Raw genomic sequence first — 55,371 nt, 5'->3', positions numbered from 1 at the left:
GTTGTACATGTGCGCGCGGTGCGATTCATCCGAGTAGCTGCCGCCAACCCGTGCAAGGTCCGGGCCGGTACGCTTGGAGCCCCAGAGGAAGGGGTGGTCGTAGACGCTTTCACCGGCTACCGAGTAGTGGCCGTAGCGCTCGGTTTCGGCGCGGAACGGGCGGATCATCTGCGAATGGCAGCCGACGCAGCCTTCACGGATATAGATGTCGCGGCCTTCCAGTTGCAGCGCGGTGTAGGGCTTGAGACCGGCCACCGGCTCATTGGTAACGTCCTGAAAGAACAGCGGGACGATCTGCGTTAGGCCGCCGATGCTCACGGCCAACACCATCATCAGCGCCATCAGGCCGATGTTCTTCTCGAGTATTTCGTGTCTCATCAGTGGGCTCCCTCAAGCGAAAACTGCGCGGCGGCGTTCATCTCAGCAGCCTTGGTGTGACGCACGGTCTGCCAGACGTTCCAGGCCATCACCAGCATGCCGGCGAAGAAGATCGCGCCGCCGATTACCCGCACCACAAAGCCGGGGTGGCTGGCTTCCAGCGCTTCGACGAAGGAGTAGGTGAGGGTGCCGTCTTCGTTGACTGCACGCCACATCAGGCCCTGGGCGATGCCATTGACCCACATCGAGGCGATGTAGAGCACGGTGCCGATGGTGGCGAGCCAGAAGTGCACGTTGATCAGGGCGATGCTGTGCATTTCGTCGCGGCCAAAGACTTTCGGCAGCATGTGATACAGCGAGCCGATGGACACCATGGCCACCCAGCCGAGCGCGCCGGCATGCACGTGGCCGATGGTCCAGTCGGTGTAGTGGGACAGGGCGTTGACGGTCTTGATCGCCATCATCGGACCTTCGAAGGTCGACATGCCGTAGAACGCCAAGGAGACGACCAGGAAACGCAGGATCGGGTCGGTGCGCAACTTATGCCAGGCCCCGGAGAGGGTCATCATGCCGTTGATCATGCCGCCCCAACTCGGTGCCAGGAGGATCAGCGACATCACCATGCCCAGGCTCTGCGCCCAATCCGGCAGCGCTGTGTAGTGCAGGTGGTGCGGGCCTGCCCAGATGTACACAGCAATCAGCGCCCAGAAGTGCACGATGGACAAGCGGTAGGAGTACACCGGGCGCCCCGCTTGCTTGGGCACGAAGTAATACATCATCCCCAGAAAGCCCGCGGTGAGGAAAAAGCCCACAGCGTTGTGGCCGTACCACCACTGGATCATCGCATCGGTGGCCCCGGCGTAGGCCGAGTAGGATTTGGTCAGGGTGACCGGCACTTCCAGGTTATTGACCAGGTGCAGCAGCGCCACGGTGAGGATAAAACCACCGAAGAACCAGTTGCCCACATAGATATGGCTGACGTTACGCTTGATCACCGTGCCGAAAAACACGATGGCGTAGCTGACCCAGACAATGGTGATCAGAATGTCGATAGGCCATTCCAGCTCGGCGTATTCTTTGGAGCTGGTCCAGCCCATGGGCAAACTGATGGCCGCCAGGACGATCACCAATTGCCAGCCCCAGAAGGTAAAGGCCGCGAGCTTGGGCGCGAACAGGGTGGCTTGCGAGGTGCGCTGCACCGCGTAATAGCTGGTGGCGAACAACGCGCAACCACCGAAGGCGAAGATCACCGCATTGGTGTGCAGCGGGCGCAGACGGCCGAAGCTGGTCCACGGCAGGTTGAAGTTGAGCTCGGGCCAGGCCAGTTGCGCGGCGATAAACACGCCGAGCCCCATCCCGACAATGCCCCACACCACCGTCATGATGGCGAATTGGCGAACCACCTTGTAGTTGTAGGCGGAACTGCTGGTTGTGTTCATGTCTGGGCTTCCATCCACGGTTATAGGCAGATCATCGAAAATCAGCGGCTGCGGGCCTGTACGATCTGCGCCGCAGTCCAACGGATTCTTTAAGCGAGGCAAGCATGAGCAAAGGGCAGGTTGCGGGTATTGACGGGGATCAATGCGCGCAGTGGCAGGGTGATGGCAGTTGGCTGTGGGATCGCCCGCTTGGCGAGGCGCGCGCCACCCTGATTCTGGCCCACGGCGCCGGTGCGCCGATGGACAGCGAGTTTATGCAGCAGATGGCGCAAAGCCTCGCAGCGCGTGGGGTTGCCGTACTGCGCTTCGAGTTCGCCTATATGGCGGCGCGGCGGCTTGACGGCAAAAAGCGCCCACCCAACCCCCAGGCACAGCTGCTCGAACAGTGGCGCGAGGTCTACACCCAGGTGCGGCAGGTGCGCCAACAGGTCGCAGGGCCGCTGGCCATCGGCGGCAAGTCCATGGGCGGGCGCATGGCCAGCCTGCTGGCCGATGAGTTGGGCGCCGATGCGCTGGTGTGTCTGGGTTATCCCTTTTATGCCGTCGGCAAGCCGGAAAAACCGCGGGTCGCGCACCTAGCCGAGTTGCGCACGCCAACGCTGATTATTCAGGGTGAGCGCGACGCTTTGGGCGATAGGCAGGCGGTGGCAGGTTACGCACTGTCTGAGGCGATCAACCTGCACTGGCTGACCGCTGGCGATCACGACCTCAAACCGCTGAAAAGCTCAGGTTTTACTCATCAGCAGCACATGCAGGCGGCAGCCGATGCGATTGCGCAGTTTCTCTGCGCATAAGCCGGCGAAGGCTGTCGTTTAGCGAATAAGTGTTATTCCTACTAAAACACTAGGACTTTGCCGGCGCTGGCGAGTGGCGTACACTGCGCGCATGTTTGCGAGGAGTTGCCATGAGCACCATTACCATTACCGACGCTGCCCACGATTATCTGGCTGACCTGCTGAGCAAGCAGAGCACCCCGGGCATCGGCATTCGCGTATTTATCACCCAGCCGGGCACCCAGTACGCCGAAACCTGCATTGCCTACTGCAAGCCGGGCGAGCAGAAGGCCGAAGACACCGCCCTGGGCCTGGCCAGCTTCACCGCCTGGATTGATGCCGTCAGCGAGCCGTTTCTGGAAGACGCCGTGGTTGACTACGCCACCGACCGTATGGGCGGCCAGCTGACCATCAAGGCGCCGAACGCCAAAGTTCCGATGGTCAATGAAGACAGCCCGATCAACGAGCGCATCAGCTACTACCTGCAGACCGAGATCAACCCTGGTCTGGCCAGCCATGGCGGTGAAGTTAGCCTGATCGACGTGGTTGACGACGGCATCGCCGTATTGAAATTCGGCGGTGGCTGCCAGGGCTGCGGCCAGGTCGATCTGACGCTCAAGGAAGGCATCGAGAAAACCCTGCTTGAGCGCATTCCCGAGCTTAAGGGCGTGCGTGATGTGACCGACCACACCAACAAGGAAAACGCCTACTACTAAGTAGATGGCTAAATAAAAATGCCCGCGCACTGCGGGCATTTTTTATGCTGCTTACTGCATCGCGTGGTAGGGGCTTTAACCGCGACGCAACAGTGCAGTCATCACTTATGCACGGCTTTTGCGCCGATCCAGCACCTCGGTTGCCCGTGCACGCAGTTGTCCGCAGCCGCCATCAATGTCCTGGCCCGCCGAGTTGCGCACCTTGGTCAGTACGCCACGGCTGTGCAGATAACGCACGATCTGCACGATGCGGTCACCATCAGGGCGCTGGAACTCATCGGCTTCCAGGCTGTTGTAGGGGATCAGGTTCATGATCGCGTACTTGCCTTTGAGCAGGCGCAGGATGCCGTCCATTTCCTCCTGGCTGTCGTTGATGCCCTTGAGCAGCGTCCACTGGTACTGGATCGGGTAATCAATCTGCCGCGCGTAGGTTTCGCCCAGTTCCACCAGTTCTTCAGGATCAATACGCGGCGCGCGCGGCAGCAGCGTCTGGCGTAGCTCGGCATCGGTGGTATGCAGCGATAGGGCCAGAGCCGGCTTGACCTGCTGCTGCGGCAACCGCTCGAACACCCGTGGATCGCCGACGGTGGAGAACACCAGGTTGCGCTGGCCGATACCACCCTCGGTGCCGAGCAGATTGATCGCTTCGAGCACGTTATCGAGGTTATGGGCTGGCTCGCCCATGCCCATAAACACCACTTTCTTAACCGCTCGGAAGCGCCGTGCCAGGGCTACCTGGGCGACGATCTCAGCGGTGCTTAGCTGGCGTAGCAGGCCGCTCTTGCCGGTCATGCAGAACACGCAGCCCACCGCGCAACCCACCTGGCTGGAGACGCACAGGCCATCGCGCGGCAGCAGCACGCTCTCCACCATCTGTTTGTCGGCCAGTTCCACCAACAAGCGCGCCGAGCCGTCCGTCGCCGGGTGTTCAGAGCTCAGACGCGCCAGTCCATCGAGTTCGCTGCTGATTTCGGGCAGGGCATTACGCACCGCCAGCGGCAGAAAGTTCTCGGTCTTCTGGTTGCGCGTACCGGTATCCAGCGGCATGCCGCGCAGCCAGGCACGGGTAATCCGCCCGATATGCATGGGCTTGGCACCGAGATCGGTGAGGCGTTGCTGAAAGTCGTGAATATGCATGGGGCGCGCATGCTACCACCGGGCCGGTTGCGGTGGTATGCGGCGAGGATGGCCGGCATCGGCGACACAGGCAAAACCGCGTAGCGCTGGCTCAACCCACGCCAGACACTCATACTAGCGGCCTGATTAGCCTGACCCAGTTGTGCGGAGCGGTAGATGAAATTTATACACCAGCGCGAACACCTCAACGAAGACGACGTCATCGTGATCGAGTGCTCGCAGACCTGCAACATTCGCCTGATGAGCGATGCCAACTTCCGCAGCTTCAAGAATGGCGGCCGGCACACTTACCACGGCGGCGCGTTCGACACCTTCCCGGCCAAAATCACCGTACCCAGCAGCGGTTTCTGGAATATCACCATCGACACGGTCTCGCGCAAAGCCATCAGCGTTACGCGCAAGCCGACGCTGAAGCATTCGATCAAGATCGTGCGCAAATCGACCTCGCGGTTGAGCTGATCCCTGGTTTGAGTCTGAGCTGCAGAAGGCCGCTGAAAGAGCGCAATGCTGTTCAGTTAAGTGGGGCCGCTTTACGCCCTATAGAGCGGCGGGCTTTGAAATCTTCCTCGCTCTAAGTCTTTGGCAGTGGTTCAGGCCGTAGATACCGTCTTGGATCTCACCTCGCAAGTGCCAATTTTGGGTCAAACGGCTCGCCGGATTTCAGCACGCCGTAGGCGATACACAGCAACTTACGCATGGCCGCGCAGACGATCTGTTTGCCGGCCTTGCCTTTCGCTTTCATTCGCTCAGCCAGTGCTCGTATGGCGGGGTTGTAAGTCATAGAAACCACCGCTGGCATGTAGAGCCCTGCACGTAACCTGGCCGACACCATACGGGATATCCGCACATGCCCCTTGAGCTTTCCTGACTCCTGCAGTCTGGGGTTAAGTCCGGAAAATGCTGTGACGGCTCTGCTGCTGTCGAACCGCTGGATGTCCCCCAGTTCGGCCAGCAATAGCGCTGCCGTGCGGTCTGCCACGCCATTGATACTCATAAGTAGGTCACGCTGACCTCTGAGATCGTCATGGTCATCGAAGTGCTTTTTGATCGCCTCAAGCGTCTCTGCGATTTGCTGTTGGGTATGCTCAATAACTGACTCGATCGATGCCTGCACATTGGAATCGCTTGCCACCTCAAGGCGGTTTCGCTCCATCTGCTCGAGCTCCTGGAGATCCTTCAGGCGATGCACCAGCGCTTTCAGGCGGCGTATGGCCGGTGGCTCGGGCTTCCAAGCGCGCAACTCGCCCTGATGCCTATTGCCATAGTCGGCAATGAGCTTCGCATCGACCTTGTCGGTTTTCACTCGCTGTAACTGGCTGCGGGCATAGTAGGCCACATGGGCAGGATTGAGGACGCAGACCCGATAACCTTGCTCGTACAGCCATTCGGCGAGGGCTTCGTGATATATCCCCGTTGCCTCCATCACGATCCAGGCTTGCGGCGCGGCGTGCTTGAGCAGCCATTGCTGCAGCACCTCGAATCCGTCTCGATCATTCGCCAGCTTGGCTTTCGTTCGGTGCTTGCCATTGACCTGCAGGGTCGCGATGTCGAATGTGTGCTTGGCGATGTCGATACCGACAACAACAGCCATGGGCTCCTCCTTCTCATATTGTCTATTGATCATCACTGCATCCGCCCAACCTTGCTGATGCGAGCTCGTGGCTCTAGATACCGTTCGGACTGCTGGATGAGTGCGGAGGAGCGCAGCGCTATCTACGAAACAAGCTCAAGGCTTAAGGATGGGTACGGCTTGCGTTCTCTCCCCCGATGATCAGTCGGGAACTATCACCTCCGGAGAGGCTGTAGTCGAGATACAAGGATGGGTGCTAACCCATCAGCCAATTGATGGGTTAGCACCCATCCTACGGTGGTGAGCACAAAGAAATGCCGCTTCCCTGGCAAGGGCGAAGCGGCATTTTTCTTATGTGAACAGCATTACGCCAAGTTGGCGGTTTTTTTCATCTCTGCGCTTTAACGCCGCTCACCGCGCAACTCAGCCACCTGAGCCTGCAGCAACTCGCGCTTGACCAGTTCGGGCGCGACCGGCGTACCGGCCACCAAGGTGATGCGCGACCACAGGCGCTTGAACAAGCCCTTGTGCGGATCACGGCTGAAGAAGCTGCCCCACAAGCCCTGCAGCGCCATGGGAATCACCGGCACTGGGTTGGCCTCGACGATGCGTTCAATGCCGTTCTTGAATTCATTCAGTTCGCCATCGGTGGTCAACTTGCCTTCCGGGAAGATGCACACCACTTCACCATTGCGCAGGTATTCGGCGATTTTCTTGAACGCAGCGTCATAGATCAGCAGGTCTTCGTTGCGCCCAGCTATCGGCACAGTGCCGGCGGTGCGGAAGATAAAGTTGAGCACCGGCAGGTTGTAGATCTTGTAGTACATGACAAAACGCACCGGCCGGCGCACCGCACCGCCAATCAGCAGCGCATCGACAAACGACACGTGGTTGCACACCAGCACCGCCGCCCCCTCATCAGGGATCGCCTCCAGCCCCTTGTGCTCAACCCGGTACATCGAGTGGCTGAGCAGCCAGATCATAAAGCGCATGCTGAATTCGGGAACGATCTTGAAGATGTAGCTGTTGACCGCGATGTTCATCAGCGAAATGGTCAGGAACAGCTGCGGTATCGACAGCTCGGCAATACTGAGAAACAGGATCGATACAACCGCCGAGATCACCATAAACAGCGCATTGAGGATGTTGTTGGCGGCGATCACCCGCGCCCGCTCATGCTCAGCGGTGCGCGACTGGATCAGCGCATACAACGGCACGATATAGAAGCCGCCGAACAGGCCAATGCCGAGAATCGAACCAAGAATCCACCAGGCCTGGCCAATGCTCAGCACCGCTAGCCAGTCATGCGCCTCTGCTGCTTCAGGGAAGCCGCCGGAGAACCACCAGAGCAGAATGCCGAACAGGGTCAGGCCGATCGAGCCGAACGGCACCAGACCGATTTCCACCTTGTGCCCGCTCATGCGCTCGCAGAGCATCGAACCCAGCGCGATACCGACCGAAAACACGGTGAGAATCAGCGTGACCACACTTTCATCACCGTACAGCCACTCTTTGGCATAAGCCGGAATCTGCGTCAGGTACACCGCACCGAGAAACCAGAACCAGGAGTTGCCCACCAGCGAGCGCGACACAGCTGGGCGCTGGCCCAGGCCAAGTTTCATGATCAGCCAGGACTGACGCAGGATGTTCCAATCCAGCTTGAGCTGTGGCATCGCCGCTGATGCCGCAGGAATGCCGCGACTGGCCAGGTAGCCAAACACCGCCACCAGCACCACGCAGGCCGCGACAATATGCGCGTAACCGCTGCTGGCCATGATGATGCCCGCGCCAATGGTGCCGGCGAGGATGGCCAAAAACGTGCCCATCTCGACCAGCGCGTTACCGCCCACCAGCTCTTGCTCTTCAAGGTGCTGCGGCAAAATCGAATACTTCACCGGACCAAACAGCGCCGACTGGGTGCCCATGGCAAACAGCACCGCGAGCATTATTGGCAGGTTGCCGAGCAGCACACCGACGGCGCCGAGCAGCATGATCACGATCTCGGCGAACTTGATCTTGCGGATCAGCGAGTCCTTGGCGAACTTCTCACCAAACTGGCCGCCGAGGGCCGAGAACAGAAAGAACGGCAGGATAAACAGCAGCGCGCAGAGGTTGACCAGCAAAGCCTTGTCGGCACCGGAGCTGATCTTGAACAGAATGGCGAGAATCAGTGATTGCTTGAAGATGTTGTCGTTGAAAGCACCCAGCAGCTGGGTAAGGAAAAACGGCAAAAAGCGCTTTTTACCCAGCAATGCGAATTGTGATTGTTCGGTCATCGTCCGTGTACCTGTCTGCAGTGGCCAAGCGGGTTGTCAGGCATTTGACTGCAAGAACACCTCACAAAGCCACAGCGAAACCTGCCTTTTGCTGCATTTTCTACAAATGCAGGGGGCAAATAACCCTGCTTACAGGGGCAACTGACCCAACAACCAACGCACGATAAAGAACACCAGCAGACCGCCGCCGATGGTAGCCAGTAGATGCCGGGTCAGCCCGGCGATAGCAATAGTCGCCAGCCCCGCCAGCAGATAGGCATTGTCCAGGCTGAACGCCCAGTGCTGGCCATCAGGAATCAGCATGCCCGGCAGCACGATGGCGCTCAGCACAGCGGTCGGCACGTAATTCAGGCCCTGGCGCACCAGCGGCGGGAAACGCAGATCGGGAAAGGCAAACAGGCTGTAGCGAATCGCAAAAGTGATCAGCGCCATACCGAGAATCAGCAGCCAGATAGCCATCACGCGCCCTCCCCGACAGTCACCGGCGTTTTGCAGCGCTCTAGCCATACACCGGCCGCGATGCCGCTCAACGCAGCCGCCATTAGCCCTAATTTGTAGGGCCAGGCATGGCACAGCAACGCCACCGCACCGGCTACCAGAGCGGCGACAATCTGCGGCTGGTTACGCAGCGCCGGCACCACAATGCCGATAAAGGTCGCCAGCATGGCGAAGTCCAACCCCCAACCTGCGAGGTTCGGCACGCTCTGGCCAAACAACGCACCGACCAGCGAGCTGGACACCCAGGACAAGTACAACGCCAACGCCACGCCAGCGTGATACCACTGGCCATGCTCAGTCATACCGCGCGCCAGATAACGCCGCTGCACCACGGCAAAGGTCTCATCGGTCAAGCCGAACGCAAGCGGCACCCGCCAACGCTGCGACAACTTGCCGACATAAGGCTGCAGCGCCGCGCTGTAGAGCACATGGCGCAGATTGACCACCAGTGTGGTGAGCAGAATCACCACCGCGCCGCTGCCCAAGGTCAGCAGGCTGATGGCAATAAACTGCGCCGAGCCGGCATATACCAGTAACGACATGCCCAGCGCCTGCCCCAGGCTCAACCCAGCCAGGCTGGCCAACGCGCCATAGATCAGCCCAAACGGCAGAATCCCGACGATCATCGGGATACTGTCGCGAACCCCATAGGTAAACTGCTGTAAACGGCTCATGCGCCCTCCTTTGCGGCATAGCCTGGCGCATCGTGGCTGCGGCGTCTTGAACAATCTTGCGCAGCACTGCGCCTTAGACTGACCTGCCGCGATACAGTGCGGGGCTCTCTGGCTAGACTGCCAGCATTGCCAACCCAGGATCTGCTCATGCCGGAAGCCCTCGACACCCTGCTGAATTTCGCCAGCGCCCTGGCCGCCGGCCTGCTGATTGGCGCCGAACGCGGTTGGCAAGGGCGTAATACCGAGGACACCCAGCTGGTTGCGGGGATTCGCACCTTCGCTCTGAGCAGCCTGCTCGGCGCCTTTGCCATGCTGCTCGGCGAACACTTCGGCGTGGTCGCCTGGGCGGTGATATTCGCCGGTTTTGCCTTGCTGGTGGTGGCCTCCTATTTTGGCGAACTGCAACGCCTGGGCGACCTGGGCCTGACCAGTGAAGTGGCGCTGCTGATCACCTTTCTGCTCGGCAGCCTGGCCATGGCCGGTTATGCCGGGCTGGCGGCGGCGGGCGCCGTGGCGGTGGCACTGCTGCTGAGCCTCAAGCAATCCCTGCACGGCGCCCTGCAACGACTTAGCGAGGCAGAACTGTCCGGCGCGCTGAAACTGCTGTTTATTTCCCTGGTGCTGCTGCCGGCGCTGCCCAATCAGGGCTACGGCCCCTGGCAGGCCTTCAACCCCTACGCCATCTGGTGGATGGTGGTGCTGATTGCCAGCATCGGCTTTGCCGCCTATGTGGCGATTCGCCTGGTAGGGATGCGCCACGGCCTGCTGATCACCGCGCTGCTCGGCGGCGTGGTGTCGTCCACGGCGATGACCGTGACCCTGGCACGCCTGGCCCCGGGACGAAATCTGCAAGCAATTCTGGCCTGCGGCCTGCTCGCCACCTCGGCGCTGATGTTTCCACGGGTGTTGCTGGAAGTCGGCCTGGTCAACGCCAGCCTACTGCCGCAACTGGCTTGGCCCCTGGGCATCGCCACCCTGGTGTACGCCGGCGGCGCGCTGCTGTACTTCCGCCGCGCCGGCACGGAGAGTGAAGAGCAGGCCGAGCCGCCGCTGAAAAACCCCTTCGAACTGGGCCCGGCGCTGCGCTTTGCCGCGTTGCTGGCATTGATTCTGCTACTGGTCGAGGCCGCACAGCACTGGCTTGGCGATGTCGGTGTGTACCTGGTGGCGCTGCTCTCGGGGCTGGCCGATGTGGATGCGATCACCCTGTCGCTGGCCCGCAGCGCCCAGGGCGAACTGGATGCACAGGTCGCGGTGCAGGGGATTTTTCTCGCAGCGCTGAGCAACAGCCTGGTCAAAGGCTTTCTGATCGCACTGATCGGCGGGCGCAAACTGGCGCTGATGACCCTGCCGGTGATGGCTGCAGGTCTGCTAGCGGGCGCGGCGGTATTACTGCTGCTGTGAATCTGCGCTGCGCAAAAAACCTTCCAGCAGCTTGTGTACCCGCTCGCTCAACTCGCGATTAGCCGCCTCGGGCAAGCTGCGCGCAAGTTCGGCCACGACTACCTGCTCGACCAATGGACGCAGTTGCAGCAGCTGCACGCTAAGCCGCTCAAGGTCATCGGCATGCGGCAAGTCGCTATGCAGCAGCGGATTGACCAGTTGTTGGGTAATCATCGTGACGATGCCAGTGGCCACCTGCTGCACATGCCCGCGAATGGCCGCCAACTCATCGAGTAATGCCGGCAAAGGAATACCGGCGCGGTACAGCTCAAGCCCGGCGGCAAACAGCTTGGGGCTGGGGACGCGCAGATGATCGCCGGCAAACTCCAGCAGGCCCAGGGCCAGGGCACGCTCGATCACCTGATCATCCAGCGCCTCGCCGAACAGCGCCTGCAGCTGCGCAAAGGACAGTTGCTCGGCCTGCTCCGGCTGGCCCGGCCCTTGAATCGCCTGCTCCAGCCCCAGCACATGGGCCAGATCACGCCCCTGCGCCCAGGCTTCAAAAAGCTCACGAATGCTGGCGATGCTGTAGCCACGCTCCAGCAACTGGCCGATCAGTTTCAGCCGCGCCAGGTGCTCGCCGTTGTAGATCCCCAGCCGGCCGCGCCGCTCGGGTGGCGGCAGCAAGCCCTGGTCTTGATAGGCGCGCACATTGCGTACCGTGGTCTGCGCCGCCCGGGCCAGGTCATCGACCCGGTACTCGACGGACACCGCCTCCACCACAGGTGCGGCGCTGCCCAGTAAACGCTGAAGAAATGCAGAGACTGTATTCATGGCGGCGATCATAGCTGCCCCTGCAACGGGACAACAGCGTGGCAACAAACGCCCCAACCAAGGGCTGGACTTGCGCTACCGAGCAGCTCAGGCAGCCTTGCGCACTGCGCGCAAAGCCTTGTTGCAGAAGGCTTTCAGCCATTTCAGTAACACCGTAACAGAGCCGCTAATGAGTTCCGCCGATGGCTAGGCAGATGCATCCCGTGCGCCCAACAATAACCGTGACATCAGATGATGTAACAGTCAGCCATGACAATCCGGAGACGCCGCATGCCCATCGACCTCGCCCCTATCACCCAGCGCCACTCGCCGTTGCTCACCCTGCATCGGGTGCTCGCATGAACGCGCCCGCCGTGTTGCCGAACGACGGACGGCAAGCCGAGCAGCTGTGGATTCAGGGCGATGGCGTGCAGCTAGCGGCCTATCGCTGGGGCAAACCGAACCGCCCGACGCTGCTACTGGTGCACGGCTACCCGGACAGCCACGAAGTCTGGCTGCCGCTGGTACGCGAACTGGCCGGCGACTACCAGATCATTGCCTACGATGTGCGCGGCTTTGGCGCTTCGGATATTCCACGCAAGCGCCTGGACTACCAGCTGGAAAAACTGGCGAATGATCTGGAAGCGGTGATCAAGGCCCTCAGCCCCGAGCAGCCGGTGCATCTGGTGGCTCATGACTGGGGCTCGATTCAGGCCTGGGAAGCGGTCACCGAACCACGCATTCAACCCCTGCTGGCGTCCTACACCAGCATCTCCGGCCCCTGCCTGGATCATGTCGGCCACTGGATGCGCGACAAGCTCAAACAGAAGACGCCGCGCGCGCTGCTGCAGGTGCTCGGGCAACTGCTCAGCTCCTGGTATATCGCCCTGTTTCATACCCCACTACTGCCCGAGCTGACCTGGCGCCTGGGTCTGGACCGTGCCTGGCCACAGCTGCTGCGCAAGGTTGAAGGGCTGCGCAATGTGTCGATCAGCAGCAGCCAGCGCTCCGACGGTGTGCACGGGGTCAAGCTGTACCGCGCCAACTTTATCCGCAGCCTGTTCACGCCGCGTCTGCGCCATACCCAAGTGCCGGTGCAACTGATCGTGCCGACCCGCGACCGCTTCGTCCGCCCGCAGCTGTTCGACCAGCTGCAGCATTGGGCGCCCAGGCTACAGCGGCGCGAGGCAAATGCCGGGCACTGGCAACTGCTGGCCGAACCGCAGCTGCTGGCAGCATGGCTGCGTGAGTTCACCGCCCATATTCACAGCGATGCAGGCAGCAACGCAGCCGCCCAGCGCAATCTGGCGAGTTGATAAGGAGAATCGAGATGAGCGAACAGCACCGCCTAGAACAACGCAAAGTACGCTTCGACTTTGCCAACACGCCGCTGCATTGGGTGCCGAACGAGCCGGAAGCCTCGCATATCATGAACAGCCTGCACCTGATCCTGCCGGCTGGGGAGTTCTGGTTCTGCCGGGTGTACAACAAGGCTCTGCCACTGGTCACCGACCCGCAGTTGCGCGAGGACGTGCAGGGTTTCGTCAAACAGGAAGCGCAGCACGCCCGCGCCCACGACAGCGCACTGACGCCCTACCTGCTGCGCCATGGCATCGACCCAACCCCGTTCACCGGTCCGATCCACTGGCTGTTCGAGCGCGTGCTGTGCGACCACCCGCTGGGCGATAACGCCATCAGCCGTTTTATGCAGCCCTGGTGGCTGCGTCAGCGGGTCGGTTTGATCGCCGCAGTGGAGCACTTCACCTGCGTGCTGGGCGACTGGATTATCACCACCCGCAGCCTGGATCACGCTGACCCGGTGATGCTCGATCTGCTGCGCTGGCACGGTGCCGAGGAAGTCGAGCACCGCAGCGTGGCCCACGACCTGCACGTGCATATCGGCGGCAGCCTGCTGATGCGCTGGGTGTATATGCTGATCGCCACACCGGCGCTGATCTTTCTGTTCAGTACCGGAATGAAAACCATGATGCGCCAGGACCCGGTCACCCGTTATCGCCCTGGTTTTCTGCGCCTGTGGTATCACCTGGGCAAGCGTGGCTTGCTGCCACGCATGGGCAGTATCGGCCGCTCGGTGTTGCGCTATTTCAACCCCAGTTATCACCCGCGCAGCGAAGGCGATATCCGCGTGGCGCTGGACTACCTGGCCAACTCACCGGCAGCGCAACGTGCAGCCGCCGAGAAAGGAGCTGTCAGCGCCTAACCCGTAGGAACCCATGGCCGCGAAATGGCCCGTCTGTAAAGGTTCGCGGGCATGGCCCGCTCCTACACATTGCTCACGGTATGACGGCGATCCACGCCCTACTCGGCCGCTTCGTCATCCAGCACCATTACCCCGGCCGCCTGTTCGAGCAACTCGACAGGCAGGCTCTTGCTGGCACGGGCGCCGAGCAGCTTGAGGTTTTCCACCCGGCTGATGATATTGCCGCGCCCCTCGCAGAGCTTGTTGCGCGCGCCGGCATAGGCCTTGTCCAGTTGCTGCAGGCGCGCGCCCATTTCATCCAGATCCTGAATAAAGGCGACGAACTTGTCGTACAGCGCCCCAGCACGCTCGGCAATCTCGCGGGCGTTCTGGCTCTGCCGCTCCTGCCGCCACAGGCTGTCGATCACCCGCAAGGTAGCCAACAGCGTGGTCGGGCTGACGATCACGATATGTTGATCAAAGGCCTCCTGAAATAGACCCGGATCGGCCTGCAATGCTGCGGCGAAGGCTGCTTCGATAGGCACGAAGAGCAGGACGAAATCCAGGCTGTGCAGGCCTTCCAGGCGCTGGTAGTCCTTGAGCGACAAGCCCTTCAAATGGCTGCGCAGCGATAGCACATGCTGCTTGAGCGACAGCTGCCGGCTGGCGTCGTCCTCGGCAGCAATATATTGCTGGTACGCGGTGAGGCTGACCTTGGCGTCCACCACCACCTGCTTGTCGCCGGGCAGCTGAATCAGCACATCCGGCTGGAAACGCTCGCCATCAGCGCTCTTCAGACTGACCTGGGTCTGGTACTCACGGCCTTTCTCCAGGCCGGCGTGCTCCAGCACCCGCTCCAGCACCAGCTCGCCCCAGTTGCCCTGGGTTTTCTGCCCTTTGAGCGCACGGGTCAGGTTGGTCGCTTCATCGCCCAGGCGCTGGTTGAGCTGCTGCAACCGCTCCAGCTCCTTGCCCAGGGAAAAGCGCTCGCGGGCTTCCTGTTGGTAGCTTTCCTCCACACGTTTTTCGAAGGACTGGATGCGCTCCTTGAGCGGGTCGAGCAACTGGCCAAGCTGCTGCTGGCTGGTTTCGGCAAAGCGCTGCTCGCGCTCATCAAAGATTTTCCCGGCCAGCTCGGCGAACTGCGCACGCAGCTCATCGCGCGAGCCTTGCAGGTCGCTCAGGCGCTGTTGATGGCTGTCCTGCTGTTCCTTGAGTTCGGCACTGAGGGCAGCGCGCTGGGCGTCAAGACGGCGGATTTCGCCTTCTTGTTGTTCACGCTGACTGGCCCAGGCCTGGGCGGCTTCGCGGGCGATCTGCCGTTCCTGTTGCAGCAAATCGGCTTCGCGACGCAGCGCCGCCAGTTCGGCCTGCTGATCGGCCTTGATCTCGCTGATCTCGGCGATTTCCTCGCGACAATCATCCAGCTGCGCCGCGAGGCCGGTCTGGGCCAGCTGCGCGTTGCTCAGGCGCTCCTGCAACAGGCTGAATTCCAGTTGCTGACTGGCCAAGCGGCGTTGCAGCGACCAGGCCATATATAGAAGAGGAAGTGCCGCGGCGGCAAAACCGAGCAACGCAGGTGCCAACGCGGTGGACAGATCGATGGGCATAAGCAGCTCCGCAGAAAAGTACTGGCAGTATAACCAGTACTCTCAGGGCCTGCTCCCACTTCATTCACTAGCCGCGTTGCAGCGCAAAATCTCGCCAGGCTAGGCGTAGGACGCAGGTAATGGTGTCCCCTTGCCAAGTCCTACAACACCGCATGGCGAGATTTTGTGCGCAACCCAGAGGGTCGGGCCGGTTTTAGCGCGATGCTGCGTTTCTCGTCGCTTATTTGGAATGACCAAATCGCGCTCCTCGTGCCTTGCCTCGCGCTAAAACCGGCTCCGGCGCGGCCGTGAATGAAGTGGGAGCAGGCCCCTTGCGTCAGAGCTGTTTAAGCAGTTGCTGCGCCTCTGCCGAACCCTGCCCCGCGGCCAGTTCCAGCCAGTGGCGTGCCTGTTGCGGTTCATTGTTGCGCGGCTGGCTGTAGAGCTGGCCCAGCTCCAGTTGCGCATTCATGTCGCCAGCACGGGCGGCCTGGCGCAGCAGCTCAAAACCCATGCGCCGGTCACGTGGGTTACCGCAATCACGGCAAAGCATTTGTCCCAGTCGGCTCTGCGCCTGCACCACACCCTGCAAGGCAGGTTGTTTGAGCAAATGGCCGGCAAAGCGTTTGACGCTGGGGGCATGACCGAGTCGAGGGCTGTCCAATAACCAGAGCGCCACACGAGTGGGCAAGCGAGGAACAGAGGTGGTTGCGATAGGTAGTCGAGTGATTGCGCGAGGCATAAAAAGCAGCGGTAGCCGGGAAGGCGCGCAACTCTACTCCTTTTTTCGCCAAGGTAAAGGCTTGCAAAAACCTGCGCACCTGCGGTCTAGCAGGCCGTTGAAAAACTACCTGCGTTGGCAATCCTGCGTTAAAAACGGCCTCGGAAAGCCACTTGTGGCTAACGCGCTTTAGCGCGACCTAGAGGGTGAGTGAAACGAGTAATGCTCATGTACAGCTCGTACACTCCGCTTCCTCGGCGCTTTGACCAGCCTTCGGCTGTTACTACGTAGCGCCTTGTCTTGCCTGCCTCGCCTACGTTTCAACGGCCTGCTAGAGCAAGCGCTCGGGTTAATCCACAGAAGCTGTGGATAACTTCGTGGATAACATGGGAGCAAGCGCTCTCAGCGCCTGTGGCGTGGGGCCCAAGGTCAAACTGGTGGTTTTTTCACCAGCGTAAAAAATCCATATATTTCATTGACTTATAAAATCAATAAAAAGAATCAAGGGTTTACGTCAAGCACTGCATCCTGCTTGACAAGGCGCATCGCAATTGTGCACAAGTTGCTGCGTCACGCCGTCGCACTGCCCTTTTTCAGGGCAAAAGCGCCTTGAAAAAGCCGCCCCGTCTAGGCCGGGCGCGGCAGGTGGCCATCCACCTGGTAGGCATCCAGGCGAAAGACTCTGGGGGTATCCGGAACCTGGGCATTTTTGAAGGCGACATAGTCGTCGGTGGTTTCGCACAGCCAGCTCAGTAGGTTGCGCGGGCGCTTTTCAGCCAAAGCGCCTGGGACGAATAGCGCAACGTTGTTGCCCTTCAGCGGGCAGCGCGCCGAACGGTATTCGAATGCCTCAACCCCTGCCCCGCGCATCGCCGCGCCCACCGCCTGACAAGGTTGATAAGCACTGGCGTGACAGAGTTCGGCCTGGAAATCCGCGAACGGCGGATGCTGCAACTGAATACCGCGCTCAACCTGATAGCGCGCCTCGAAGGTGCAATGCTCGGAAAGGATGCGCCCGCTGGGCGGCGCGATGCTCATGCCATCCCAGAGCAGAAAGCGATAATACGCGGCCTCGGCCATCGCCGTGTCGATACGCAGCGCGCCGTAGAACAGGCTCGGCTCATGCACCGAACCAAAGCGCGATCCCCAGCGCAGCGGCGGATAACGGAACGGGGTTTTCAGCAAGTAATGCAGCGGTTCGGCGCTCTGCGGCAGCGGCGGCTTGCTGGTTTCCAGCAAATCCTCAAGCAGCGCCTGTTCTGCAAGGGTATCGACCAGCTGCAGAGTGGCGACCTGGGCCTGGCTTTCCACCAGACGCACCAGGCGGCCGCGCAAGGGTTTGATCTGCTGCGGGCCTTGGCAGTGTTGCCAGATATCCATGGTGGCGTTGTCCTTAACTTTTATTATTGTTGGATACAGCGCTTGTAGCTTGATGTTTAGAAGCTGTTTTAGGACCTCGCGAGCTAGAGTCATGCAAGGCAAAAACAGGCGAGGAAGCGGAGTGTACGAGCTGTACATGAGCATTCCGAGCCTGTTTTTAACGCCGCAGGACCGACGCGCAGCAGGTCATAAACAGCTTCTAGCCTTTGCCACGAATCGCATCGAGGTATTCCACCACCCGCACCAGCCCCTGCACCTGCATCATCAGGGATAAGGGCGGTGCATCCAGATGGCGGTTATCGGTGCGCAGAAAATGCTGCATATCCGGCAAATTGCCGCCAAACAGGGCAAACAGCGAGCGGTATACGCGGATTAGCAGCAGGGCCAATTCACCGGTCTTGCTGTGCACGCGCAGGCCACCCTCAGCCCAGCGCGAGATCGCTGTACGGTGTACGCCAATGATGTCCGCCAGTTCCTGCTGAGTCAGGCCCAGCTGTTCACGGGTATTGAGCAGCGCTTTGGCCAGCACCGCATCGGCGTCGGCAACCGGTCGAATCAATGCGCTCATCACGGCCTCCTACTTTTACAATGTCTGTTTACAGCAAAAATACCACTAAATGCTGCAATTACACAGAAGAGAATAACCTGTGATTGGCAGCCTGCCAGACATGGGTTAACGTCCTGCCACGCAACTCCCCCACTATGGATCAGTGCTTATGCCCAGCCGGCGCACCTGGCTGCGACTTATCAGTTGCCTGGTTTTACTGCTCGTACTGCTTGGCGCTTACGGCTACCTGAGCCTGAATCGTCTGCTCGAACGCGAGCAGATCGAAAACCTTGAATGGCGCGGCCTTGGCCTATCCACCCAGGGCATCCAGCTTGACCAGCTCAGCCTGCAGCACCCCAACGGCGCAGTGCAGCTGCAACAGGTGCGATTGCACTGGCGCGGCTTCAGCCTGGCGCTGCCCTTCTGGCAGCAGGTGCATATCACCAGCCTGCAACTGAATCTGCCCTCTCAAGCTGAGCTAGCAGCCGACGACAGCTCGGATTTTGCGTTACCACTGGAACAGCTCACCGCCGCTATCAGCCTCTTGCCGCAACGCGTACAGGTCGATGCACTGCAGATCGAACTGCCCTGCGCCGACACGCGCTGCCAGCTGCTGGGCGATCTGCTGCTACGCAAAGACGCCGCAAAGCTTGATGCGCAGCTCAACCTGCAACATCAGCAGGACCAGCTGAGCTGGCACGCACAACTACAAGGCGACTCCACAGCTGCAGTTATGCAGCTAAGCCTGACGATCAATCAGCAAGCGCAACTGCAGCTCAGCAGCAGCCTGCAACAGAACGCTACCAGGCAACTCTGGCAAGGTGATTTCAATGGCGATCTGCAGCAAAGCGCGGTGCTGCAAAGCTGGCTAAGCCAATGGCTGCCCAATGCAGCAAACACATTGCCTGAGGCTCCGACGGCAGCGCAGCTGAAGGCGAGCTGGCAACTGCAGCTTGCACCTGGCCCACTTAACCTGGCGCAACTGCAGCAGGCCAGCGGCCAGTTGCAGGCCAGCGCCAACCTGCCTGAGCCCTGGCCAATCCCCGCTATCGGTCAGTTGCAGGGCAGCTTCGATTTGTCCGCCCGGGCGCTGGATGGGCAGTGGCTGGCCGATAGTCTGAACGCAGACCTCGACCTCAAGCAGATTGCCAATGACCTTATCAGTGGCGTACCAGCGGAACTGCATCCCGAAGCGTTGCAGCTGACGATCCAGGCCACCGAAACGCCCAACAACCTGGCTGCACAACTGGTTGGTCGCGCCCTGCCTCTGCAACTGCTATTAAAGGGCCAGGGGCGCAGCCAATTTGCACTGCAGGGCACGTTGGCCCTGGCCAATGGTTTGCCCTGGGGCTTGCAGCTGCTGGGCGGCAGCCTCAGCGCATCCACCCCGGCATTTCAGTTGGAGGGCTGGAAGATCGGCGCGCTGCAGACGCAGTTGCAACTTGACGCTTTTCTGGATGCACAGCAGCTGGATCTCGCCCTCAGAAAAGGCTCTCAGCTCAGCCTGCAGCATCTGCGCAGTGCGGATGTGCAGGCGCAGCAACTCAAAGCCAGCAGCAGCGGGCTAAAACTGCAGGCACAACTGGCGGCAGGCGCGCTGGAAGACTGGCAACTGCAAGGTCCCCTCGACCTTAGTGCGCAGCTGCAGCATGGGCAATTGAATCCCCAGCGCTGGTACTGGCAAGGCCCTTTGACTGCCAACCAACTGCAGGCGGAGCTAGACGGCACACTGCGCAACGATGCCGGCCTGCAACTCAAGCTGCAGGCACAGCACAGCAGCGCCAAGGGCCTAAGCCTGCAAGCACAACTGGCAGAGCTTTTTCTGCGCAGCGGCAACCCCTTAAAAGACAGCTTCACGGCCTGGCCAGCCCTGCTTGAGCTGAACAACGGTCGCCTGAATGCCAACGCCAGCCTGACCCTCGCCAGCGATCAACAGCTGCCCACGGTCAAACTCGAAGTCACCGGCAAGGGGCTGGGCGGGATTTATGACCGCACCGCGCTGGAGGGGCTGGATAGCCGTATCAATGCGCGAGTCGACCCCAAACAGCTGCAGCTTGAGTTGAGCGAGCTGCGCCTGGCGCAGGCCAACCCTGGTATACCGCTGGGTCCGGTGCAGTTCAGCGGCAGCTACAGCGCCGCGCTGCAAACCCCGACCCAAGGCCAACTCCAGCTGCGCCAGGCCGAAGCGGCGCTGATGGGCGGCAAGCTGCAACTGGCACCCGGACAATGGAGCCTGGCCGCCGAGCCGCTGCTCTTTCCCATACAGGTGCAGGGCCTGGAACTTGAGCAGCTGTTTATCCTCTATCCCACAGAGGGCCTGGCAGGTACCGGTACCCTCGATGGTCGTCTGCCGCTGCAGATTAGCAGCCAGGGCGTGACCATCGAACAAGGCCAACTCAGCGCACGCGCACCGGGCGGCAAACTGCAGTTCCACTCCGAACGTATCCGCGCCCTCGGCCGCAGCAACCCGGCGATGCAGCTGGTGACCCAATCGCTGGAGGATTTTCGCTTTACGACTCTGAGCAGCCAGGTCAACTACGATCAGCAAGGCAAGTTGGCTTTGGCCATGCGCCTGGAGGGACAAAACCCGGCCATCGAACAAGGCCGACCGATCCACTTCAATATCAACCTGGAAGAAGACATTCCGACCCTGCTGGCCAGCCTGCAACTGACCGACAAAGTCAGCGATATCATCAAGCAGCGCGTGCAACAGCGTATGCTGGAACGCAACGCCAAAACGGCCCCGACAGAGCCATGACCAAGGAGAAGCGCCATGCGCTTGCGTAGTTGTTTCGCCGTCCTGCTACTAGGGCTGTTCAGTACGGCCTGCACCCCGACCGTACAGCTGGCGATGCCCAATGAGCCGATCAACATCAACCTCAATGTGAAGATCGAGCACGAAATCTATATCAAGGTGGATAAAGCCCTGGACAGCATGTTCAGCGAATCCAGCGGATTGTTCTAAGGAGCCCGAACATGAATATCTATAAGCGCCTTGCCAGCCTGTTACTGCTGCTCAGCCTGAGCGTGCCGGCTGTAGCCCTGAACCTTAACGAAGCTATGTCGGCCCTGAGCGACGCCAAAGCCAGCGGCCAATTGGGCGAAATGCCCAATGGCTATCTCGGAGTGGTCAGTAACGGTGGCCAGGCCGCCGAAATCGCCCAGTTGATCAACCAGGCGCGGCGCGCCGAATACCAGAAGCTGGCGGCGCAGAACGGCATCCAGCTCAGCGATGTGGAAGCAATTGCCGGGCAGAAGGCAATCGACAAAACGCCGACCGGACAGTACATCCAGCTTGAAGGTAAGTGGCAGCGCAAATAACACGATCTGCTGCGCGTCGCAGCCTCGGTGTTAAAAACAAAAAGGAGCGCATTGCGCTCCTTTTTTTGTTTTACAGCCAGAACTCAGCGCTGTTGAATCACCGGCTGCCCCGCTTTCGGTTTGAAGTACAGCGTTTCACCGCGAGTGAGGTTGGCCAGGCTGAGGTGATCCTTGGCCACTTCGGCTTCGATCGGCTCGCTCTGCCCAGCAACTTTAAGGGTTACGCGGGTGATTGCGCCGAGCGGGCGGATGTCGCGTACTTCACCGGCCTGGTGACCTGCTTCGGCCTGGCGCGAAAGATGAATCTCGTGCGGGCGGAACAGCACGTGGGTGTCGTTGCCGACGTACAAGCGGTTGGCATCGCCGAGAAAGTGGTAGACGAAATCACTGGCCGGCTTCTCGTACACCTCACCCGGCGAGCCGATCTGCTCAACCACGCCCTTGTTCATGACCACGATGCGGTCGGCCACTTCCATGGCTTCTTCCTGGTCGTGCGTGACGAATACCGAGGTCAGGTGCACTTCTTCGTGCAGACGCGCCAGCCAGCGGCGCAGTTCCTTGCGCACCTTGGCATCCAGGGCGCCGAAGGGTTCGTCGAGCAGCAGCACTTTCGGCTCTACCGCCAGGGCGCGCGCCAGGGCGATACGCTGACGCTGACCACCGGAAAGCTGCTCGGGGTAGCGATCCGCCAACCAGTCAAGCTGCACCAGATCAAGCAGATCGTGGACCTTCTTCTTGATCACATTCTCGTTCGGCCGCTCGCCCTTGGGCTTCATGCGCAAGCCGAAGGCGACGTTATCGAACACCGTCATATGGCGGAACAGCGCGTAGTGCTGAAACACAAAGCCGACGTTACGGTCGCGCACATCGTGGTTGGAGACATCTTCGCCGTGGAACTCGATGCTGCCGCTGTCCGGGGTTTCCAGGCCGGCGATGATGCGCAGCAAAGTGGTCTTGCCGCAGCCGGACGGGCCGAGCAAGGCCACCAGTTCGCCACTCTGGATATTCAGGTTGATGTCGTTCAGCGCTTTGAACGCATTGAAATTCTTGCTGACGTTAGAGATTGCAATCGACATGACTTATTCCTCGCCAGCACTGGCTTTCAGGCGGTTGATACGCGACTCGCTCCACTGCTTGAGCAGCAGGATAAACACCGCCAGCAACAGCAGCAGGCTGGCGACGCTGAACGCAGCGACGTGGTTGTATTCGTTGTAGAGAATCTCGACATGCAGCGGCAGCGTATTGGTGTAACCACGGATATGCCCGGAGACCACCGACACCGCGCCGAACTCGCCCATGGCCCGCGCAGTACAGAGCACCACGCCGTAGATCAGGCCCCATTTGATATTCGGCAGAGTCACGTGCCAGAACATCTGCCAACCATTGGCACCGAGCAGGCGCGCGGCCTCCTCTTCCTGGGTGCCCTGCTCCTGCATCAACGGGATCAGCTCGCGGGCAACAAAGGGCACGGTGACAAACACCGTGGCCAGGACGATGCCCGGCAAGGCGAAGATGATCTGGATATCGTGCTCACGCAGCCACGGGCCGAAGAAGCCCTGGGCGCCGAACAGCAGCACGTAGATCAGACCGGCTATCACTGGCGACACCGAGAACGGCAGGTCGATCAGGGTGACCAGAATACTCTTGCCGCGGAACTCGTACTTGCTCACGCACCAGGCTGCGGCCACGCCGAACACCAGGTTGAGCGGTACTGAAATACCCACGGCGAGCAGAGTCAGCTTCAGCGCACTGATCGCGTCGGGCTCGAAGATCGCGCCGAAGAAGGTGCCAAAGCCGTGCTTTAACGCCTCACTCAGTACGATAAACAGCGGCAACACGAGGAACAGCACAAACACCAGCCAGGCGCTGATGATCAGCAGCCTGCGACCGAGCACATTGCCGCGCCGTGCGGCGTTGGCCGAGGCTGACGCGCATAGGGTTACAGAAGACATGGCGACCTCCTCAGGACTTGGCGATCTGGCGCTGCAGCAGGTTAATCAGCAGCAGCAGAATGAAGGAGACCACCAGCATCAACACGCCAATAGCCGTAGCACCGGTGTAGTCGTACTGGTCGAGCTTGACCATGATCAGCAGCGGCAGAATCTCGGTTTTCATCGGCATATTGCCGGCGATAAAAATCACCGAACCGTACTCACCAATGCCACGGGCAAAGGCCAGGGAGAAGCCAGTCAGCCAGGCCGGTAGCAACGCCGGCAGCAGCACATGGCGAAACACCTGCAGTGGTTTGGCACCGAGGCAGGCCGCGGCCTCTTCGACCTCGCGGGGAATATCAGCCAGTACGGGTTGGATGGTGCGCACCACAAACGGCAGGGTGACAAAGGTCAGCGCCAGGGTGATGCCGATGGGCGTGTAGGCAATTTTGAAACCCAGGTCGGTGGCGAACTGGCCGACCAGGCCGCTGGGGGCATACAAGGCGGTCAGGGCGATACCGGCAACGGCGGTGGGCAAGGCAAAAGGCAGGTCGATCATCGCCTCTATCACCTTGCGCCCCGGGAAGCTGTATCGCACCAACGCCCAGGCCAGCAGCGTGCCGATAATGCCGTTGATTACGGCGGCCGCGAAGGCAGTGGCAAAGCTCAGCTTGAGCGCTGCCAGTACCCGCGGTGCGGAAATAATCGCCCAAAACTCAGCCCAGGTAAGCTGAGCGGCGTGAACAAACATGGCACCCAGAGGAATCAGCACCAACAGGCTGAGGTACACCAGGGTGTAGCCCAACGTCAGCCCGAAGCCGGGTATGACCGGGGAAGTACGACGAGACATGGATATTCCTTCAGTAGGGCGGGTGAAACCCGCCACTGGCATCCGCGATCTGGCGGGTTGCACCCGCCCTACAGAAAACTCGAATCTGGCAACCGTGGGGGACAAGGCTTTGCCATGTCCACCCTACGAATCACTGCACCTGGTAGATCTGGTCGAAGATGCCGCCGTCGTTGAAAAACTTCGGCTGTGCGGTTTTCCAACCGTTAAAGTCCTTGTCGATGGTCACCAGCTTCAGTTCCGGGAACTGCTTGGCAAACTCACCGGCAATGGCCTGGTTACGCGGACGGTAGAAGTGCTTGGCGGCCAGACGCTGACCTTCATCGCTGTACAGGTAGTTGAGGTAAGCCTCGGCCACTTTGCGCGTGCCCTTCTTGTCGACGTTTTCATCGACTACAGCCACCGGCGGCTCGGCCAGGATCGACAGCGACGGTGCGACGATTTCGAAGTTGTCGCCGCCCTCTTCTTTCAATGCCAGGAAAGCTTCGTTTTCCCAGGCCAGCAGCACGTCGCCGATCTGGTTGTTGACGAAGGTGATGGTCGAACCACGGGCACCGGTGTCGAGCACCGGCACGTTCTTGTAGAGCTTCTCGACGAACTCTTGGGCTTTCTCTTCGCTGCCGTACTTCTGCTGGGCGTAGGCCCAGGCGGCGAGGAAGTTCCAGCGCGCACCGCCGGAGGTTTTCGGGTTCGGGGTGATCACTTCAACGCCCGGTTTGACCAGGTCATCCCAGTCCCTGATGCCTTCCGGGTTGCCTTTGCGCACCAGGAACACGATGGTCGAGGTGTACGGCGTGCTCGATTGCGGCAGACGCTCCTGCCAATTTTCCGGAATCAGCTTGCCGAGCTTGTACAGCTCGTCAATGTCACCGGCCAGGGCCAGGGTCACCACATCGGCACGCAGGCCATCGATTACCGCACGGGCCTGCTTGCCCGAGCCACCGTGGGACTGCTGGATGGTGATGGCTTCATTGCCCTGGGCTTGCCAGTGCTTGTTGAAGGCAGTGTTGAATTCACTGTAAAGCTCGCGGGTCGGGTCGTAGGACACGTTGAGCAGGGTTTCTGCGGCGGCCACCGGGCCTGCAAGAATGGCGCTGGCAAGGGCAGCGAGGGCAAAACGGCGAATGGACATGGTGCAGCTCCTAAAATTTTTGAGTGTTTGTTGGCTTTTTCTTTAGGGGGTGGCGGTCAACAGCGCATTCGCGGCTGGCCACTGCAATACCGGTGTGTGCTCATGGTTTCTGCTCGGTTCATGCTCACACCCTCCGGTTGTCCAGTCGGGTTTTGAGGCTCGGTGTTGGTTTGACGGGTCAGGCGTTCTTGCCGGCCGGAGCCTGCAAGCGGAATTTTTCCTTACGCTCGATCTGCACGACCTGGCCGTTGTGCACGGTGATTTCCACCGAGCCAAACTTCAGGCCGTTCAGTGCAGCCTGGATCTCGCGCAGGATGCTGGCGTCGTCCTGACCTTCAAGGTTACGAAGGGTTACGGTCATGGTAGTGCTCCTTGAAATAGCCCCACTGCGAGCGACGAAAACTGGTCGTGGTCAGTGGGCGTGGAGCGGATAGTAGAGAGCCGCTAATATTCTTAAAAAGATTATTTAAGAACATTTATATTCTTTTTTTACATATGAAAATCCATAACCTTCTCGCACAGAGAAATGAGATTTCAGGCATAAGCAAATAAGTTCTTATTCTTTTTGATATTCATCAGTCCTCCCTACACTGCAGCCATTCACATCTGCAGGAGGGCGCACGATGCGCAACGAAACTATCCGTTACCTGATAGTGCCGGGCTGGCAAGGATCGGCCGACGAGCATTGGCAGAGCCACTGGCAGCGCAGCCTGCCGAACAGCGCCCGGGTGGAACAGGCCGACTGGCTAAACCCCAAGCGTGAAGACTGGGTCGCCGAATTGCAGCGCAGCATCGCCAGCGACCCACGCCCGACCATCCTGATTGCCCATAGCCTGGGCTGCATCACCGTGGCGCACTGGGCAGCTCAGGCCCCGGTGGAATCGCTGCGGCGGGTAAGGGCCGCGCTCCTTGTCGCCCCAGCCGATGTGGAACGGGCCAACTGCCCGCCAGCACTGCAGAACTTTGCCCCGATCCCCCAGCACTCACTGCCCTTCCCCAGCCAGTTGGTGGGCTCGGATAACGACACAGCTGCAAGTGCCGCGCGGGCTATCGAAATGGCCCGTGACTGGGGCAGCGATGTGAGCATTCTCAGCGGCGCCGGGCATATCAATGTGAAGTCCGGGCATCAGCGCTGGGAGCAGGGTTTCGCCTACCTCTATCGCTTGCAGAGCCGTATCGAACAAGCCGACCGCCGCCGCGCCTGAAAAGCCAATCGCCCGAACGGCCGCAGGCCCTGTAAAGATCATGCAACCTGCCTGCTCGCAATCCGAGCCGGGCTGGAGACTCGTTGATGAGCCAGAACACTTTCGGTGGCCAACCGCTGCTGACCTTTCCCGATGCAGAAAAAAGCCCGCTAAGCATCCGCGCCAAAGCGCTGGTGTTTATCGATCCCCGCTCCCGGCAGCTACGCGACCAGGTCGAGCTGCTTGCCACACAACCTTTACCGCTGCTGATTGAAGGCGAAACCGGCACCGGTAAAGAGTTGTTGGCGCGGCATATCCACCGCGCCAGCGAACGGCCGGGGCTGTTTGTCGCGCTCAGCTGCAGCGGCCTCAGCAGCAAGCATGCCCAGGCAGAACTGTTCGGCTATGCCGCAGGCGCCTATCAAGGCAGCGCCAGCAGCCGGGCCGGCTGGTTTGGCTCGGCCAACAACGGCACCCTGTATCTGGATGAAATCGGCGACCTACCGCTGCCGCTGCAAGCTGAACTGCTTAGCGCCCTGGAAACCGGTGAAGTGCTGCGAGTCGGCGCCAGCCAGCCGAGCCCGGCAGATGTCCGGCTGCTGGCTGCAACCAGCATCGACCTGGCTCAGGCCGTGGCAGCTGGCAAATTCAATGAGCGGCTATACGGTTATCTAAGCGACGGTCGCCTTGACCTGCCGCCACTGCGTGAACGCACCGGCGATATCCTACCCATGGCGGAATACTTCCTCGGCATCTACGCCCAGCGCCTGAGTCTGCCGCTGCCTGCCATCAGCGATGCCGCACAGCAGCGGCTAGAGGCCCACAACTGGCCAGGCAATACCCGCGAGTTGGAGAACGTTATCCACTTCGCCCTGCTGGTCAGCAGCGGTGATGAGATTCTCAGCCAACACCTCAACCTGGTAGGCAGCGTTGCACCCTTTACAGCCGTGCAAACCGCGATTGAGGCGATACTCAATGATGCTCAGCCTGAGCAACTGCACGCGTTGCAACAACTGCTCAACGGTAGCCAAGAGCGCCTGCACACTTTAATCAACGTCGCAGACACCCCGGCTAGCCAGAACGCCGATTACCAGTAACGGCGTATACGCAGCCCGAGCCAAACACCCACTAAACAAAACACCGCAAACACCCAGCCGGACAACGCGCCGGCCATGATCCCTGAGAGCAGCGTGCCCACGGTGCAACCCAGCGCCAGCATGCTGCCCCAGCCCAGCAATACGCCGCCGAGCAGATTACGCAGCAGTTCACTGACGCGCGGACGCTTGGGCTGGAAGTCCCCCGCCAGCAAGGCGCTGACCCAGGACGCCACAACCAGGCCGAGAATAAACAGACCGTTATTCGACAGCAGCGCCTCTTTGACCGCCGTGGCGCAGCCGGAAAAGCTGTCCAGGCCTTCCAGCCGCTCCGGTAGCCAGCCCAGCCCGTCTGCCGCGGTGCGCGCCACACTGCCTAACTCCGCCGTCACGCCCAGTGGGCCAACACGCAGATAACTCAAGGTGGCGAGAAAGCCGATCAGCACACCGCCCACCCAGGTCGGCCAGCGTTGGCCAAACAGCAGTTGCCGCAGGTTGCGCGCAACCACGCGCGGTTCAGTGCTCGCTTGCACATGCAACAGCAGCCAGGAGGCCAAACCACCGAGCAACGCGATCTGCAACAGAAACGACATGCCATAGCCCTGCCAAGCCGGCAACCAGACCACCGGAGCCTGCTGGATGCTCAGCAGATACAGCGGGTTCCAGCAGAGAAAACCCAAAAAGAAACCGATCAAGGCGCCGAACAGCGCAAACAGCGAAGCAAACGCCCCCTCGCCCAGGCGGTAGAGATGGGCACTGATACACGAGCCGGACAGCGCCATGCCGATGCCGAACACCGTGGCGCTCAACCCCAGCACCCAACTCAGCGGCCCAACATGCGCATCCGGCGGCAAGCGCCCACTGCTCGGGTCTGGCACAAAGGCGCCAAATACCAGGTGATAACCCAGGGTGCCCACCGCCAGCGCAGCGAGGATGCCGAGCAACCCATCCGGTTTGCGCTGCTCGATAAAGTCGCGGGTCACGCAGAAAAAGCAGAAGCGCGAACGCTGCAACAACAGGCCGAACAACGCCCCGCCGAGCAAGGACAGGCTCAACGCCTGGCTGTCACTGTCCGCGCCGCCCAACTGCCAGGCAGCAAACACCAGGCCCAGGCTCAATACCGCCGCCAATGCACTGGCCCAGCGTCCCGGCGCCTGCAACGCAGTCGTTGCCATAGTGGCTCCTCAGATAAAAGAAGAGTGAGCGCCCTGCCTGAACGCTCACCCTAAACAGGGGCATGGGGCTGGCCCATGCCATGATTTTTTCACCGTGGAGCAGGCTTATTTGCCGCCCCACACGGTGCCGGCCACGTTGACTACCGGTACGCCCACGGCATTTCCGTATTCGGTCCAGGAGCCGTCGTAGTTACGTACGTCGTAACCGAGGATTTTCTTCAGGGCGAACCAGGTGTGGCTGGAGCGCTCACCGATGCGGCAATAGGTGATGATCGGCTTGCTGCCATCAATACCCACCGCGCCGTAAACCTTTTTCAGTTCTTCAACCGATTTGAAGGTGCCATCGGCAGCCACTGCTTGCCCCCAAGGAACGTTGACTGCACCTGGCACGTGGCCGACGCGCACTGCCAGTTCCTGCACACCTTGCGGGGCAAAGACCTTGCCGTTGTATTCATCAGCGGAACGGATATCCACCAGTTGCACATCGCTGCGCTTCTCTGCCGCTGCGAGCACGTCCGGGAGGAAGGCGCGCAGGTCTTTATTCGCCGCCTTGACCGTGACATTGCCGGCTACCGGCGTTTTCGCGCGGTTATCCAGAGCGCGTTTTTCCGCCTCCCACTTCACTCGACCGCCATCGAGCAATTTGACGTTGTCCACGCCATACACATCGAACACCCAGGCGCCCCAGGCAGCGAACCAGTTGTTGTTATCGCCGTAGAGCACCGTGGTGGTATCTGCGGAGATGCCCGATTTGCGCAGCAACGCCTGGAAGTTTTCCTGGCTGGCGATATCACGGCGCACCGGATCGACCAGATCACGGTGCCAGGCAAAGTTCACCGCACCTGGGATATGCCCACGCTCGTAAACGCCCGGTGCAACACTCACCTCGATGATCCGCACCTTGGGGTTGTTCAGGTTCTTTTCCAGCCACTCGGTGCTGACCAGCACATCACTGGCGGCCAGCGCCTGGGCGGCTTGCAACAGCGTGGCAGCAGCCAGCAGGCCGGCACCAAACAGGTTTTTTATATTCATTTCACACTGCCTCAACGGTTATGAAACACGGCCAGGTGGCCCGTATTGGTTTACTGGTTTATCAATCTGCGGCATGTCTTTCTGCGCGCACCTCCCTGTCGTATCAGCCATACAGCGAAGGCGTGGGCGCCTTGCCGTTGAGTAACCAGTGCCCGAGATCGCGCACCTTGTAATCGAGCGGGTCATGCAGGCTGTGCACCCGCACGTTTCTCCAGAAGCGATCAAATCCGTACTTCGAACTGGTGGAACTGGCGCCCATGCTTTCAAAAATGCGCGAGGTGATTTCCAGCGCGGCACGCGCCGAGACCACCTTGGCTTCGCTGATGGCCAAGGCCACCTCAGCGCGCTCAGCCGCGGTCAATGCGGGTTTCTCCCAGGCGCTCTGCAGGCGTTGCGCGGCGTTATCGGCCAGCAATTGGGCACTGCGAAACAGCAGCCACAGTTCGCCATAACGCTGTTGGATAAAGGGATCATCACTGGCCAGGACCACCCCGGAAGCCGGCCAGGCACGGCTGTGTTCACGGGTGTAGCGCAGTGCTGCGTCCAGCGCGCCTTGGGCATTGCCCAGGTACAACTGGGTCAGGATCAATTGCGACAGGCAGGCGCGCAGCGTGGTGCGCGGGCTTACGCCGCTGGGACCGAGCAGTTCGCTGCTGTCGACAAACACATTGTCGAACTGCACCGTGCCGCTGTCCGTTTGGCGCTGGCCGAAACCGTCCCAGTCATCATTTATCGCCAGCCCTTCTCGCTGGCTGGGCAGCACGATAAATACGCGGTCTTCCGGGTTGTGGCTGCGTGGCGCGCTGATCACCAGAGCATCAGCGCCCAAGGCACCCGAGCAGAATGACTTGCTGCCATTGAGCTCGAAATGCTCCTCACGGCGACTGAGTTTCAGGCGGGTATCGCGGCCATTGGTGGCGTTGCCCCAGAACCAGCGCTCATGCACCGTGCGCGTAAGCCAGTGGCGCTGCTGATCGGGGCTGCCGAACAGCAGGATGGTCGCCACCTGCAGGTGTTGAAAGGCAAACAGATGCGCCAGGGAGCTATCCACGGCCGCCAGATAACGGATCACCCGGTAGATCTCTGGCCACACCAGCCCTTGCCCCCCGAACTGCTGCGGGATGGCCAGGGTCAGCAGGCCACTGTCACGCAGCAACTGACGCTCGGTCTGGGCACTGCCACCCTGCCGATCACGCTGCACCGCGGTGGCCGCCAGTTTGCGGGCCAGGCGCTCGATCTTGCCGCTGCGGCTCGCAAAGTCACTGGGAAACAGCCGTGGATCGAACAGCGGCGCAGTACTATCGAAGGCTTGGGAATTGGCACGAAGCTCGGCGGCCATGGTTATTGCGCCTTCCAGATAGCCACATCAAGGGCGTTCACCGCGTTGGGCAGCAAGCCTTCGGCGACAAAGGCGTCAGCAATTTTCTGCTGCTCCTTGAGGCTCTGCGGCTGCACCAAACGCACCTGATAGCTACGCCGAGCATTGGCCTGTTCGACGATGGCGGGGTCCAGACCGCCCCACAGCGGGCTAAGCACTTGCGCCGCAGCGCGCGGGTTGGCGCGCAGCCAATCACCGGTCTTCACCAGCTCGTCGAAGACCACCGCCAACACCTGCGGATTGTTTTTGGCAAACGCGGTACTGGTCAGGTAATAGCGCTGGTAATCGGCCAGCTGCTGGCCATCGGCCAAGGTGCGCGTCGGCAACTGCTGCTGGGCACCGCTGAGAAAGGGTTCCCAGGTGACCCAGGCATCGACTTTGCGGTTTTCGAATGCGGCGCGGCCGTCAGCCGGAGTCAGATAGGCAGGCTCAATGTCACTGAATTTAAGGCCGGCTTTGGCCAATGCTGCGAGCAACAGGTAATGGCTGCCAGCCGCCTTGGTGACCGCGACTTTCTTACCTTTGAGTTGCCCTACGCTGCGCAGCGGCGAATCATCACGCACGATAATCGCCTGAGCCGATGGCGACGGCGCTTCCTGGGCGAAATAGGTCAGCTGCGCACCGGCGGCCTGGGCAAATACTGGCACGGTATCGGCGACATCGGCAGATACGTCGATATTGCCGACGTTCAGCGCCTCCAATAGCGGTTGGCCGTTGGGGAATTCATGCCAGCTGATACTGACATCCTGCTTGGCCAGGGCCTTCTCAAGATCCCCGTTGCTTTTCAATAAGCTGATTAAGGTCGAAGACTTCTGGTAACCAATGCGCAGTTGCGTGGCGGCATCAGCGGGCAGCACGCTGGCCAGTGCCAGGCTTAGGGACAAGCCCACGCTCAGCAAGGGACGACGTTTGAATAGGGAGCGGCTAGGCATGGCAGACCTCGTCAAGGACGTGCCGGCCTTTGAATAAGCCGGATCACGACAAACTTCAGGGATGAACAGGAAGTCCGGTGATCCGGTGGAGACAAGCTAAATGATCTAAAAAAGGCGATGCAAATAATTTTTAAGCATTAGCTTATGGGCTTCACGACTAAGCATCGCTTATTCTTTTTAGTTACTACAAAGTGAAAATAAATTCTTTTTAGGGATTACGAATAATCCCTACAGTGCGCCCAAGCCGACAGCGGACCACCGCATCGGGCCCATAACAGGGGCTCCTTGATACCGCTAAGACAGGTGCAACGCACACCGTCCGCTCGAGCCCCTTCTGCAGTGCCAAACACATTCCGCACAGACCTGCATTTGGAGCATCGAGCATGAACAAGTCCACACTGGCCCTGGCCGTTACCCTCGCCGCCCTCGCCAACCAGGCCACCGCCGCCGGCTTTATCGAAGACAGCAAAGCCACCCTCGGCCTGCGTAATTTCTATTTCGACCGCGATGATAAAAACACCGCCAACAGCAACAACGAAGCCAGTGAATGGGGCCAGGGGTTTATCTTTAACTACCAGTCCGGCTACACCGAAGGCACCGTAGGTTTTGGCCTGGACGCCATCGGTCTGGTGGGTATCAAGCTAGACTCCGGCGGCGATAGCAGCACGCCACGTAGCCGCGCCCCTGGCGCATTGTTCCCCCTGGAAAGCGACGGCAGTGCGGTGGACAACTACGGCAAGGCCGGTGTCACCGCCAAAGCGCGCCTGTCCAAGACCGAACTGCGCATCGGCACCCTGCAGCCCAAGCTGCCGGTGATCAACTTCAACGATGGCCGTCTACTGCCGCAAACCTTTGAGGGCGCACAAGTCACCTCCGCCGAGATCGACGGCCTGACCCTCACTGCCGGCCAGTTGGAAAGCACCAAGACCCGCAGTTCCACTGACGATATCGCCCTGCGCATTGGTGGCGCGGCCAGCTTCCAGGGCAAAGCTGCCGACTCCAATGAATTCATCTACGCCGGTGGCGATTACAAGATCACCAAGGACCTCACCGCACAGTATTACTACGGCAACCTGGAAGACTTCTACAAACAGCACTTCCTCGGCCTGACCCACAATCTGGCTTTGCCGGTCGGCGCGCTGAAAACTGACCTGCGCTATTTCAACAGCGGCTCAGACGGCAAGAACGGCAACCTGGCTGGCCGCACCGAAGGCTACAAAAGCAGTGGTTTCTGGCGTGCAGGCGACAGCAAAAACGGTGAAGTGGATAACAACACCTGGAGCGCCCTGTTCACTTACAGCCTGAGCGGCCACGCCCTCAGCGCCGGTTACCAGCAAGTTTCCGGCAACAGCGCCTTCCCGTTTGTCAGCCAGGGCGACGGTGCCACCGCGTACCTGATCACCGACCGGCAGATCGGCAAGTTCGCCAGCGCTGGTGAGCGCACCTGGCTGGCCGAATACGGTTATGACTTTGCCAGCGCCGGCATTCCCGGCCTGAAAGCCACCGTGACCTACCTGTCGGGCAGCAACATTGACGCCGCCGACAGCGACCGCAAGGAATGGGAGCGCGACTTCCGCGTGGATTACACCTTGCAGGAAGGTGCACTGAAAGGCCTGGGTCTGTCCTGGCGTAACGCCACCTTCCGTGGCAACACCAGTGCTGCAGATCAGGACGAAAACCGCCTGATCGTCAGCTACAGCCTGCCGCTGCTCTAAGGCCAGCCGGCAACAACACACCCCAATGTGTACCGGCCTGACCACAGGCCGGTTTTAACCCCGCAATAGCTCTGACCTGAAGTGCCCGTCCACGGGTCGACAGGCGACAACCCTAACCAGAGGAAACGACCATGAGTCTGTTCAATCTGCGTCGGGGGCTGACCGCCCTGTTTGTGGCGATTCTGCCTGCCGGCGCCTATGCCGAAACACCCAAAGAAGTCCGTCTGGACTACGCCTATTACGCCCCCACCAGCCTGGTGCTCAAGCAACAAGGGCTGCTTGAAAAAGCCCTTGCGCCGCAAGGCATCAGCGTCAAATGGGTATTCAGCCAGGGCAGCAACCGCTCGCTGGAATACCTCAATGGCGGCAGCACTGATTTTGCCTCCACTGCGGGCCTGGCCGCCGTACTCAGCCGCGCCAATGGCAGCCCGATCAACACCATCTACGTGGCCAGCCGTCCGGAATGGACCGCTCTGGTCGTGCCCAAGGATTCGCCGATCAACAGCCTGGCCGATCTGAAAGGCAAGAAAATCGCCGCCACCAAAGGCACCGATCCATTCCTGTTCCTCCTGCAGAGCCTGCAGAAAGCCGGGCTGGACAAGAACGCCGTGGAAATTGTCCACCTGCAGCACCCCGATGGCCGCACGGCACTTGAGCGTGGCGATGTCGACGCCTGGGCCGGGCTTGATCCACTGATGGCCTCCAGCCAACTGCAAGCCGGTTCGCGCCAGCTGTACCGCAACCTCGATTTCAACAGCTACGGCGTGCTCAGCGTCACCGAGAAATTCGCCGCCACTCAGCCTGAGCTGATCAAGCAGGTGATCGGCGCCTACGAACAGGCCCGCGAGTGGGCGATTGCCAACCCGGATGCATTGGCACAGCTGCTCGCCGACGAAGCCAAGCTGCCGCTGGAAGTGGCCAAGCTGCAACTGTCGCGTACCGACTTCAGCAACTCGCAGCCGGGCGCCGAGCATATCGCCGCGCTGAAAGCCGCCGCGCCGATCCTGCTGGATGAGCAACTGGTTCGCCCAGGCACTGACGTGGCCAAGGTGGTGGAGCAACTGATCAGCCCGCAACTGGCTGCCAGCGTGATCAAGCAATCCCTAGCCAAGGCGAGCAACTAAGTCATGGGTACCCTCAACCTCAGGCTTAGCCGTTGGGCCGAGCGCTTACCCAGCCTGCGTCCATCGCTGGCCAATCTGCGTGGTTGGGCGGTACCTCTGGCGCTGCTGCTGGGTCTGGAAGCGCTGGTGCGTTTCGGCGTGTTGCCCGCGCACCAGATGCCTGCGCCGACTCAGGTGGCGCAAACCCTGTTCAACCTGGCGGTCAGTGGCGAGTTGCTGCGGCATATCAATGCCAGCCTGCTACGGGTGGCTGCCGGCTTTCTGATCGGTGCCGGACTGGCGATCGTGATCGGCACCTGGGTCGGCCTTAGCCGCCGCGCAGAGGCCTACCTTGAGCCGACCTTTCAGGCCTTGCGGGCCATTCCCAGCCTGGCTTGGGTTCCCCTGCTGCTGCTCTGGCTGGGGATTGATGAAACGCCCAAGGTGGTGCTGATTGCCCTTGGCGCATTCTTTCCGGTGTACCTGGCGCTGCTGGCCGGTATCCGCAATATCGACCGCAAGCTGGTCGAGGTCGGCCAGCTGTATCAGCTCAGCCGCTTCGCCCTGGTGCGGCGGATTCTTCTGCCGGCCGCCCTGCCCAACCTGTTTACCGGGCTGCGCGGCGCACTGAGCCTGAGCTGGATGTTCCTCGTGGCGGCCGAGCTGATTGCCGCCACCCGTGGCCTTGGCTACCTGCTAAGCGATGGTCGGGAAACCTCACGGCCCGACCTGGTGATTGCCGCCATTGTGCTGCTGGCGGTGCTCGGCAAGCTCAGCGACAGCCTGCTCAAATACTGGGAAACCCGCGCCCTGAGCTGGCGCGACAGTTATCAGGGTGGGGAGAACTGAACATGAGCGCACTCCTGCAACTGCAGAACATTCATAAAGCCTACGACGGCCTGCGCGTACTCGACGATGTCAGCCTGAGCCTGGCGCCTGGCGAGATCGTCAGCCTGCTCGGCCCCAGTGGTTGCGGCAAAAGCACCCTGCTACGCATCGCCGCCGGGCTCGATCAGGACTTCAGCGGCGCGCTGGAATTCAACCCACTGCTGCAGTTCGGCCGTGGCACCGGCATCGGCGTGGTGTTTCAGGAACCACGACTGATGCCCTGGCTGAATGTGGCGCAGAACGTCAGCTTCGCCGATGGCTGGATTGCCAACGACAAATGGGTGCAGCAACTGCTGCACGATGTCGGCCTCAGCGGCCATGCCAATGCCCTGCCCAAACAGCTTTCCGGCGGCCAGGCGCAACGCGCGGCGATTGCCCGCGGGCTGTATGGCAAACCCCATGTGCTGCTGCTCGACGAGCCGTTCAGCGCGGTGGATGCCTTCACCCGCATGAAACTGCAGGACCTGCTCAGCGAGCTAGCCGAGCGCTATGAAATCGCCGTGCTGCTGGTCACCCATGATCTGGACGAGGCGTTCTACCTGAGCGACCGCGTACTGATTCTCGGCGGCACACCCAGCCGCCTGCAGCGCGAACTGGCGGTGCCGCTGGCGCGGCCACGGGACCGTCGCTCGGCAGAACTGGCTTACCTGCGTGGCGAGGCCCTGACTGAGCTGTACCAGTCCCACGCGATCTAAGCGAATTCCTCAAGGTGGAATCTTTACCGGGCACATGGCCCGGTTTTTTTATGGGCGTTACGTACGCGGGTTACACCTGCCCTACACGGTCGTAATTGCTTAGGCCTTCCCGGTCGTAGGGCGGGTGAAACCCGCGGACCGTTACTCGCCCACCTGCATTCCCTCGTCTGCCGAACCACCCCAATCTGCTGGATAAATGCCCTGGCGCACATAGCGATGAAACGACGACCACGGCCAATCTTTCACGTGCCCGACAAGCCCATGCTTCAGCGGGTTGCCATGCAGGTAGTCGAGATGCTGGTGCAAGTCGCGCTCATCACGAATCAGGTGCTCCCAGAAACGCGGCTGCCACAACGTGCCGCAGCCCTTACTCAAAAGCCGTTCATTCAGATACTCGGGTCGCCTATAGGCGGGGCCACAGCTGCGGGTGACATGACGCTTTATCAGCTGCCAGCGTGTGGAAAAGTCCGCGTCGCCTTCCGGCAGAGTCCAGATCGCATGCAGATGGTCAGGTAGCAGCACCCAGCCGTCGATACGAAAGGGCAAGGTCTGCCGCACCTGCGAGATCCCCTCGCGCAGCGCGCTACGAATATCGGAGTTGATCAGGATCGGTTGGCGGTGTGCGGTCACTACTGTGAAGAAGTAGGTGCCGCCAGGAACGGCGGCGCGACGGTAATAAGGCATCACAACATCCGTGTTGTGGTGGGCGGATCAGCGCAGTGTAGGTCAGCACGCGGGTTTCACCCGCCCTACGATTTAGTCTGCCGTAGGACGGGTGAAACCCGCGAATCGCTAACAAGAAGCCCGGCACATGGCCGGGCTTTTTTATTTCAGGTACGCCTTATTGCGCGGTGTATATCTGGTCGAACAGGCCACCGTCCTTAAAGTGGGTGTTCTGGATCACCGGCCAGTCGCCGAAGGTCTTCACCACGTTGAAGAAGGTGACTTTCGGGAAGCGGTCGGCGAACTCGGCGAGGATGACCGGGTTGCGTGGACGCAGGTAGTTGTTGGCGGCGATGCGCTGGGCTTCGTCGGACCACAGGTATTTCAAGTAGGCCTCGGCTTCCTTACGAGTACCTTTTTTGTCGACCACCTTGTCGACCACCGCAACCGGTGGTTCAGCCTCGGCGGAGACGCTCGGGTAGACCACTTCGAAGCTGCCACGGCCGAACTCGCGGGCGATCATCTCGGCTTCGTTCTCGAAGGTCACCAGCACGTCACCGATCTGGTTCTGGATAAAGGTGGTGGTGGCGGCGCGGCCGCCGGTGTCGAGGACCGGAGCCTGCTTGAACAGCTTGCCGACAAACTCCTTGGCGGCTTTCTCGTCGCCGCCTTTTTCCAGCACATAGCCCCAGGCAGACAGGTAGGTGTAGCGGCCGTTACCAGAGGTCTTCGGGTTGGGTACCACCACCTGCACGCCGTCCTTGAGAAGGTCCGGCCAATCCTTCAGACCTTTGGGGTTGCCTTTGCGCACGATAAATACGGTAGCCGAGGTAAACGGCGCGCTGCTGTTCGGTAGGCGTTCGGCCCAGTTTTTCGGGACCAGGCCGCCATTGTCGGCCAACGCATTAATGTCGGTGGCCATGTTCATGGTGATCACGTCGGCGGGCAGGCCGTCGATTACCGCGCGGGCCTGTTTGCTAGAGCCGCCGTGAGACATCTGCAGCACCAACGGCTTACCACCCTCAGCCTGCCAGTGTTTCTGGAAGGCGGTGTTGTAGTCCTTGTAGAAGTCACGCATTACGTCATAGGAGACGTTGAGCAGGGTCGTCGCCTGGGCGCTGGAGCCGAAGATCAGGCCGGCGGCCAGCAACGAGAAAGGTAAGAGTCGTTTCATTACGCATCCTTTGAATGAGGTGTGCGGCGACTATAAAAGCGGTTTTTTATTCTTAGAAAGAATAGTTAGTTACTTGCTTATGCATTTACCTGCTTTTCAACAGCTGCGGTTGATTTGATGGTGGCATCACCCTCAAAGACCTAAAAGTTATAAATAAATCGTTATTTATTCTTTTTACTATTTTTTGTTCCTGAGCATAGTGAGCGCCACGCAACGGACTTTACCAAGGAGAATACGCATGACCATCCGACTCGGCGATATCGCCCCCGACTTCGAACAGGACTCCAGTGAAGGCCGCATTCGCTTCCACGAATGGCTGGGCAATAGCTGGGGCGTGCTGTTCTCTCACCCCGCCGACTTCACCCCGGTGTGCACCACCGAGCTGGGCTTTACCGCCAAGCTGAAAGAGCAGTTCGCCGAGCGCGGCGTTAAGGCCATCGCCCTGTCGGTTGACCCGGTGGACTCGCACCTGAAGTGGATCGACGACATCAACGAAACGCAGAACACCAAGGTCAATTTCCCGATCCTGGCTGACGCTGATCGCAAGGTCTCCGACCTTTACGACCTGATCCACCCGAACGCCAACGACACCCTGACCGTGCGTTCGCTGTTCATCATCGACCCGAACAAAAAGGTGCGCCTGACCATCACCTACCCGGCCAGCACCGGGCGCAACTTCCACGAGATTCTGCGGGTGATTGATTCGCTGCAACTGACCGACAACCACAAGGTCGCCACCCCAGCCAACTGGGTAGATGGTGATGAGGTGGTGATCGTGCCGTCGCTCAAGGACGAGGAAGAAATCAAGCAGCGCTTCCCCAAAGGCTACCGCGCCGTCAAACCTTACCTGCGTCTGACCCCGCAGCCGAACCGCTAAGGACTGAAGATGCTTGTCGTATCCCTGGGCGGCAGCCCGAGCCTGAAGTCACGCAGCAATATCCTGCTTGATCGCGCCAAACACTGGTTACAACTGCGCGGTGTTGAAGTGATCAGCTACCAGGTGCGTGATTTCAATGCCGAAGACCTGCTGTTTGCCAATTTCGGCAGCCCGGCCGTGCAGCAACTGATCGAACAGGTCAGCCGTGCCGACGGCGTGATAGTGGCAACCCCGGTGTACAAGGCGTCGTTTTCCGGCGCACTGAAGACCCTGCTCGATGTGCTGCCCGAGCGCGCGTTGAACCACAAGGTGGTGCTGCCCATCGCTACCGGTGGCAGCAGCGCACACATGCTGGCCGTGGACTACGCGCTCAAGCCGGTACTGGCGGCGCTGAAAGCCCAGGAAATGCTGCACGCCATCTTTGCTGACGACAGCCAGATTGCCTACGGCGAGAACGGCGCTGCTGCGCAACTGGCACCGGCCCTGGAACAGCGTTTTGATGATGCCTTACAGCACTTCCAGCAGGCCCTGGCCCGCCGTCCGGCACCGATTGATCCGGGTGTGCTGAATGATCGGTTGATCAACGCCCGCTGGAGTATTTGAACCAACGCGGGTTTCACCCGCCCTACGGATCGCTGATGCGTAGGGCGGGTGAAACCCGCGAGACACAGCAATACCCCACCTTACTCGCCCGCCAACGGGCAAGCAGGTCGCAACCCAATAACCCCAACAGCAAAGGAGAGCGCTATGCGCACTAGCACTTTGCGTCGGAGTCTGGTCGCCCTGTTTGCCGCGGCCATTTCTTTCGGCGCCATCACCCAAGCACAAGCTACTTCTCAGGATAAGAGCGTCTTGCGAATCGGCTATCAGAAATACGGCACCCTGGTACTGCTCAAAGCCAAGGGCACCCTGGAAAAACGCCTGGCCGACAAAGGCATCGAGGTTAAATGGACTGAGTTCCCCGGCGGCCCGCAGCTGCTCGAAGGGCTGAACGTCGGCTCGGTGGACTTCGGCACCACCGGCGAAACCCCACCGGTATTTGCCCAGGCCGCAGGCGCGGATCTGCTGTATGTCGCCTATGAGCCACCGGCACCGACCAGCGAAGCCATTCTGGTGCAGAAAGACTCGCCGCTGAAATCGGTCGCCGATCTTAAGGGCAAGAAAATCGCCCTGAACAAAGGCTCCAACGTGCACTACCTGCTGGTACGCGCCCTGGAAGACGCCGGTCTGAAATACAGCGACATTCAACCGGTGTACCTACCGCCCGCCGATGCCCGCGCCGCCTTCGAGCGTGGCAGCGTCGACGCCTGGGTCATCTGGGACCCCTTCCAGGCCGCCGCCGAGAACCAGCTGCAAGCACGCACCCTGCGTGATGGCCAAGGCCTGGTGAACAACCACCAGTTCTACCTGGCAACCAAGCCCTACGCCGAGAAAAACCCGGAAGTGGTTGAAGTGTTGATCGACGAAATTCGCGGCATTGGCGAATGGACCAAAAACAACAGCGCTGCAGCCACCGCCCAGGTCGCTCCACTGCTGGGTCTGTCGGCAGAAATCACCCGCGTCGCAGTCGAGCGCCAGAGCTACGGCGCGCAGTTGATCAGCCCAGAGGTCATCCAGGCCCAGCAGAAGATCGCGGACACCTTTACCGACCTGAAACTGATTCCCAAACGCCTGGTGATCAAGGACGTGATCTGGAACGCCCCGACTAAGGCGTCCCCGGCCAAGGTCGCAACAGCCCAATAACCATTCGCGACAGCTGCATCACCGTAGCCCGGAGCCATCCGGGCTACGCCCACGATTTCGTAAGAGGAGACCACTCCATGAGCTTGAATATTTTCTGGTTCCTGCCCACCCATGGCGACGGCAAATACCTGGGCACCGCCGAGGGCGCACGCGCCGTCGATCACGGTTACCTGCAGCAGATTGCCCAAGCAGCCGACCGCCTCGGTTTTGGTGGCGTACTGATTCCTACCGGGCGTTCCTGCGAGGACTCCTGGCTGGTGGCCGCATCGCTGATCCCGGTGACCCAGCGCCTGAAATTCCTCGTAGCCCTGCGCCCCGGGATCATTTCCCCAACGGTCGCCGCGCGTCAGGCAGCAACCCTTGATCGCCTGTCCAATGGCCGCGCGCTTTTCAACCTGGTGACCGGTGGCGACCCGGATGAGCTGGCCGGCGATGGCCTCAACCTGTCCCACGCCGAACGCTACGAAGCCTCGGTGGAATTCACCCGCATCTGGCGCCGCGTGCTGGAAGGTGAAGTGGTCGACTACGACGGCAAACATATTCAAGTCAAAGGCGCCAAACTGCTCTACCCACCTATTCAACAGCCGCGTCCGCCGCTGTATTTCGGCGGCTCGTCAGAAGCCGCGCAGGACCTGGCCGCCGAGCAGGTCGAGCTCTACCTGACCTGGGGCGAGCCACCGGCTGCAGTAGCCGAGAAAATCGCCCAGGTGCGCGAGAAGGCCGCCGCTCAAGGCCGTGAAGTGCGCTTCGGCATCCGCCTGCATGTGATCGTGCGCGAAACCAATGCCGAGGCCTGGGCTGCCGCCGACAAGCTGATCAGCCATGTCGACGACGACACCATCGCCAGCGCTCAAGCCTCCCTGGCGCGCTTCGACTCGGTTGGTCAGCAGCGTATGGCCGCCCTGCACGGCGGCAGCAAAGACAACCTGGAAGTGTCCCCCAACCTCTGGGCCGGGGTCGGCCTGGTGCGCGGCGGTGCCGGCACGGCACTGGTTGGCGATGGCCCGACCGTGGCCGCACGGGTCAAGGAATACGCCGAGTTGGGCATCGACACGTTCATCTTCTCCGGCTATCCGCACCTGGAAGAGTCTTACCGGGTTGCCGAGCTGCTGTTCCCGCACCTGGACGTCAATCGCCCAGAGGTACCCAGCGGGGCCAGCTATGTCAGCCCGTTTGGGGAAATGATCTCCAGCGACATTCTGCCCAAGGCGGCCTCGGCCAGTTGATGCAATGCCGTAGGAGCGGGCCATGCCCGCGAACCTTAGAAACATCGCGGGAATGGGACTAGGCGTGCCTCCCGCTCCTACAAAGACCTGATGGGGTTTGCAATGAGCAATACAGCCTTACACAACCTGGCCCTGCGCCTGGCCCCCTGGGCCTTGCCGGTGGCGTTGCTGACAGCCTGGCAACTGGCGGTGGTCAGCGGCCTGCTGTCTACGCGCATTCTGCCGGCACCGAGCGCAGTGATCAGCGCCGGTTGGGAGCTGCTGCGTAGCGGTGAAATCTGGACCCACCTGGCCATCAGCGGCTGGCGCGCCGGCATCGGTTTTGCCATCGGTGGCGGCCTCGGCTTGCTGCTGGGCTTCATCACCGGCCTGTCGAAATGGGGCGAGCGCTTTCTCGACAGTTCGGTGCAAATGATCCGCAACGTGCCGCACCTGGCGCTGATTCCGCTGGTGATCCTCTGGTTCGGCATCGACGAGAGCGCAAAGATCTTTCTGGTCGCCCTCGGCACGCTGTTCCCGATCTACCTGAACACCTACCACGGCATCCGTAACGTCGACCCGGCGCTGGTGGAAATGGCGCGCAGCTATGGCCTGTCCGGTTTCAGCCTGTTCCGTCAGGTAATCCTGCCCGGTGCCCTGCCCTCGATCCTGGTCGGCGTGCGTTTCGCCCTGGGCTTTATGTGGCTGACGCTGATCGTCGCGGAAACCATCTCCGCCAGCTCCGGCATCGGCTACCTGGCAATGAATGCCCGCGAATTCCTGCAAACCGACGTGGTGGTACTGGCCATTCTGCTCTACGCCGTGCTCGGCAAGCTGGCGGATGTGGCGGCGCGCACGCTTGAGCGCATCTGGCTGCGCTGGCACCCGGCCTACCAGACCAAGGGAGAGGGACAATGACTGCGCTGCACACCTTAAAACGTGGCCTGCCGCTGGCGATCAACGGCATTCACAAGGCCTTCGGCGAACGCGAAGTGCTGAAGAATGTTCAGCTGAATATTCCCGCCGGGCAGTTTGTCGCCGTCGTCGGTCGCAGCGGCTGCGGCAAGAGCACCCTGCTGCGCCTGTTGGCGGGTCTGGATGTGCCCACCCAGGGCGAACTGCAGGCCGGTAATGGCTCGCTGGCCGCCTCACGCGAAGACATTCGCCTGATGTTCCAGGACTCGCGTCTGCTGCCCTGGAAGCGAGTGATCGACAACGTCGGCCTGGGCCTGTCCGGCAACTGGCGACCGCAAGCGCAACAGGCGCTGGAAGCCGTCGGCCTGGCGGATCGCGCCAATGAATGGCCTGCCGCTTTATCTGGCGGACAGAAGCAGCGCGTAGCCCTGGCCCGTGCGCTGATCCACCAACCGCGCCTGCTACTGCTCGACGAGCCGCTCGGCGCACTGGATGCCCTGACCCGCATCGAAATGCAGCAACTGATCGAACGCCTGTGGCAACAGCATGGCTTCACCGTACTGCTGGTAACTCACGATGTCAGCGAAGCGGTGGCGATTGCCGACCGAGTGATCCTGATCGAGAACGGCCAGGTCGGCCTGGATATCAACGTCGACCTGCCCCGCCCGCGTCAACGCGCCTCGGCGCGCCTGGCGGCTGTTGAGGAACAGGTGCTTAACCGCGTGCTATCGCTACCGGAACTGCCACCGCAACCCGAACCCATTTCACCCTTGCCCACGCAGTTGCGCTGGGCGCTTTAACCCGCATGACCACTCTTAAAACCAAGGAGCATCACCATGACCATTAAAGCCATCAACGTACGCAACCAGTTCAAAGGCACCATCAAGGAAATCGTCCTGGGCGACGTACTCTCGGAAATCGACGTACAGACCGCCTCCGGCATCGTCACCTCGGTGATCACCACCCGCTCGGTAAAAGAGCTGGAACTGGGCGTGGGCAGCGAAGTGATTGCCTTCGTCAAATCCACTGAGGTGTCGATCGCCAAGCTGTGAGCAACAGTGAAGTGGGCGGGCTACCGCCCACACTCACATAGCCGCGCAGCCTGCCGAGCAGCGTCCGGGCATCAGCGTTGGGAACAGGGCTTTGCGTCCCTGTATCGCCTGAGGCCAAGCATCGGTTAAACCCCAGGCCCCTTGGCCAGTTCGGCCTGCAGCCAATCGACAAATACCTGGGTCAAACGCTGGCGACGTTTGCGCTCAGGCAGCACCAGGTAGTAGCCCATATCCGAATGCGCGACTTCATCGCCCACGCGGCACAGCAGGTTCTGCGTCAGCAGTTCATCAACCAGATGCCGCCAGCCGATGGCCACGCCCTGCCCGGCAATCGCCGCCTGAATCAGCAGGGTGTAGTTATCGAAGCGTAGGCTGCCTGGACTCGGCGTTTGCTGCAGGCCAAACGCGCGAAACAGCCCGGCCCAGTCGAACCAGCGCGAACGATTTTCCGGGCGCAGGTGCAGCAGCGGCAGGCTGGCCAGCGCAGTAGCCGGTAGCGGTAACTCACGACCCTTGAGCAGCTGCGGGCTGCACACCGGGAACACCTCTTCGCGAAACATCAGCTGCGCCTCGGCATGCTTGAAGCGCCCGTCGCCGAAGTTGATCGCCACATCGATTTCCGCCGGCAACGCACCCTGATCGCGCTCGCTGGTGATCAGGCTGACATCCACCTCCGGGTGCAGCTGATGGAAGCGCTGCAAGCGCGGCATCAACCAGTAGGCGGCAAAGGCAAAGTCGGTGGCCACCTGCAGCACCTCATGCTGCTGTTGCGCGGTGACCGCCAACAGACCGGCATCCAGGCTCTGCAGACCATCCTGCACATAGCGCAGCAATAGCTCGCCGGCATCGGTGAGGACGATACCGCGGTAAACCCGATCAAACAGGCGCGTGGCCAATTGCTGCTCCAGGCGTTTGATCTGCTGGCTGATCGCCGGCTGGCTGGTGCCCAGCTCACTGGCTGCGGCGGTAAAGCTCAGCTGACGGGCGGCGGACTCGAATACCCGCAGCACATCCAGCGACACGCCATCGATGCGTTCAAACATAAGCCCAGGTTATCCAATGCATCTACTGACGGCAGGTTTACCCAGCTTTTACTTAGCCGGATGATCAAGCCAGCACTGTCGCATAAATCTTTTATATGGAATACCGGCTGCCATGAAACGCCCTAACATCCTCTTTATCATGGCCGATCAGATGGCCGCGCCGATTCTGCCGCTGCACGATGCCGCCTCACCGATCCAGATGCCCAACCTGATGCGCCTGGCTAAAGATGCCGTGGTGTTCGATGCCGCCTATTGCAACAGTCCACTTTGCGCGCCCTCGCGCTTTACCCTGGTCAGCGGCCAGTTGCCCTCGAAGATCGGTGCCTACGACAACGCCGCCGACTTTCCCGCCGATGTACCGACCTACGCCCATTACCTGCGCCGCCTGGGCTACCGCACCGCGCTGTCGGGCAAGATGCATTTCTGCGGCCCGGACCAGTTGCATGGCTATGAAGAGCGCCTGACCAGCGACATCTACCCCGCCGATTACGGCTGGGCGGTGAACTGGGATGAGCCGGACGTGCGCGCCAGCTGGTACCACAACATGTCCTCGGTGCTGCAGGCCGGGCCGTGCGTGCGCACCAACCAGCTGGATTTCGATGAAGAGGTGGTGTTCAAGGCACAGCAGTATCTGTATGACCACGTGCGCCGCGACGGTGATCAGCCCTTCTGCCTGACCGTTTCCATGACTCACCCACATGACCCCTACACCATCCCGGCCGAGTTCTGGGACCTCTACCGCGACGAGGACATCCCGCTGCCGCGCCAGCACATCGATCAGGCCGAGCAGGACCCGCACTCGCAGCGCCTGATGAAAGTCATCGACCTGTGGGACAAGCCGCTGCCCGAGCAGAAGATCAAGGACGCCCGCCGCGCCTACTTCGGCGCCTGCAGCTACATCGACAGCAATATCGGCAAGCTGCTGAAAACCCTCAAGGACTGCAACCTGAGCGACAACACCATCATCGTGTTCTCCGGCGACCACGGCGACATGCTGGGTGAGCGTGGCCTCTGGTACAAAATGCATTGGTTTGAAATGGCCGCCCGAGTGCCGTTGCTGGTGCATGCACCCAAGCAGTTTGCTGCGCGCCGGGTAAGCCAGAACGTCTCCACCATGGACCTGCTGCCGACCCTGGTGGAACTGGCCGGCGGCACGCTGCAAAACGACCTGCCGCTGGATGGCCGCTCATTGCTGGCGCACCTCGAAGGTCGCCAGGGCCACGATGAAGTGATTGGCGAATATATGGCCGAAGGCAGCATCAGCCCGCTGATGATGATTCGCCAGGGCGAGTGGAAATTTATCTATTCGGAACACGACCCCCTGCTGCTGTTCAACCTGCGCCACGACCCGCAAGAGCGCGAAAACCTGGCAGAGTCCGCCGAGCACCAAAGCCGGCTGGCTGACTTTATCAACCAGGCCCAGGCGCGCTGGGACATGCAGGCGATTCATCAGGCCACCCTGGCCAGTCAGCGTCGCCGGCGTTTTGTTGCCAGCGCCCTGACCCACGGCCGCCTGACCAGTTGGGACCATCAACCCATGGTCGATGCCAGCCAGCAGTACATGCGCAACCACATTGATCTCGACGACCTCGAACGTCGCGCCCGTTTCCCGCAACCTTGATTGCAAGCCACTGCCGCGTTGAAAAACTAATAACTAAAGAGGACATTGCCATGCACAGATTCAGCACAGCACTTATCGGCGGCCTGTTACTGGCCGCCAGCAGCTACAGCTTCGCCGAAGACGCCAGTTGCGCCACGGTGAAACTGGGCGATCCGGGCTGGAGTGATATTGCCGTAACCAACGGCATCGCCAGTTTTCTGCTCGACGGCCTGGGCTACAAGGCGCAGCCGCAGACCCTGGCCGTGCCGATCATTTTTGCCGGGCTGCAGAAAGGTCAGGTGGATGTATTCCTCGGCAACTGGATGCCGGCGCAGCAGAGCAACTACGACAAGTTCGTCAGCACCGGCGAAGTCGAGCAGGTGGTGGAAAACCTCAGCGGCACCGAGTACACCCTGGCGGTGCCCACCTACGCCTACGAGGCTGGGGTGAAAACCTTTGCCGACCTCAACCAGCATGCCGACAAGTTCAGCCGCAAGATCTACGGCATCGGCTCCGGCGCACCGGCCAACGAATCCATCCAGAAGATGATTGCTGCCAACGAATTCGACCTCAAGGACTGGAGCCTGGTCGAATCCAGCGAGCAGGCCATGTTGGTGCAGGTCGGCCGCGCGGTGAAACGCGAGCAGTTTGTGGTGTTCCTGGGCTGGACCCCGCACCCGATGAACGTGCAGTACGACATGCGCTACCTCAAGGGCGGCGAGAAGTACTTCGGCGCCAGCGGCAGTGTTAACACCCTGGCCCGCAAAGGCTACGCCGCGCAGTGCCCGAATGTCGGCAAGCTGCTGAGCAACCTGAAATTCACCCAGGAGATGGAGAACGCCATCATGGATCAGGTGCTGAGCAAACAGGCCAGCAACGATGAGGCAATCAAGGCCTGGCTCAAGGCTAATCCGGCGGTGGTTGCCAGCTGGCTTGAGGGCGTTACCAGCCGCAGCGGCGGTGATGGTCTGGCGGCAGTTAACGGCAAGCTTTGAACCGGCTGGCTTGATTCCCTAAAGTAGACGGGCCGCTGCCCTGCAGCGGCTTTGTCCATCGTTTGCACAAGAAGCCCACGCATGCCACTGCTCCGCCTTCAGTCCCTACTGCCCTTTCTGCGCTGGCTGCCGCATTGCAGCAAACGCAGCCTCGGTAAAGACCTGCTGGTGGGGCTCAACGGCGCCATCCTCGCGCTGCCGCAGTCCATCGCCTATGCCCTGATCGCCGGGCTACCGCCGCAATACGGCTTGTACGCGGCCATCGTGCCGGTGCTGATCGCCTGCCTGTGGGGCTCCTCCAGTTTTCTGATCTGCGGCCCCACCGCCGCGATCTCCATCGTGCTGTTCAGCAGTGTCAGCCCGATGGCGACACCTGGCAGCGACCACTTTATTGCCCTGATTCTGCTGCTGACCCTGCTAGCCGGTGTGTGCCAATGGCTGCTCGGGTTGCTGCGCTTCGGCGCGCTGGTGAATTTCGTGTCGCATTCGGTGGTGCTCGGCTTCACCCTGGGCGCGGCATTGGTGATCGGCATCGGCCAGCTGCCCAACCTGCTCGGCCTGACGGTTACCAGCCAGGCCACGGCGCTGATGAGCCTGCTCAGCCTCGGCGAGCACCTGGCCGAGAGTGACTGGCGCACCCTGGCCGTCGCATTGTTCACCTTGAGCATCAGCCTGATAAGCAGGCGTTTGTGGCCGCGGGCGCCGGCCTTACTGATCGGCATTGTTGCTGCCAGCCTGCTGGTTATGGCCTGGCCTGAACAGCTGGGTGCAATCGCATTAGTCAGCCGTTTCGAAGGCAGCCTGCCGCCCTTCGCCCTGCTGGAGTTCAACCTCAGCCATATCCTGCAATTGCTGCCTGCCGCCGTGGCCTGCGGTTTGCTCGGCCTGGTCACCAGCCTGTCGATTGCCCGCGCCCTGGCGGATAAATCTCAGCAACTGTTCGATGCCAATCAGGAAGTCCGCGCCCAGGGCCTGTCGAATATCATCGGGCCCTGGTTCAGTGGCTCGCTGTCAGCCGGTTCCTTCACCCGCTCGGCGCTCAACCAGCAAGCCGGTGCCTGCTCGCCCATGGCCGGGGTGTTTGCCGCTCTGCTGGTGGCGTTGTTTGCCCTGTATGGCAGCCGCCTGTTCGCCTATGTGCCGATCCCGGCCATGGCGGCGAGCATTCTGCTGATCTGCTGGGGGCTGTTCGATATCAGCGCCGTCAAGGCCTTGAAGCGCGTGAGCCGTAGCGAATTTCTGGTGATGCTGCTGACCGTGCTGGCGACCCTGGTGCTGGAGCTGCAAAGCGCCATCTATGCTGGCGTGCTGGCTTCACTGATCGTCTACCTCAAGCGCACTTCGCAGCCGCGCGTACGCCAGTGGCAGGACGGCGAGCAGGAATGGTTGTGTATCGAGGGGTCGATCTTCTTCGGCGCCTGCCACTACCTGCAGCAACGCCTGCAACGCAGTTGCGCGCCCTGGGTGATGATCGATGCGCGGCATATCAACTTTATCGACTACGCCGGTATCACCATGCTGCACCAGGAAGCGCGCCGCCTGCACAGCCAGCAGCGCCATCTGGTGCTGCACCACGCACGGCCGCAGGTGGTCGATGAAATTCGCAAACTGGAAGGCGCAGAGCGCTGCCCGGTGCAGTTCGCCTAAACGCCTAAAGCGCCACCACATAGCGGGCGGCTGCGCAGATCGGAAGGGTTCCGACCTGCGTTGGCTGCTTTTTACAAGAGCAGTAAAAGCAGCAGATCAGCTAGCGAGCATCAGCGTTGCGAGGCCATGTCCTGGCTGATGATGATTTCCACCCGCCGATTCATCTGCCGACCTGAAGCCGATTCATTACCAGCAACCGGCATGCTCTCGCCTTTGCCTGATGCGCCCAGACGGGTTGGGGAAACACCCTGGCTGGTCAGGTAATGCATCACCGAATCGGCGCGGCGCTGCGACAGGCTCAGGTTCATTTCTTCGCTGCCGACGCTGTCGGTATGCCCTTCAATCAGCACCTGACGCTCAGGGTTCTGATTGAGGAAAGCCGCCAGTTTGCCCAGGTTATTCGCCGTGCCTGCACGCAACTCGGCACGCCCCGTAGCGAACAGCAGATCGCCCAGAGTCATAACCAGGCCACGCTCGGTTTGCTTGGCATTGAGTTCGTCAATCTGTTGCTGCAGCTTGCTGTTCTGCCGCTGCGCCTGATCGGCCTCGCGGGTGCGCGAATCCAGCCGTGCGCCTTCGCGCTGTTCGCTGAGAATCTTGCGCTGGTCTTCATAGAAGCGCGTTTGCGCCAGGGCCGTGGCGATTTCCACCTTGCGGTCGGCCATCACTACCAGATGCTGGCCCAGGGCCTGCTCCTCGGCCTGATCCTTGCGCGGTTGCTCGGCAACGATTACCGCATCTTCGGCGGCCTTGAGTGCTACTGGCGCGCGGGTGTTGAGCTGTGGATCGGCTTGCAAGCGGGTGAGCTTGCCGCGCACATCGGCGGCGCCTTGCGGCATGCTCGGTTGCGCAGCGCAACCGGCCAAGGCCAGGCTGATTGCGCTGACCAGCAGCAGGTGCTTGGCGTTATGAGCAAGGTTCATTGTTGAGCTCCCGTGTTGCGTTGCATTTCCTGTTTCAGGCTGTTGGTGCTTTTCTGCATTTCGTCATTGACCACCTTGGCCTTGGTCGCCTGCGACTTGGCCAGGGCCAGCTCGGCCTCAACCCGCGACTGATCGGCCAGACGCTCGGCCAGCAGCATCTCCTCACGCACTACCGCAGCATTGGCGGCGGTGAGTTTCTCCCGCGCAGTGCCCAGCTCCGGCGAGGCGTAATCCGCCACGCGCGCCTGTTCGGCATTGCTGATTGCCGACTCGGCAGCTTGCAGCGCCTGGCTAGGTGGCAGCGGTGGTGAAGCACAGGCGCTGAGCATCAGCAGCCCGGCGCAGAGGCCGGCAAAACGCAACGCAGCCATGCCATCAACGATGGATGAAGTCCTGTTCATAGGAATGTCCTCAAAAACAATTACGGATAAGCACGCCGCAGCGTTCGCCGCGTACGCGCCCAGGTGAGCTAAGCCACAGCGCTCTATCAGCGCGGCAGACAGCATTCTCGGGGGCCATGATCTAAGGCGCGGCGCTCTGCGCCAGGTTCATGGCAATCAGCAGGCTGCCCACGGCCAGCCCGGCATAAGCAATGGCAAATGCCAGCAAGAGCGGGCGGTAGTGAATTTTCATCACGCATCTCCAAAAGCCGTTTCAGGCGATACATGCGCAGGCAGGCCATAAGCAACCCAGGTAGCAGGTCGATCAGTCAGGCCGAACAGGTCATGCAGGCTGAGCTGCAGAGTTAACCGCTGCTCTTACGCCATGCATGCAGCTCGCAGAGAGAAGCTTCGCAGCGCGGCCCAGGCCTGTCGGTACGCTGGCGCGCATAAGCGGCGAAACAGCCACTTGCTATGCGTGCGCGGACGCACAGACACGCCCAACCGCGCTACTTAGGCTGCAAGTTCAGTTATCAACGACAGCTCACAATCAGGAGCAGCACGATGGACCTCTATCGCCACCACGTTTCGGGCTTCTTTAGCCAACGCAGCACCGCCGAACAGGCGCTGGCCCAGCTGCTGCAGCGCGGCATGCACAACGAGCAACTGCAAATAGTCGCCAGCAACGCCGATGCCCCGCCCGCTCCTGCACCGCAGGCGAAAAGCAACAAGGTGCTGAAGGACATGCTGGTGGATATCGCCATTGGTACCGGCATGGGCATCGGCATTGGCGCCTTGCTCGCGGTGGCGCTGATCGTCAGTGAAGTCAGCCTGTTCCACGCCAGCCCCATGCTTGCGCCCTTCTCCCTGATGGGCATGGGCGGCTTTATCGGCGGCTTTCTCGGCAGTGTGATCGGCGCCTCATCGGCCGCTGGCCAGCATCACGGACGCTTCGCCACGCTGGTGAGCAAGGCGATTACCCACGGTGATGTGGTGCTGGTGGCACAGACCCACAACGAGCAGGAAACCCGCATGGCCCGCGAGTTGATCAGGGCCACGTCCGGCCTGGTCAAGGACATCAACATGGCCCCGGCCCTCGAGCCGCAAACGCAACGTTGAGCCCAGGGCCTTATTGAGTCAGGGTCAGCAGAATATCGGCATACCAGGTGCAGTTGAGCCCCAGGGCCTCGTCCACTTCGACATCCCGACTACCCAGATCGAGCCGCGCCGAATGCACGCCCAGCAACACCCATGGCAACTCATCCGTCTCACTGTCCGCTATGCGCATAACCACTGGCGCGCCACTGGTGCCACGATGGGTGCGGGCATCGGTAAGAAAGTAGCCCTGGCCCTGAAAACGCAGGCCGAATGACGACGCCACCACGGCATGCCGCACCACCGCGATATGGTGCAGGGTGTCGTGAAAACCCAGGGGGAAACCCACCACCAGCAACGAGGTGCCGACCTCGACCGGGGTTTGTGGCTGCAGCAGGTGCTCCGGGGTAAAAGCGTGATAGACCATGCCCTCAGGCAGCGCCGCACGCTCGATCTCCAGCACCGCCACATCCACCTCACCGGCGCCATCGCAGCCCTGCCGCCAAAGGCTCTGGCCATCGCGATAGAGCGGCATGGAGAAGCCGGTGGTCTGCGCCACATTGTGCAGATCGGTGTGCACTTCGATCTCGATGCGATCAGGAAAATGCTGGCTCGGCTCATCGATCATCACGTGCCGACTGGTCACCAGAAACAGGCGTTCATCGCGGGCGAAGTAAAAACCGCTGGCGTTGGTCAACAGCTGCCCACCGGCAAAGGTACAGACGCGTGCGGCAGTCAGCAGCACAGGTTCGATCATCGACATTGCGGCATATCCTTGAGGGGCGAAAGGCGTCCAGAACAGGCCCATGTGGCTCTAAACAGAGCAATTGCCACGCCACATCAGCTACGGCGCGGCAAGCAGGCTAGCGGCGCCGTGCCATGGCGTCGGTACGCAAGCACGCATAAGCGCTGTAGCGCACCGACTGGCCAGGCCCGTTTTGACAGACTGCCCTGAGTACAACGCCGCTCTGACCGCGCAACCGGCCCAGACCGGCCACCTCGGGAGCACCGAACATGAGCAGACCCCTTGCCGAAATCATCCAGAAAAACTGGCGCAAACTGGCCGGCCTGGCCCTGATCGTCTGGGACGAGCTGACCCTGGATGAACTGATCAAATCCGAAGGCGATGAACAAAAACTGACCAACCTGGTGCAGCAGCGCTACGACATGCCCCGCGAGGACGCCAGCAAGCAGGTCATCAGCTTCTTCGAAAGACACCGCACCAGCTGACAGCGCGCCGCCTCACTTCAAGCGGTAGCGCGCCAACTCAGCCGGCGTCAGCACACGCATGCGCCGTGGCTCGGTGCTGTTGATTGCCTCCAGCAGCTCCGGTGGGATCTGCATTTCCTTGAAGTAAGCCGCCTGAGTCGCCCGGCTCGGCCCATAGGCGGACGCCGAATGCACCGAATCACTGCCCGCATAATATGGCCGGTGAATACCCACATAGCCGCGCACGGTTTTAGCGTGCCCCGCCGCCAGCAGGTACACGCAACTGCCCTGGCATACCCCGGTGGACGGCACCAGGGCATCGAAGCCGGTCTCACGCAACAAGCGCCCCATACGAATGGCCTCGGATACGCTGCCGCCGATGCTGTCGAGCATGACGATCTTCTTCGCGTACTTGCCCGGGTTAGCCTTGATGCCCTTGAGCAGCGCCTCGTAATCGCCCGGCGCAATATCCTCGGAGACCTTGGCGACGAGAATCCGCCCAAGGCTCTTATGCTGCCCGGCCTGCACCTCGACCTTGGCCAACGCGGCGCCCGCACACAGCGCTAGCGCGCAGAAAATCACAGCCTGAAACACAGTACGCCTCATAAACCCGGTAAATCCTTAAGCGATGCAGTCAACGGATGGGCGAAGATACCTGTTGCCGGGCAATCGCGCATAATTTGCAGCGTTTGGCAGGCCGTTGAAAAACGTAGGCGAGGCAGGCAAGACAAGGCAAAAACAGGCGAGGAAGCGGAGTTTACTGGTGTAAATGAGCATTCCGAGCCTGTTTTTAACGCAGTATTGCCAACGCAGGTAGTTTTTCAACGGTCTGCTAGCGCATGCCTCAGCAAACCCGCATGCCCTTAAGCAACGCCGCTACCACCCGCACAAGTGAGAATTACCGTGGCCCCGATGTTCGAAATCCAGCAGCGCACTCCTGAAACCTACCGCCAGCAAACCCGCCGCAGCACCCTGACCATCGCCGCAATCTTCGTCGCCCTGGCCATGCTGCTGTCGAGCAGCGCGGTGCTGCTGTTTGGCACACCGGGTGGCGACAACTTCCGCTGGAACCTCGGCGGGGTTATCGCCGCACTAGCGCTGACCGCAGTCCTGGTGCGCGTGGTGCTGTGGCCACAGCCCTTTATGGCCGCCGCCGTATACGGCTGGCGCCTGAAACGCAGCCTGATGCGCGTGACCAACCTGATGCACCACGTCAAAGCCGGTGTCGCCGCCCGCGACCCAGCCGCCATGCAACTGCTGCGCTTCTACCACCTGGGCCTGACCCAAATGCACCAACTGGACGGCAACACCAGCGCCCTCAGTGAAGCGGTGGCGGAAATCAATAAACACAAGGAGCGCATGGAAGAACTGGGTATGCAGACCGACCAGCCGCGACTCAATCCGGACTGGCTTGAGGCTGTGAAAAAGATCCAGCCCCTGCCCCACTAAAGTTGATATCGGTCGGCATGCGCTGCACGGAAGCACTTTTTGCTGAGACACATCATGAAGCCACTCATAAACCCACCACACGGCCGCCTCACTCACTCCTGGCAACGCGCATGGCACAACCTGAACCTGCCGGCACAAGTCGGTTTGTTCGAGCGCCTGCTGGCCGCGTATAACGAGCCGCATCGCCACTACCACACGCAACAACATCTCGCTGAATGCCTCGAGCATTTCGACGCGGCGCTCGCCCTTGCGGCCGAACCGGGTGAAGTGGAAATCGCCCTGTGGTTTCACGATGCAATCTACGCACTGCGCGGATCAGACAACGAACTGCGCAGCGCCGACTGGGCCGTGCAGGCATTGGCGGCAAGCGGAGCCACAACGCAGGTGCAGACGCGGGTTCACAGCCTGATAATGGCCACCCGCCACAACGCCACACCCAGCGACGCCGATCAGCAACTGCTCGTCGACATTGACCTGGCCATACTCGGCGCCGCCCCTGAGCGCTTTAACGAATACGACCGCCAGGTACGCGCGGAATACAGCTGGGTGCCTGGCCTGCTCTACCGCATCAAACGCAAGGCAGTGCTCAAGCACTTCCTCACACGCGACCACCTCTACAGCACAAGCCATTTTCGGGATCGATACGAGCTGCAGGCCAGGGCCAATCTGCAGGCGGCGATTGGATAAGCGCAAGCAAAGGGTTGCTTCATTACCCACAAACAAAAGGCCCTGAAACCTTTAAGGATGGTCTGAAGTAGCCATGTATTTCCCCGGCATACCACCTAGCGCAACTTTTAAACTCGCCAAATGATCAAAAAACAATCAATTCGACGAGTATTTCTTACGTTTTCGCCACCCGGACCCCACTCCGGTGGCCATT

The 55,371-nt window shown here is 60.8% G+C and carries 57 protein-coding genes; 29 read left to right on the top strand and 28 right to left on the bottom strand.

Annotation, left to right across the window (positions count from 1 at the left end):
- The coding region (gene ccoO / locus Q8O69_RS10510; protein ID WP_305591912.1) for a cytochrome-c oxidase, cbb3-type subunit II at positions 1-378 on the bottom strand (378 nt) is incomplete at its 3' end.
- Positions 378-1,817, bottom strand: a complete 1,440-nt coding sequence (gene ccoN / locus Q8O69_RS10505) for a cytochrome-c oxidase, cbb3-type subunit I (protein WP_305591910.1) — start codon at positions 1,815-1,817, stop codon at positions 378-380. The genes ccoO and ccoN, both read right to left, overlap by 1 nt.
- A 104-nt stretch (positions 1,818-1,921) precedes the next feature.
- Between ccoN and Q8O69_RS10500 the strand changes: the two genes are divergently transcribed.
- Both Q8O69_RS10500 and nfuA read left to right on the top strand, forming a co-directional pair.
- A complete protein-coding gene (locus tag Q8O69_RS10500) occupies positions 1,922-2,611 on the top strand; it encodes an alpha/beta family hydrolase (protein ID WP_305591908.1) in 690 nt (229 codons plus the stop codon).
- Positions 2,612-2,721: 110 nt separating this feature from the next.
- The gene (nfuA, locus tag Q8O69_RS10495) at positions 2,722-3,306 is read left to right on the top strand and encodes a Fe-S biogenesis protein NfuA (RefSeq protein ID WP_304866329.1); all 585 of its coding nucleotides are present in this window, start codon (positions 2,722-2,724) and stop codon (positions 3,304-3,306) included.
- Positions 3,307-3,411: 105 nt separating this feature from the next.
- Here nfuA and Q8O69_RS10490 read toward each other — a convergent pair whose 3' ends face one another.
- Positions 3,412-4,443, bottom strand: coding sequence for an RNA methyltransferase (locus Q8O69_RS10490; protein WP_305591905.1), 1,032 nt, complete (start codon positions 4,441-4,443; stop codon positions 3,412-3,414).
- 156 nt (positions 4,444-4,599) lie between these two features.
- On the opposite strand from Q8O69_RS10490, the gene Q8O69_RS10485 reads away from it, so the two are divergent.
- Positions 4,600-4,902: a DUF1883 domain-containing protein gene (locus tag Q8O69_RS10485; protein ID WP_305591904.1), complete on the top strand. Its 303-nt coding sequence runs from the start codon at positions 4,600-4,602 to the stop codon at positions 4,900-4,902.
- A 157-nt stretch (positions 4,903-5,059) separates the two neighbouring features.
- Here Q8O69_RS10485 and Q8O69_RS10480 read toward each other — a convergent pair whose 3' ends face one another.
- The 4 genes from Q8O69_RS10480 to Q8O69_RS10465 form a co-directional block, all read right to left on the bottom strand.
- Positions 5,060-6,034: an IS110 family transposase gene (locus Q8O69_RS10480; protein ID WP_305591902.1), complete on the bottom strand. Its 975-nt coding sequence runs from the start codon at positions 6,032-6,034 to the stop codon at positions 5,060-5,062.
- 380 nt (positions 6,035-6,414) lie between these two features.
- Positions 6,415-8,289: an MFS transporter gene (locus Q8O69_RS10475; protein WP_305591899.1), complete on the bottom strand. Its 1,875-nt coding sequence runs from the start codon at positions 8,287-8,289 to the stop codon at positions 6,415-6,417.
- Positions 8,290-8,418: 129 nt separating this feature from the next.
- Entirely contained in the window at positions 8,419-8,748 is a 330-nt protein-coding gene (locus tag Q8O69_RS10470; RefSeq protein WP_305591897.1) for an AzlD domain-containing protein, read from the bottom strand.
- The gene (locus Q8O69_RS10465) at positions 8,748-9,461 is read right to left on the bottom strand and encodes an AzlC family ABC transporter permease (RefSeq protein ID WP_305591895.1); all 714 of its coding nucleotides are present in this window, start codon (positions 9,459-9,461) and stop codon (positions 8,748-8,750) included. Before Q8O69_RS10465 ends, Q8O69_RS10470 begins: the two co-directional genes overlap by 1 nt.
- A gap of 147 nt (positions 9,462-9,608) precedes the next feature.
- On the opposite strand from Q8O69_RS10465, the gene Q8O69_RS10460 reads away from it, so the two are divergent.
- Positions 9,609-10,865 carry an MgtC/SapB family protein gene (locus tag Q8O69_RS10460; protein ID WP_305591893.1) on the top strand — a complete coding sequence of 419 codons (1,257 nt, stop codon included), beginning with the start codon at positions 9,609-9,611 and terminating at the stop codon, positions 10,863-10,865.
- Here Q8O69_RS10460 and Q8O69_RS10455 read toward each other — a convergent pair.
- Positions 10,851-11,678: a MerR family transcriptional regulator gene (locus Q8O69_RS10455; protein WP_305591891.1), complete on the bottom strand. Its 828-nt coding sequence runs from the start codon at positions 11,676-11,678 to the stop codon at positions 10,851-10,853. The two genes, Q8O69_RS10460 and Q8O69_RS10455, sit on opposite strands and share 15 nt — an antisense overlap.
- A gap of 338 nt (positions 11,679-12,016) precedes the next feature.
- Here Q8O69_RS10455 and Q8O69_RS10450 point away from each other — a divergent pair, with 338 nt between their 5' ends.
- On the top strand, positions 12,017-12,973 hold the full coding sequence (locus tag Q8O69_RS10450) for an alpha/beta fold hydrolase (protein ID WP_305591889.1): 957 nt from the start codon (positions 12,017-12,019) through the stop codon (positions 12,971-12,973).
- A gap of 14 nt (positions 12,974-12,987) precedes the next feature.
- On the top strand, positions 12,988-13,878 hold the full coding sequence (locus Q8O69_RS10445; RefSeq protein WP_305591887.1) for a metal-dependent hydrolase: 891 nt from the start codon (positions 12,988-12,990) through the stop codon (positions 13,876-13,878).
- A gap of 98 nt (positions 13,879-13,976) precedes the next feature.
- On the opposite strand, the gene rmuC is transcribed toward Q8O69_RS10445, so the two are convergent.
- The 4 genes from rmuC to Q8O69_RS10425 all read right to left on the bottom strand — a co-directional run bounded on the left by rmuC (position 13,977) and on the right by Q8O69_RS10425 (position 18,115).
- Entirely contained in the window at positions 13,977-15,341 is a 1,365-nt protein-coding gene (rmuC, locus tag Q8O69_RS10440; RefSeq protein WP_305591916.1) for a DNA recombination protein RmuC, read from the bottom strand.
- A gap of 442 nt (positions 15,342-15,783) precedes the next feature.
- On the bottom strand, positions 15,784-16,188 hold the full coding sequence (locus Q8O69_RS10435) for a tetratricopeptide repeat protein (protein WP_275963562.1): 405 nt from the start codon (positions 16,186-16,188) through the stop codon (positions 15,784-15,786).
- Between the two features lie 606 nt (positions 16,189-16,794).
- Positions 16,795-17,547 (bottom strand): RES family NAD+ phosphorylase, encoded by a 753-nt coding sequence (locus tag Q8O69_RS10430; protein WP_305591885.1) that lies wholly within the window; start codon positions 17,545-17,547, stop codon positions 16,795-16,797.
- 199 nt (positions 17,548-17,746) lie between these two features.
- Complete coding sequence (locus Q8O69_RS10425) at positions 17,747-18,115, bottom strand: antitoxin Xre/MbcA/ParS toxin-binding domain-containing protein (protein WP_160015068.1); 369 nt, start codon at positions 18,113-18,115, stop codon at positions 17,747-17,749.
- Positions 18,116-18,263: 148 nt separating this feature from the next.
- Here Q8O69_RS10425 and Q8O69_RS10420 point away from each other — a divergent pair, with 148 nt between their 5' ends.
- The 3 genes from Q8O69_RS10420 to Q8O69_RS10410 are packed head-to-tail and all read left to right on the top strand — an operon-like array spanning position 18,264 to position 21,415.
- Complete coding sequence (locus Q8O69_RS10420; RefSeq protein ID WP_305591882.1) at positions 18,264-20,852, top strand: YdbH domain-containing protein; 2,589 nt, start codon at positions 18,264-18,266, stop codon at positions 20,850-20,852.
- Positions 20,853-20,867: 15 nt separating this feature from the next.
- Positions 20,868-21,059 carry a YnbE family lipoprotein gene (locus tag Q8O69_RS10415; RefSeq protein ID WP_305591880.1) on the top strand — a complete coding sequence of 64 codons (192 nt, stop codon included), beginning with the start codon at positions 20,868-20,870 and terminating at the stop codon, positions 21,057-21,059.
- Between the two features lie 11 nt (positions 21,060-21,070).
- Positions 21,071-21,415, top strand: coding sequence for a YdbL family protein (locus Q8O69_RS10410; protein WP_305591878.1), 345 nt, complete (start codon positions 21,071-21,073; stop codon positions 21,413-21,415).
- Positions 21,416-21,498: 83 nt separating this feature from the next.
- Here Q8O69_RS10410 and Q8O69_RS10405 read toward each other — a convergent pair whose 3' ends face one another.
- From Q8O69_RS10405 to oscA, 5 genes are all read right to left on the bottom strand, one after another.
- Positions 21,499-22,491: a sulfate/molybdate ABC transporter ATP-binding protein gene (locus Q8O69_RS10405; protein ID WP_090252921.1), complete on the bottom strand. Its 993-nt coding sequence runs from the start codon at positions 22,489-22,491 to the stop codon at positions 21,499-21,501.
- Between the two features lie 3 nt (positions 22,492-22,494).
- Positions 22,495-23,367 (bottom strand): sulfate ABC transporter permease subunit CysW, encoded by an 873-nt coding sequence (gene cysW, locus Q8O69_RS10400; protein ID WP_305591875.1) that lies wholly within the window; start codon positions 23,365-23,367, stop codon positions 22,495-22,497.
- A 10-nt stretch (positions 23,368-23,377) separates the two neighbouring features.
- Positions 23,378-24,196 (bottom strand): sulfate ABC transporter permease subunit CysT, encoded by an 819-nt coding sequence (cysT, locus tag Q8O69_RS10395; RefSeq protein ID WP_305591873.1) that lies wholly within the window; start codon positions 24,194-24,196, stop codon positions 23,378-23,380.
- Between the two features lie 130 nt (positions 24,197-24,326).
- Positions 24,327-25,325, bottom strand: a complete 999-nt coding sequence (locus Q8O69_RS10390) for a sulfate ABC transporter substrate-binding protein (RefSeq protein WP_305591871.1) — start codon at positions 25,323-25,325, stop codon at positions 24,327-24,329.
- Positions 25,326-25,503: 178 nt separating this feature from the next.
- Positions 25,504-25,686, bottom strand: a complete 183-nt coding sequence (gene oscA / locus Q8O69_RS10385; RefSeq protein ID WP_305591869.1) for a sulfur starvation response protein OscA — start codon at positions 25,684-25,686, stop codon at positions 25,504-25,506.
- Positions 25,687-25,948: 262 nt separating this feature from the next.
- On the opposite strand from oscA, the gene Q8O69_RS10380 reads away from it, so the two are divergent.
- Entirely contained in the window at positions 25,949-26,530 is a 582-nt protein-coding gene (locus tag Q8O69_RS10380; protein WP_305591867.1) for an alpha/beta hydrolase, read from the top strand.
- 86 nt (positions 26,531-26,616) lie between these two features.
- Positions 26,617-27,606: a sigma-54-dependent transcriptional regulator gene (locus Q8O69_RS10375; protein ID WP_305591866.1), complete on the top strand. Its 990-nt coding sequence runs from the start codon at positions 26,617-26,619 to the stop codon at positions 27,604-27,606.
- Here the strand turns inward: Q8O69_RS10375 and Q8O69_RS10370 are convergent.
- The 4 genes from Q8O69_RS10370 to Q8O69_RS10355 form a co-directional block, all read right to left on the bottom strand.
- Positions 27,597-28,778: a YeeE/YedE family protein gene (locus tag Q8O69_RS10370; RefSeq protein WP_305591864.1), complete on the bottom strand. Its 1,182-nt coding sequence runs from the start codon at positions 28,776-28,778 to the stop codon at positions 27,597-27,599. The two genes, Q8O69_RS10375 and Q8O69_RS10370, sit on opposite strands and share 10 nt — an antisense overlap.
- Positions 28,779-28,883: 105 nt before the next feature.
- A complete protein-coding gene (locus tag Q8O69_RS10365; RefSeq protein WP_305591862.1) occupies positions 28,884-29,810 on the bottom strand; it encodes a sulfurtransferase in 927 nt (308 codons plus the stop codon).
- 103 nt (positions 29,811-29,913) lie between these two features.
- Positions 29,914-31,149, bottom strand: coding sequence for an acyl-CoA dehydrogenase family protein (locus tag Q8O69_RS10360; RefSeq protein WP_305591860.1), 1,236 nt, complete (start codon positions 31,147-31,149; stop codon positions 29,914-29,916).
- Positions 31,150-31,151: 2 nt separating this feature from the next.
- Entirely contained in the window at positions 31,152-32,120 is a 969-nt protein-coding gene (locus Q8O69_RS10355; protein WP_305591858.1) for an aliphatic sulfonate ABC transporter substrate-binding protein, read from the bottom strand.
- A gap of 383 nt (positions 32,121-32,503) precedes the next feature.
- Here Q8O69_RS10355 and Q8O69_RS10350 point away from each other — a divergent pair, with 383 nt between their 5' ends.
- The 4 genes from Q8O69_RS10350 to Q8O69_RS10335 all read left to right on the top strand — a co-directional run bounded on the left by Q8O69_RS10350 (position 32,504) and on the right by Q8O69_RS10335 (position 36,521).
- On the top strand, positions 32,504-33,835 hold the full coding sequence (locus Q8O69_RS10350) for an OprD family porin (protein WP_305591856.1): 1,332 nt from the start codon (positions 32,504-32,506) through the stop codon (positions 33,833-33,835).
- Between the two features lie 131 nt (positions 33,836-33,966).
- A complete protein-coding gene (locus Q8O69_RS10345; RefSeq protein ID WP_305591855.1) occupies positions 33,967-34,959 on the top strand; it encodes an aliphatic sulfonate ABC transporter substrate-binding protein in 993 nt (330 codons plus the stop codon).
- 3 nt (positions 34,960-34,962) lie between these two features.
- Positions 34,963-35,787, top strand: a complete 825-nt coding sequence (locus Q8O69_RS10340; RefSeq protein WP_305591853.1) for an ABC transporter permease — start codon at positions 34,963-34,965, stop codon at positions 35,785-35,787.
- A 2-nt stretch (positions 35,788-35,789) separates the two neighbouring features.
- Positions 35,790-36,521: an ABC transporter ATP-binding protein gene (locus tag Q8O69_RS10335; protein ID WP_305591851.1), complete on the top strand. Its 732-nt coding sequence runs from the start codon at positions 35,790-35,792 to the stop codon at positions 36,519-36,521.
- Positions 36,522-36,662: 141 nt separating this feature from the next.
- Here Q8O69_RS10335 and Q8O69_RS10330 read toward each other — a convergent pair whose 3' ends face one another.
- Both Q8O69_RS10330 and Q8O69_RS10325 read right to left on the bottom strand, forming a co-directional pair.
- Positions 36,663-37,205 (bottom strand): transposase, encoded by a 543-nt coding sequence (locus Q8O69_RS10330; RefSeq protein ID WP_305591849.1) that lies wholly within the window; start codon positions 37,203-37,205, stop codon positions 36,663-36,665.
- 157 nt (positions 37,206-37,362) lie between these two features.
- On the bottom strand, positions 37,363-38,358 hold the full coding sequence (locus tag Q8O69_RS10325) for a sulfate ABC transporter substrate-binding protein (protein WP_305591847.1): 996 nt from the start codon (positions 38,356-38,358) through the stop codon (positions 37,363-37,365).
- Positions 38,359-38,596: 238 nt separating this feature from the next.
- Between Q8O69_RS10325 and Q8O69_RS10320 the strand changes: the two genes are divergently transcribed.
- The 7 genes from Q8O69_RS10320 to Q8O69_RS10290 all read left to right on the top strand — a co-directional run bounded on the left by Q8O69_RS10320 (position 38,597) and on the right by Q8O69_RS10290 (position 44,150).
- Complete coding sequence (locus Q8O69_RS10320) at positions 38,597-39,235, top strand: peroxiredoxin (RefSeq protein ID WP_305591845.1); 639 nt, start codon at positions 38,597-38,599, stop codon at positions 39,233-39,235.
- Between the two features lie 9 nt (positions 39,236-39,244).
- Positions 39,245-39,838: an NADPH-dependent FMN reductase gene (gene ssuE, locus Q8O69_RS10315; RefSeq protein ID WP_305591843.1), complete on the top strand. Its 594-nt coding sequence runs from the start codon at positions 39,245-39,247 to the stop codon at positions 39,836-39,838.
- Between the two features lie 144 nt (positions 39,839-39,982).
- Complete coding sequence (locus Q8O69_RS10310) at positions 39,983-40,978, top strand: sulfonate ABC transporter substrate-binding protein (RefSeq protein ID WP_305591842.1); 996 nt, start codon at positions 39,983-39,985, stop codon at positions 40,976-40,978.
- Between the two features lie 77 nt (positions 40,979-41,055).
- A complete protein-coding gene (gene ssuD, locus Q8O69_RS10305) occupies positions 41,056-42,204 on the top strand; it encodes an FMNH2-dependent alkanesulfonate monooxygenase (RefSeq protein WP_305591840.1) in 1,149 nt (382 codons plus the stop codon).
- A 102-nt stretch (positions 42,205-42,306) separates the two neighbouring features.
- Entirely contained in the window at positions 42,307-43,101 is a 795-nt protein-coding gene (gene ssuC, locus Q8O69_RS10300; protein ID WP_305591838.1) for an aliphatic sulfonate ABC transporter permease SsuC, read from the top strand.
- Entirely contained in the window at positions 43,098-43,898 is an 801-nt protein-coding gene (ssuB, locus tag Q8O69_RS10295) for an aliphatic sulfonates ABC transporter ATP-binding protein (protein WP_305591836.1), read from the top strand. Before ssuC ends, ssuB begins: the two co-directional genes overlap by 4 nt.
- Before the next feature lie 36 nt (positions 43,899-43,934).
- The gene (locus tag Q8O69_RS10290) at positions 43,935-44,150 is read left to right on the top strand and encodes a molybdopterin-binding protein (protein WP_056842174.1); all 216 of its coding nucleotides are present in this window, start codon (positions 43,935-43,937) and stop codon (positions 44,148-44,150) included.
- A 125-nt stretch (positions 44,151-44,275) separates the two neighbouring features.
- Here the strand turns inward: Q8O69_RS10290 and Q8O69_RS10285 are convergent, their stop codons facing one another.
- Positions 44,276-45,193 (bottom strand): LysR family transcriptional regulator, encoded by a 918-nt coding sequence (locus Q8O69_RS10285; RefSeq protein WP_305591833.1) that lies wholly within the window; start codon positions 45,191-45,193, stop codon positions 44,276-44,278.
- Positions 45,194-45,305: 112 nt separating this feature from the next.
- On the opposite strand from Q8O69_RS10285, the gene betC reads away from it, so the two are divergent.
- From betC to Q8O69_RS10270, 3 genes are all read left to right on the top strand, one after another.
- Entirely contained in the window at positions 45,306-46,814 is a 1,509-nt protein-coding gene (betC, locus tag Q8O69_RS10280) for a choline-sulfatase (RefSeq protein WP_305591831.1), read from the top strand.
- A 50-nt stretch (positions 46,815-46,864) separates the two neighbouring features.
- Positions 46,865-47,788 (top strand): choline ABC transporter substrate-binding protein, encoded by a 924-nt coding sequence (gene choX / locus Q8O69_RS10275; protein ID WP_305591829.1) that lies wholly within the window; start codon positions 46,865-46,867, stop codon positions 47,786-47,788.
- 81 nt (positions 47,789-47,869) lie between these two features.
- Entirely contained in the window at positions 47,870-49,435 is a 1,566-nt protein-coding gene (locus tag Q8O69_RS10270) for a SulP family inorganic anion transporter (protein WP_305591827.1), read from the top strand.
- Between the two features lie 110 nt (positions 49,436-49,545).
- Here Q8O69_RS10270 and Q8O69_RS10265 read toward each other — a convergent pair whose 3' ends face one another.
- Positions 49,546-50,358: an OmpA family protein gene (locus Q8O69_RS10265; protein WP_305591825.1), complete on the bottom strand. Its 813-nt coding sequence runs from the start codon at positions 50,356-50,358 to the stop codon at positions 49,546-49,548.
- Positions 50,355-50,759 carry a DUF4398 domain-containing protein gene (locus Q8O69_RS10260; protein ID WP_275963546.1) on the bottom strand — a complete coding sequence of 135 codons (405 nt, stop codon included), beginning with the start codon at positions 50,757-50,759 and terminating at the stop codon, positions 50,355-50,357. The genes Q8O69_RS10265 and Q8O69_RS10260 overlap by 4 nt, the downstream gene beginning before the upstream one ends.
- A gap of 543 nt (positions 50,760-51,302) precedes the next feature.
- Here Q8O69_RS10260 and Q8O69_RS10255 point away from each other — a divergent pair.
- Positions 51,303-51,857, top strand: a complete 555-nt coding sequence (locus tag Q8O69_RS10255; protein WP_305591823.1) for a hypothetical protein — start codon at positions 51,303-51,305, stop codon at positions 51,855-51,857.
- A 10-nt stretch (positions 51,858-51,867) separates the two neighbouring features.
- Here the strand turns inward: Q8O69_RS10255 and Q8O69_RS10250 are convergent, their stop codons facing one another.
- Entirely contained in the window at positions 51,868-52,596 is a 729-nt protein-coding gene (locus tag Q8O69_RS10250; protein ID WP_305591821.1) for a serine protease, read from the bottom strand.
- Positions 52,597-52,847: 251 nt separating this feature from the next.
- Between Q8O69_RS10250 and Q8O69_RS10245 the strand changes: the two genes are divergently transcribed.
- On the top strand, positions 52,848-53,063 hold the full coding sequence (locus Q8O69_RS10245; RefSeq protein ID WP_275963543.1) for a general stress protein CsbD: 216 nt from the start codon (positions 52,848-52,850) through the stop codon (positions 53,061-53,063).
- Positions 53,064-53,075: 12 nt separating this feature from the next.
- Here Q8O69_RS10245 and Q8O69_RS10240 read toward each other — a convergent pair whose 3' ends face one another.
- On the bottom strand, positions 53,076-53,648 hold the full coding sequence (locus Q8O69_RS10240) for a hypothetical protein (RefSeq protein ID WP_305591819.1): 573 nt from the start codon (positions 53,646-53,648) through the stop codon (positions 53,076-53,078).
- A gap of 306 nt (positions 53,649-53,954) precedes the next feature.
- Between Q8O69_RS10240 and Q8O69_RS10235 the strand changes: the two genes are divergently transcribed.
- Both Q8O69_RS10235 and Q8O69_RS10230 read left to right on the top strand, forming a co-directional pair.
- Positions 53,955-54,491 carry a DUF3087 domain-containing protein gene (locus tag Q8O69_RS10235; protein WP_305591914.1) on the top strand — a complete coding sequence of 179 codons (537 nt, stop codon included), beginning with the start codon at positions 53,955-53,957 and terminating at the stop codon, positions 54,489-54,491.
- A 39-nt stretch (positions 54,492-54,530) separates the two neighbouring features.
- Complete coding sequence (locus Q8O69_RS10230) at positions 54,531-55,178, top strand: N-methyl-D-aspartate receptor NMDAR2C subunit (protein ID WP_305591817.1); 648 nt, start codon at positions 54,531-54,533, stop codon at positions 55,176-55,178.
- Positions 55,179-55,371 lie beyond the last annotated feature (193 nt).

The sequence above is a fragment of the Pseudomonas sp. genome, assembly GCF_030690725.1.
Taxonomy (GTDB): Bacteria; Pseudomonadota; Gammaproteobacteria; order Pseudomonadales; family Pseudomonadaceae; genus Aquipseudomonas.
This window is presented reverse-complemented; position numbering and strand designations above follow the sequence as displayed.

Bases quoted from the DNA above. Each gene is read 5' to 3' on its own strand.
- ccoN (WP_305591910.1), bottom strand. From the start codon at position 1,817: ATGAACACAACCAGCAGTTCCGCCTACAACTACAAGGTGGTTCGCCAA.
- Q8O69_RS10500 (WP_305591908.1), top strand. From the start codon at position 1,922: ATGAGCAAAGGGCAGGTTGCGGGTATTGACGGGGATCAATGCGCGCAG.
- nfuA (WP_304866329.1), top strand. From the start codon at position 2,722: ATGAGCACCATTACCATTACCGACGCTGCCCACGATTATCTGGCTGAC.
- Q8O69_RS10490 (WP_305591905.1), bottom strand. From the start codon at position 4,443: ATGCATATTCACGACTTTCAGCAACGCCTCACCGATCTCGGTGCCAAG.
- Q8O69_RS10485 (WP_305591904.1), top strand. From the start codon at position 4,600: ATGAAATTTATACACCAGCGCGAACACCTCAACGAAGACGACGTCATC.
- Q8O69_RS10480 (WP_305591902.1), bottom strand. From the start codon at position 6,034: ATGGCTGTTGTTGTCGGTATCGACATCGCCAAGCACACATTCGACATC.
- Q8O69_RS10475 (WP_305591899.1), bottom strand. From the start codon at position 8,289: ATGACCGAACAATCACAATTCGCATTGCTGGGTAAAAAGCGCTTTTTG.
- Q8O69_RS10470 (WP_305591897.1), bottom strand. From the start codon at position 8,748: ATGGCTATCTGGCTGCTGATTCTCGGTATGGCGCTGATCACTTTTGCG.
- Q8O69_RS10465 (WP_305591895.1), bottom strand. From the start codon at position 9,461: ATGAGCCGTTTACAGCAGTTTACCTATGGGGTTCGCGACAGTATCCCG.
- Q8O69_RS10460 (WP_305591893.1), top strand. From the start codon at position 9,609: ATGCCGGAAGCCCTCGACACCCTGCTGAATTTCGCCAGCGCCCTGGCC.
- Q8O69_RS10455 (WP_305591891.1), bottom strand. From the start codon at position 11,678: ATGAATACAGTCTCTGCATTTCTTCAGCGTTTACTGGGCAGCGCCGCA.
- Q8O69_RS10450 (WP_305591889.1), top strand. From the start codon at position 12,017: ATGAACGCGCCCGCCGTGTTGCCGAACGACGGACGGCAAGCCGAGCAG.
- Q8O69_RS10445 (WP_305591887.1), top strand. From the start codon at position 12,988: ATGAGCGAACAGCACCGCCTAGAACAACGCAAAGTACGCTTCGACTTT.
- Q8O69_RS10435 (WP_275963562.1), bottom strand. From the start codon at position 16,188: ATGCCTCGCGCAATCACTCGACTACCTATCGCAACCACCTCTGTTCCT.
- Q8O69_RS10430 (WP_305591885.1), bottom strand. From the start codon at position 17,547: ATGGATATCTGGCAACACTGCCAAGGCCCGCAGCAGATCAAACCCTTG.
- Q8O69_RS10425 (WP_160015068.1), bottom strand. From the start codon at position 18,115: ATGAGCGCATTGATTCGACCGGTTGCCGACGCCGATGCGGTGCTGGCC.
- Q8O69_RS10420 (WP_305591882.1), top strand. From the start codon at position 18,264: ATGCCCAGCCGGCGCACCTGGCTGCGACTTATCAGTTGCCTGGTTTTA.
- Q8O69_RS10415 (WP_305591880.1), top strand. From the start codon at position 20,868: ATGCGCTTGCGTAGTTGTTTCGCCGTCCTGCTACTAGGGCTGTTCAGT.
- Q8O69_RS10410 (WP_305591878.1), top strand. From the start codon at position 21,071: ATGAATATCTATAAGCGCCTTGCCAGCCTGTTACTGCTGCTCAGCCTG.
- Q8O69_RS10405 (WP_090252921.1), bottom strand. From the start codon at position 22,491: ATGTCGATTGCAATCTCTAACGTCAGCAAGAATTTCAATGCGTTCAAA.
- cysW (WP_305591875.1), bottom strand. From the start codon at position 23,367: ATGTCTTCTGTAACCCTATGCGCGTCAGCCTCGGCCAACGCCGCACGG.
- cysT (WP_305591873.1), bottom strand. From the start codon at position 24,196: ATGTCTCGTCGTACTTCCCCGGTCATACCCGGCTTCGGGCTGACGTTG.
- Q8O69_RS10390 (WP_305591871.1), bottom strand. From the start codon at position 25,325: ATGTCCATTCGCCGTTTTGCCCTCGCTGCCCTTGCCAGCGCCATTCTT.
- oscA (WP_305591869.1), bottom strand. From the start codon at position 25,686: ATGACCGTAACCCTTCGTAACCTTGAAGGTCAGGACGACGCCAGCATC.
- Q8O69_RS10380 (WP_305591867.1), top strand. From the start codon at position 25,949: ATGCGCAACGAAACTATCCGTTACCTGATAGTGCCGGGCTGGCAAGGA.
- Q8O69_RS10375 (WP_305591866.1), top strand. From the start codon at position 26,617: ATGAGCCAGAACACTTTCGGTGGCCAACCGCTGCTGACCTTTCCCGAT.
- Q8O69_RS10370 (WP_305591864.1), bottom strand. From the start codon at position 28,778: ATGGCAACGACTGCGTTGCAGGCGCCGGGACGCTGGGCCAGTGCATTG.
- Q8O69_RS10365 (WP_305591862.1), bottom strand. From the start codon at position 29,810: ATGAATATAAAAAACCTGTTTGGTGCCGGCCTGCTGGCTGCTGCCACG.
- Q8O69_RS10360 (WP_305591860.1), bottom strand. From the start codon at position 31,149: ATGGCCGCCGAGCTTCGTGCCAATTCCCAAGCCTTCGATAGTACTGCG.
- Q8O69_RS10355 (WP_305591858.1), bottom strand. From the start codon at position 32,120: ATGCCTAGCCGCTCCCTATTCAAACGTCGTCCCTTGCTGAGCGTGGGC.
- Q8O69_RS10350 (WP_305591856.1), top strand. From the start codon at position 32,504: ATGAACAAGTCCACACTGGCCCTGGCCGTTACCCTCGCCGCCCTCGCC.
- Q8O69_RS10345 (WP_305591855.1), top strand. From the start codon at position 33,967: ATGAGTCTGTTCAATCTGCGTCGGGGGCTGACCGCCCTGTTTGTGGCG.
- Q8O69_RS10340 (WP_305591853.1), top strand. From the start codon at position 34,963: ATGGGTACCCTCAACCTCAGGCTTAGCCGTTGGGCCGAGCGCTTACCC.
- Q8O69_RS10335 (WP_305591851.1), top strand. From the start codon at position 35,790: ATGAGCGCACTCCTGCAACTGCAGAACATTCATAAAGCCTACGACGGC.
- Q8O69_RS10330 (WP_305591849.1), bottom strand. From the start codon at position 37,205: ATGCCTTATTACCGTCGCGCCGCCGTTCCTGGCGGCACCTACTTCTTC.
- Q8O69_RS10325 (WP_305591847.1), bottom strand. From the start codon at position 38,358: ATGAAACGACTCTTACCTTTCTCGTTGCTGGCCGCCGGCCTGATCTTC.
- Q8O69_RS10320 (WP_305591845.1), top strand. From the start codon at position 38,597: ATGACCATCCGACTCGGCGATATCGCCCCCGACTTCGAACAGGACTCC.
- ssuE (WP_305591843.1), top strand. From the start codon at position 39,245: ATGCTTGTCGTATCCCTGGGCGGCAGCCCGAGCCTGAAGTCACGCAGC.
- Q8O69_RS10310 (WP_305591842.1), top strand. From the start codon at position 39,983: ATGCGCACTAGCACTTTGCGTCGGAGTCTGGTCGCCCTGTTTGCCGCG.
- ssuD (WP_305591840.1), top strand. From the start codon at position 41,056: ATGAGCTTGAATATTTTCTGGTTCCTGCCCACCCATGGCGACGGCAAA.
- ssuC (WP_305591838.1), top strand. From the start codon at position 42,307: ATGAGCAATACAGCCTTACACAACCTGGCCCTGCGCCTGGCCCCCTGG.
- ssuB (WP_305591836.1), top strand. From the start codon at position 43,098: ATGACTGCGCTGCACACCTTAAAACGTGGCCTGCCGCTGGCGATCAAC.
- Q8O69_RS10290 (WP_056842174.1), top strand. From the start codon at position 43,935: ATGACCATTAAAGCCATCAACGTACGCAACCAGTTCAAAGGCACCATC.
- Q8O69_RS10285 (WP_305591833.1), bottom strand. From the start codon at position 45,193: ATGTTTGAACGCATCGATGGCGTGTCGCTGGATGTGCTGCGGGTATTC.
- betC (WP_305591831.1), top strand. From the start codon at position 45,306: ATGAAACGCCCTAACATCCTCTTTATCATGGCCGATCAGATGGCCGCG.
- choX (WP_305591829.1), top strand. From the start codon at position 46,865: ATGCACAGATTCAGCACAGCACTTATCGGCGGCCTGTTACTGGCCGCC.
- Q8O69_RS10270 (WP_305591827.1), top strand. From the start codon at position 47,870: ATGCCACTGCTCCGCCTTCAGTCCCTACTGCCCTTTCTGCGCTGGCTG.
- Q8O69_RS10265 (WP_305591825.1), bottom strand. From the start codon at position 50,358: ATGAACCTTGCTCATAACGCCAAGCACCTGCTGCTGGTCAGCGCAATC.
- Q8O69_RS10260 (WP_275963546.1), bottom strand. From the start codon at position 50,759: ATGAACAGGACTTCATCCATCGTTGATGGCATGGCTGCGTTGCGTTTT.
- Q8O69_RS10255 (WP_305591823.1), top strand. From the start codon at position 51,303: ATGGACCTCTATCGCCACCACGTTTCGGGCTTCTTTAGCCAACGCAGC.
- Q8O69_RS10250 (WP_305591821.1), bottom strand. From the start codon at position 52,596: ATGTCGATGATCGAACCTGTGCTGCTGACTGCCGCACGCGTCTGTACC.
- Q8O69_RS10245 (WP_275963543.1), top strand. From the start codon at position 52,848: ATGAGCAGACCCCTTGCCGAAATCATCCAGAAAAACTGGCGCAAACTG.
- Q8O69_RS10240 (WP_305591819.1), bottom strand. From the start codon at position 53,648: ATGAGGCGTACTGTGTTTCAGGCTGTGATTTTCTGCGCGCTAGCGCTG.
- Q8O69_RS10235 (WP_305591914.1), top strand. From the start codon at position 53,955: ATGTTCGAAATCCAGCAGCGCACTCCTGAAACCTACCGCCAGCAAACC.